The 57,671-nt window shown below is 63.3% G+C and carries 46 protein-coding genes and 1 pseudogene (1 of these 47 running past the window's edge); 22 read left to right on the forward strand and 25 right to left on the reverse strand.

The genetic code is table 11. The features are described from left to right. Positions 1 to 170: 170 nt before the first annotated feature. The 5 genes from PG896_RS02885 to PG896_RS02910 form a co-directional block, all read right to left on the reverse strand. Positions 171 to 722 (reverse strand): methylated-DNA--[protein]-cysteine S-methyltransferase, encoded by a 552-nt coding sequence (locus PG896_RS02885; protein ID WP_234924928.1) that lies wholly within the window; start codon positions 720 to 722, stop codon positions 171 to 173. Between the two features lie 419 nt (positions 723 to 1,141). Then, the gene (locus tag PG896_RS02895) at positions 1,142 to 1,513 is read right to left on the reverse strand and encodes a DUF6616 family protein (protein WP_160838930.1); all 372 of its coding nucleotides are present in this window, start codon (positions 1,511 to 1,513) and stop codon (positions 1,142 to 1,144) included. Further along, complete coding sequence (locus PG896_RS02900; RefSeq protein ID WP_234888662.1) at positions 1,510 to 1,890, reverse strand: hypothetical protein; 381 nt, start codon at positions 1,888 to 1,890, stop codon at positions 1,510 to 1,512. Before PG896_RS02900 ends, PG896_RS02895 begins: the two co-directional genes overlap by 4 nt. 12 nt (positions 1,891 to 1,902) lie before the next feature. Next, the gene (locus tag PG896_RS02905; protein ID WP_234888661.1) at positions 1,903 to 2,292 is read right to left on the reverse strand and encodes a hypothetical protein; all 390 of its coding nucleotides are present in this window, start codon (positions 2,290 to 2,292) and stop codon (positions 1,903 to 1,905) included. Beyond that, positions 2,289 to 2,819: a MarR family winged helix-turn-helix transcriptional regulator gene (locus PG896_RS02910; RefSeq protein WP_160838928.1), complete on the reverse strand. Its 531-nt coding sequence runs from the start codon at positions 2,817 to 2,819 to the stop codon at positions 2,289 to 2,291. Before PG896_RS02910 ends, PG896_RS02905 begins: the two co-directional genes overlap by 4 nt. A 259-nt stretch (positions 2,820 to 3,078) precedes the next feature. Here PG896_RS02910 and PG896_RS02915 point away from each other — a divergent pair, with 259 nt between their 5' ends. Together PG896_RS02915 and PG896_RS02920 are read left to right on the forward strand one after the other, a co-directional pair. Further along, positions 3,079 to 4,449, forward strand: coding sequence for a leucine-rich repeat-containing protein kinase family protein (locus PG896_RS02915; protein ID WP_266139685.1), 1,371 nt, complete (start codon positions 3,079 to 3,081; stop codon positions 4,447 to 4,449). Positions 4,450 to 4,559: 110 nt separating this feature from the next. Continuing rightward, on the forward strand, positions 4,560 to 5,207 hold the full coding sequence (locus PG896_RS02920) for a thiopurine S-methyltransferase (protein ID WP_171864779.1): 648 nt from the start codon (positions 4,560 to 4,562) through the stop codon (positions 5,205 to 5,207). Between the two features lie 284 nt (positions 5,208 to 5,491). Here the strand turns inward: PG896_RS02920 and PG896_RS02925 are convergent, their stop codons facing one another. Beyond that, positions 5,492 to 8,266 carry an insulinase family protein gene (locus PG896_RS02925; protein ID WP_042016091.1) on the reverse strand — a complete coding sequence of 925 codons (2,775 nt, stop codon included), beginning with the start codon at positions 8,264 to 8,266 and terminating at the stop codon, positions 5,492 to 5,494. Positions 8,267 to 8,428: 162 nt separating this feature from the next. On the opposite strand from PG896_RS02925, the gene sixA reads away from it, so the two are divergent. From sixA to PG896_RS02940, 3 genes are all read left to right on the forward strand, one after another. Further along, complete coding sequence (gene sixA, locus PG896_RS02930; RefSeq protein WP_270835360.1) at positions 8,429 to 8,896, forward strand: phosphohistidine phosphatase SixA; 468 nt, start codon at positions 8,429 to 8,431, stop codon at positions 8,894 to 8,896. A 133-nt stretch (positions 8,897 to 9,029) separates the two neighbouring features. Further along, a complete protein-coding gene (locus tag PG896_RS02935; protein WP_005324080.1) occupies positions 9,030 to 9,236 on the forward strand; it encodes a DUF1107 domain-containing protein in 207 nt (68 codons plus the stop codon). A gap of 185 nt (positions 9,237 to 9,421) precedes the next feature. Further along, positions 9,422 to 10,342 (forward strand): DMT family transporter, encoded by a 921-nt coding sequence (locus tag PG896_RS02940; protein WP_039039040.1) that lies wholly within the window; start codon positions 9,422 to 9,424, stop codon positions 10,340 to 10,342. A 50-nt stretch (positions 10,343 to 10,392) separates the two neighbouring features. Here the strand turns inward: PG896_RS02940 and PG896_RS02945 are convergent, their stop codons facing one another. Further along, positions 10,393 to 12,009: a peptide ABC transporter substrate-binding protein gene (locus PG896_RS02945; protein ID WP_045524768.1), complete on the reverse strand. Its 1,617-nt coding sequence runs from the start codon at positions 12,007 to 12,009 to the stop codon at positions 10,393 to 10,395. Between the two features lie 143 nt (positions 12,010 to 12,152). Here PG896_RS02945 and PG896_RS02950 point away from each other — a divergent pair, with 143 nt between their 5' ends. Both PG896_RS02950 and fbp read left to right on the forward strand, forming a co-directional pair. Continuing rightward, the gene (locus tag PG896_RS02950) at positions 12,153 to 12,395 is read left to right on the forward strand and encodes a hypothetical protein (RefSeq protein WP_182976605.1); all 243 of its coding nucleotides are present in this window, start codon (positions 12,153 to 12,155) and stop codon (positions 12,393 to 12,395) included. After that, positions 12,383 to 13,417, forward strand: coding sequence for a class 1 fructose-bisphosphatase (fbp, locus tag PG896_RS02955; RefSeq protein WP_029314452.1), 1,035 nt, complete (start codon positions 12,383 to 12,385; stop codon positions 13,415 to 13,417). The genes PG896_RS02950 and fbp overlap by 13 nt, the downstream gene beginning before the upstream one ends. Before the next feature lie 539 nt (positions 13,418 to 13,956). Here the strand turns inward: fbp and mfd are convergent. Both mfd and PG896_RS02965 read right to left on the reverse strand, forming a co-directional pair. After that, positions 13,957 to 17,421: a transcription-repair coupling factor gene (gene mfd, locus PG896_RS02960; RefSeq protein ID WP_270835361.1), complete on the reverse strand. Its 3,465-nt coding sequence runs from the start codon at positions 17,419 to 17,421 to the stop codon at positions 13,957 to 13,959. Between the two features lie 42 nt (positions 17,422 to 17,463). Next, a complete protein-coding gene (locus PG896_RS02965) occupies positions 17,464 to 18,039 on the reverse strand; it encodes a PilZ domain-containing protein (RefSeq protein WP_042863798.1) in 576 nt (191 codons plus the stop codon). A 76-nt stretch (positions 18,040 to 18,115) separates the two neighbouring features. Between PG896_RS02965 and PG896_RS02970 the strand changes: the two genes are divergently transcribed. The 3 genes from PG896_RS02970 to lolE are packed head-to-tail and all read left to right on the forward strand — an operon-like array spanning position 18,116 to position 21,331. After that, positions 18,116 to 19,351, forward strand: a complete 1,236-nt coding sequence (locus PG896_RS02970; protein ID WP_042016083.1) for a lipoprotein-releasing ABC transporter permease subunit — start codon at positions 18,116 to 18,118, stop codon at positions 19,349 to 19,351. 40 nt (positions 19,352 to 19,391) lie between these two features. Continuing rightward, the gene (gene lolD / locus PG896_RS02975) at positions 19,392 to 20,090 is read left to right on the forward strand and encodes a lipoprotein-releasing ABC transporter ATP-binding protein LolD (RefSeq protein ID WP_010674567.1); all 699 of its coding nucleotides are present in this window, start codon (positions 19,392 to 19,394) and stop codon (positions 20,088 to 20,090) included. Continuing rightward, positions 20,090 to 21,331: a lipoprotein-releasing ABC transporter permease subunit LolE gene (gene lolE, locus PG896_RS02980; RefSeq protein WP_039039045.1), complete on the forward strand. Its 1,242-nt coding sequence runs from the start codon at positions 20,090 to 20,092 to the stop codon at positions 21,329 to 21,331. The genes lolD and lolE overlap by 1 nt, the downstream gene beginning before the upstream one ends. A 130-nt stretch (positions 21,332 to 21,461) precedes the next feature. Here the strand turns inward: lolE and yfbR are convergent, their stop codons facing one another. Next, positions 21,462 to 22,052 (reverse strand): 5'-deoxynucleotidase, encoded by a 591-nt coding sequence (gene yfbR / locus PG896_RS02985; RefSeq protein ID WP_010674569.1) that lies wholly within the window; start codon positions 22,050 to 22,052, stop codon positions 21,462 to 21,464. A gap of 84 nt (positions 22,053 to 22,136) precedes the next feature. Beyond that, positions 22,137 to 22,571, reverse strand: a complete 435-nt coding sequence (locus PG896_RS02990; RefSeq protein ID WP_042016081.1) for a YccF domain-containing protein — start codon at positions 22,569 to 22,571, stop codon at positions 22,137 to 22,139. A gap of 430 nt (positions 22,572 to 23,001) precedes the next feature. On the opposite strand from PG896_RS02990, the gene tig reads away from it, so the two are divergent. The 6 genes from tig to ppiD all read left to right on the forward strand — a co-directional run bounded on the left by tig (position 23,002) and on the right by ppiD (position 31,437). Then, positions 23,002 to 24,312: a trigger factor gene (gene tig, locus PG896_RS02995; RefSeq protein ID WP_010674572.1), complete on the forward strand. Its 1,311-nt coding sequence runs from the start codon at positions 23,002 to 23,004 to the stop codon at positions 24,310 to 24,312. Between the two features lie 86 nt (positions 24,313 to 24,398). Continuing rightward, complete coding sequence (gene clpP, locus PG896_RS03000; protein ID WP_005324106.1) at positions 24,399 to 25,022, forward strand: ATP-dependent Clp endopeptidase proteolytic subunit ClpP; 624 nt, start codon at positions 24,399 to 24,401, stop codon at positions 25,020 to 25,022. Between the two features lie 70 nt (positions 25,023 to 25,092). After that, positions 25,093 to 26,367, forward strand: coding sequence for an ATP-dependent protease ATP-binding subunit ClpX (clpX, locus tag PG896_RS03005; RefSeq protein ID WP_010674573.1), 1,275 nt, complete (start codon positions 25,093 to 25,095; stop codon positions 26,365 to 26,367). A gap of 139 nt (positions 26,368 to 26,506) precedes the next feature. Beyond that, a complete protein-coding gene (gene lon / locus PG896_RS03010) occupies positions 26,507 to 28,861 on the forward strand; it encodes an endopeptidase La (RefSeq protein WP_010674574.1) in 2,355 nt (784 codons plus the stop codon). A 240-nt stretch (positions 28,862 to 29,101) separates the two neighbouring features. Continuing rightward, positions 29,102 to 29,374 (forward strand): nucleoid-associated protein HU-beta, encoded by a 273-nt coding sequence (hupB, locus tag PG896_RS03015; RefSeq protein ID WP_005315375.1) that lies wholly within the window; start codon positions 29,102 to 29,104, stop codon positions 29,372 to 29,374. 149 nt (positions 29,375 to 29,523) lie between these two features. Further along, positions 29,524 to 31,437, forward strand: a complete 1,914-nt coding sequence (gene ppiD / locus PG896_RS03020; RefSeq protein WP_042016078.1) for a peptidylprolyl isomerase — start codon at positions 29,524 to 29,526, stop codon at positions 31,435 to 31,437. Between the two features lie 201 nt (positions 31,438 to 31,638). Here ppiD and PG896_RS03025 read toward each other — a convergent pair whose 3' ends face one another. From PG896_RS03025 to PG896_RS03045, 5 genes are all read right to left on the reverse strand, one after another. Further along, the gene (locus PG896_RS03025; protein ID WP_010674576.1) at positions 31,639 to 33,231 is read right to left on the reverse strand and encodes an ABC-F family ATPase; all 1,593 of its coding nucleotides are present in this window, start codon (positions 33,229 to 33,231) and stop codon (positions 31,639 to 31,641) included. A 217-nt stretch (positions 33,232 to 33,448) separates the two neighbouring features. Continuing rightward, entirely contained in the window at positions 33,449 to 35,104 is a 1,656-nt protein-coding gene (locus PG896_RS03030; protein ID WP_010674577.1) for a cation acetate symporter, read from the reverse strand. Beyond that, positions 35,101 to 35,412 (reverse strand): DUF485 domain-containing protein, encoded by a 312-nt coding sequence (locus tag PG896_RS03035; RefSeq protein WP_010674578.1) that lies wholly within the window; start codon positions 35,410 to 35,412, stop codon positions 35,101 to 35,103. The genes PG896_RS03030 and PG896_RS03035 overlap by 4 nt, the downstream gene beginning before the upstream one ends. A 107-nt stretch (positions 35,413 to 35,519) precedes the next feature. Further along, entirely contained in the window at positions 35,520 to 36,146 is a 627-nt protein-coding gene (locus PG896_RS03040) for a 3'-5' exonuclease (RefSeq protein WP_029314461.1), read from the reverse strand. A 2-nt stretch (positions 36,147 to 36,148) separates the two neighbouring features. Then, positions 36,149 to 37,936: a putative nucleotidyltransferase substrate binding domain-containing protein gene (locus PG896_RS03045; protein WP_113977319.1), complete on the reverse strand. Its 1,788-nt coding sequence runs from the start codon at positions 37,934 to 37,936 to the stop codon at positions 36,149 to 36,151. A 157-nt stretch (positions 37,937 to 38,093) separates the two neighbouring features. Between PG896_RS03045 and PG896_RS03050 the strand changes: the two genes are divergently transcribed. After that, positions 38,094 to 38,900: a crotonase/enoyl-CoA hydratase family protein gene (locus PG896_RS03050; RefSeq protein ID WP_270835362.1), complete on the forward strand. Its 807-nt coding sequence runs from the start codon at positions 38,094 to 38,096 to the stop codon at positions 38,898 to 38,900. 67 nt (positions 38,901 to 38,967) lie between these two features. Here PG896_RS03050 and PG896_RS03055 read toward each other — a convergent pair whose 3' ends face one another. Then, entirely contained in the window at positions 38,968 to 40,467 is a 1,500-nt protein-coding gene (locus tag PG896_RS03055; protein ID WP_010674582.1) for an alanine/glycine:cation symporter family protein, read from the reverse strand. Between the two features lie 330 nt (positions 40,468 to 40,797). Here PG896_RS03055 and PG896_RS03060 point away from each other — a divergent pair, with 330 nt between their 5' ends. Beyond that, complete coding sequence (locus tag PG896_RS03060; protein WP_029314462.1) at positions 40,798 to 41,211, forward strand: GNAT family N-acetyltransferase; 414 nt, start codon at positions 40,798 to 40,800, stop codon at positions 41,209 to 41,211. 18 nt (positions 41,212 to 41,229) lie between these two features. Next, positions 41,230 to 42,039 (forward strand): zinc-dependent peptidase, encoded by an 810-nt coding sequence (locus PG896_RS03065; RefSeq protein ID WP_104452893.1) that lies wholly within the window; start codon positions 41,230 to 41,232, stop codon positions 42,037 to 42,039. An 80-nt stretch (positions 42,040 to 42,119) separates the two neighbouring features. Here the strand turns inward: PG896_RS03065 and PG896_RS03070 are convergent, their stop codons facing one another. The 8 genes and pseudogenes from PG896_RS03070 to PG896_RS03105 all read right to left on the reverse strand — a co-directional run bounded on the left by PG896_RS03070 (position 42,120) and on the right by PG896_RS03105 (position 54,033). Beyond that, on the reverse strand, positions 42,120 to 42,716 hold the full coding sequence (locus PG896_RS03070) for an acetate uptake transporter (RefSeq protein WP_029314465.1): 597 nt from the start codon (positions 42,714 to 42,716) through the stop codon (positions 42,120 to 42,122). 1,122 nt (positions 42,717 to 43,838) lie between these two features. Continuing rightward, positions 43,839 to 46,745 (reverse strand): annotated as a pseudogene (locus tag PG896_RS03075) (DUF748 domain-containing protein). Positions 46,746 to 47,016: 271 nt separating this feature from the next. Beyond that, a complete protein-coding gene (locus PG896_RS03080; RefSeq protein ID WP_103243207.1) occupies positions 47,017 to 47,430 on the reverse strand; it encodes a MerR family transcriptional regulator in 414 nt (137 codons plus the stop codon). 54 nt (positions 47,431 to 47,484) lie between these two features. Continuing rightward, the gene (locus PG896_RS03085) at positions 47,485 to 48,456 is read right to left on the reverse strand and encodes a hydroxymethylglutaryl-CoA lyase (protein ID WP_270835363.1); all 972 of its coding nucleotides are present in this window, start codon (positions 48,454 to 48,456) and stop codon (positions 47,485 to 47,487) included. Then, positions 48,453 to 50,417 carry an acetyl/propionyl/methylcrotonyl-CoA carboxylase subunit alpha gene (locus PG896_RS03090; RefSeq protein WP_111896675.1) on the reverse strand — a complete coding sequence of 655 codons (1,965 nt, stop codon included), beginning with the start codon at positions 50,415 to 50,417 and terminating at the stop codon, positions 48,453 to 48,455. The genes PG896_RS03085 and PG896_RS03090 overlap by 4 nt, the downstream gene beginning before the upstream one ends. Next, a complete protein-coding gene (locus PG896_RS03095) occupies positions 50,414 to 51,262 on the reverse strand; it encodes an enoyl-CoA hydratase-related protein (RefSeq protein WP_042878770.1) in 849 nt (282 codons plus the stop codon). Before PG896_RS03095 ends, PG896_RS03090 begins: the two co-directional genes overlap by 4 nt. Positions 51,263 to 51,271: 9 nt before the next feature. Continuing rightward, positions 51,272 to 52,888, reverse strand: coding sequence for a carboxyl transferase domain-containing protein (locus tag PG896_RS03100; RefSeq protein WP_270835364.1), 1,617 nt, complete (start codon positions 52,886 to 52,888; stop codon positions 51,272 to 51,274). Next, complete coding sequence (locus PG896_RS03105) at positions 52,885 to 54,033, reverse strand: isovaleryl-CoA dehydrogenase (RefSeq protein WP_109112914.1); 1,149 nt, start codon at positions 54,031 to 54,033, stop codon at positions 52,885 to 52,887. Before PG896_RS03105 ends, PG896_RS03100 begins: the two co-directional genes overlap by 4 nt. 256 nt (positions 54,034 to 54,289) lie before the next feature. Between PG896_RS03105 and PG896_RS03110 the strand changes: the two genes are divergently transcribed. The 3 genes from PG896_RS03110 to PG896_RS03120 form a co-directional block, all read left to right on the forward strand. Continuing rightward, complete coding sequence (locus PG896_RS03110; protein ID WP_270835365.1) at positions 54,290 to 55,801, forward strand: CoA-acylating methylmalonate-semialdehyde dehydrogenase; 1,512 nt, start codon at positions 54,290 to 54,292, stop codon at positions 55,799 to 55,801. A 79-nt stretch (positions 55,802 to 55,880) separates the two neighbouring features. Beyond that, a complete protein-coding gene (locus PG896_RS03115) occupies positions 55,881 to 57,038 on the forward strand; it encodes an acyl-CoA dehydrogenase family protein (protein WP_270835366.1) in 1,158 nt (385 codons plus the stop codon). A gap of 118 nt (positions 57,039 to 57,156) precedes the next feature. Further along, positions 57,157 to 57,671: the 5' portion of an enoyl-CoA hydratase gene (locus tag PG896_RS03120; protein ID WP_010674596.1), read on the forward strand. 277 nt of this gene lie beyond the right edge of the window; only the first 515 of its 792 coding nucleotides appear in the window; the start codon lies at positions 57,157 to 57,159; its stop codon lies beyond the right edge, outside the window.

Below are 57,671 nucleotides of genomic sequence, written 5' to 3' on the forward strand. Positions count from 1 at the left end.
CAAGCAAGCAGGAAAGTGGGATCAAGAGACGATCGTCTCATTTTTCCTGTGTCAATACTGTTCCGGTGAATACTTACACGGCATGCTGGTCCGGCATGGTTTGATAGTCTGCTGACTCACAACCAACAGCCCTGTTTTTCCTCCTATCAGGAGAGCATAAAAGGCAGAGCTCACTCATACCTCGCCGCTTCCCAGGCGTGTATCGCCTGTTTGCGGGTCTCGCCCCAGTGATAGCCGCCGAGTTTGCCGTTTTGCTGGATAACCCGGTGGCAGGGGATCATCAAGGCGATGGGGTTGGCGCCCACCGCCAGCCCCACGGCGCGGGCGGCCTTGGGATTGCCGACGGCGCTCGCCACCTGGGCGTAGCTCACCACCTTGGCGGGCGGGATCTGCAGCAGCGCCCGCCAGACGCTGATCTGAAAGTTGGTGCCACTCACGTGCAAGGAGAGGGGGCGGTCCGGTGTCTTGCTGCCATCGAACATGGTGTGGATGACCCCCTGGGTGCGTGATGGCGCTTCTCGCAGTTCTGCCTCAGGCCAACGCTGGGCGAGGGCACTCAGCGGCGTTTGTGGGGCCTGGTCATCGAGAAACGAGAAGTTGCACACCCCCCGCGGGGCCAGGACGACGCTGGCCCCCTCCCTTGCAAACAGGATGGCGCTGGCGCGGCCGATACCGGAGCTGGCGCCCGTGATGATGGCGACCTTGTTGGACAGTAATGACATGACAGTTCCCTCGCGTGATGTGCATGGCGCCGGGTGGTGATGCTCATGCAGGGTTGGCAGACAAGTGGATGGGTTCAACCCCCTCCTGGTTCAAACCTCCTTTGGTTCAACCCTCCTTTGGTTCAAAGCTTTGGGGGGTCGAAAGCACTGTTGGTTTGAAAGCAATATGGCGGCGAACCTTCGTCACGACGACCCGGATCTTGCTCACTTGTGCCATCGGTGATGGGCCATCACGGCATCGGGAGATATCAGCGTTTTTTGAAGGGAGTGGGAAGGAAGTGGGAAGGGAGCGGGGCTGTGGCGCCGCTTTCCCAGGTGGTGGTGACCTGGGTTTGCAAGGGCAGGGCATGGAAAACAGTGCCACCGGTGTCGGCGGCACTGACGCAAGGCCTGGTGGGATAACCCTCTTTTAGGGGTTATCAGGCCAGGGCGGGGCTGGATGTGGCGGCGCAGGGCAGGGCGGCCAACTGTGCAAGGTGCTCGCCCAGAGAGACCCCGGCGCCGGTGGCGTTGACCGTCTCGAAGTAGTCGTGCCAGCCCGATGCGGCTATCCCCTGGACGAGGGCCTCGATGGCCGCGGCATCCGGCCCGCGCCAGATGGCGAAGAAGGGGTGGGGCGCACCATGGAGGGTGGCAGCATCGGTCTCGCCCAGGGCGATGGGCTCCACCCCGAGGGCGGCGAGGTTGGCCATGCTTGTGCCAATGGCCTCGAAGAACTGCTGACGGGCCGTCTGGCTCAATGACAGCCAGGCGGGAGTGGGGGTGTAGAGCTCTGCCAGATAGTGGGTCATAGGGGTTCCTTCGGGAGTTGGCCCTTGCGCAAGGTGCGCAAGGCGCGTTGACAAATCCGGGTTGTCGCGGGGCTGGGGCTTTCGCGAGACCAGCGCGCGCAGAGGTCAGTGACCCACTGTGGCCTGTCTTTGCTCGCATCGTTCAGCCAGTTGGCGACGGAGTCCTGCACATAAGGGGCGGGATCGGCCCTGAGGGGCTCGAGCAGCATCAGGGCCTGCTCCGGTGCTTGTCGCAGGGACGCAAGATGGGTACACCAGACGCCGCGGGGCCGGGTTGCTTCGCTGGCAAAGCGTCGCAGTCGCTCGGACGGCTCCGCCGTCCAGGGCACCAGGGCGGCAATGGCCGCCTCGAGCTGCGCAGCAATGGTCGTTCGCATTGCGATCCAGGCTCACTCGCGCACCCCAAAGTGCGGGTCATCGGCGAGGGGACGAATGAGGGCCAGGCGGTCGCTGAGCGACAGCCCCTCGCTCGCCCCCACCATGAAACAGGCCCAGCCCCGCACGGTATCGGAGGGATGACGGCTGAGCGCCGCAAGATCCCTCGTGCCGCTCTCGGTCAGGAGCAGCCTGGCGGCCAGCGCCATGCGCCGGGTAATGCCCTCCCCGGATGCGGCGTGCATCGACGCCAGCGCCTGGGGCCCGAGCGAAGGCAGGGTACACTGCATCAGGGGGGCAAAATCCACCGCCAGGCATTCGGTCAGGTTGCTTGCCTCAGCCTCTCCCCGGTTGAGCTGGGCGAGGCGTGAGGGGGTGATATCCGTGATGCGGCTGCGTGTCATGGGTGCTCCTCTGTGGCGTCCTCAGTGCAGCCTGCCCGGGATGAGATGACATTGAGCCAGGCTCGCTTGAGCAGGGCGCTCAGGGTTTCCCGCTCTGCCTGATCGAACCCGGCAAACAGGGAGCCTATCCACTGGCTGTGCTCATCGAGCAGGTGCTGCGCCAAGGCCTGGCCCTGCTCTGTCAGGCGCACCGAGATCTTTCGCCTGTCCTGGCTGTCGCTGTGGCGAGCCAGCAGGCCGTCCCGTTGCAGCCCGTCGAGCAGGCCGGTGATGGTGGCCCGTGTGACCCCCGCCTTGTCGGCAAGCTCGTGGGGGGCCAGCCCTTGTGGCAGGTCGCGCAGCAAAAACAGCAGCACGAACTTGCCTTCGGATAGGCGGTGAGGGGCCAGGCGCGCCGCGCACGCCTGATCGATGGCAGCGGCGAGGGTCAACACCTCAAAGCAGACGCGTATGTTTTGGGTGTCCGCGTGTCCGCGGCACTCTGCATCTTCGAGCAGGGCGAGGTGTTTCTGTTCCAGCGTGATCATGATAGTGAGTCTCGAATGACTTTATATGGCGCCATACTATATGGTGCCAATCAAATGTTCAACCACCCAAGCACGCGACCGGGATGGTTCATGGCAACGGAGAGCGGGAGTGTGGCGATGGGGGGCCTTTGCAAGAGAAGGCGTTGCAAGAAAATCGGCCATCTTTGGCCGTCATTCCCTATAATGCCCCTCCTTTGTGGTCTGGGGGGAGTGCCCGCAGTGAGCCACCGCAAGCCCGAATGTTGATAGAGACGATCCCATGCATACCCTGGAACAGCTTCGCGCAGGCGAACTCTGCGGCGCCCGCCACCTCAAACTTGCTGAAAACCTCGCGGTGTTCCCTCCCGAGATCCTGAGCCTCAAGGAGACCCTGGAGGTGCTGGATCTCACCGGCAACCAGCTGAGCGAGTTGCCTGACGCGCTGGCCGAATGCAAGAAGCTGCGCATCCTCTTCTGCTCCGAGAACAACTTCACCGAACTACCCGAGGTGCTGGGGCGCTGCCCTGCGCTCACCATGGTGGGCTTCAAGGCCAACCGCATCGCGACCGTCCCGGCCACCTCCCTGCCCGCCAGATTGCGCTGGCTGATCCTGACCGACAATGCCATTGAACGACTGCCGGACGAGCTGGGGCAGTGCGACGCCCTGCAAAAGCTGATGCTTTCGGGAAACCGGCTACATGAGCTTCCCAAGACGCTTGCCGGTTGTCACCGTTTGGAGCTTTTGCGCATCGCCGCCAACCGCCTGCCAGCGCTTCCGAGCTGGCTGCCCTCGATGCCGCGTCTGTCCTGGCTGGCCTTTGCGGGCAACCTTTTCTGTGATGAGCAGGCGTGTCTGAACGGCACATCGGAGTTCACTACCGAGATCCCCTGGCAGGCGATCTCACTGGGGGATGTGCTCGGGGAGGGAGCATCCGGCGTCATTTATCGCGCCGAGTGGGCGAGGGCCGAAGGGCCCGGGGCGGTGGCGGTCAAGCTCTTCAAGGGGGCCGTCACCAGCGATGGCTTGCCCCTGAGCGAGATGACTGCGTCCCTGGCCGCCGGTCGTCATCCAAACCTGGTCGGTGTGATGGGGAGAGTGAGCGATCATCCCTCCGGCATCCCGGCACTGGTGATGCCCCTGATAGACCCGGCCTTCGCCACCCTGGCGGGCCCCCCGAGCCTGGACTCCTGCACCCGGGATGTCTATGGGGCGGATCTGAACTTCACCCCGGCCCAGGTGATGGCCATGGTGCAGGGGGTGGCTGCGGCCGCCCGGCACCTGCACGAGCGGGGCATCCTCCACGGCGATCTCTACGCACACAACCTGCTGTACTCCTTGCAGCCCGCGATGCCTCACTCGTCGCAGGAGGCGCCGGGCCGGGTGCTGCTCGGTGACTTTGGTGCCGCCTCCTGTTACGACCGTGCCGATGAGGTGCTGGCCGGGCGGCTCGAGCGCCTGGAAGTGCGGGCCTTTGGCTGCCTGCTGGCCGAGCTGCTGGCGCGCTGTGATGGGGGGGACGCCGACCTTGACCCCCTTCATCGACTGGCCGGGGAGTGCGGCTTTGAGGTGCCTTCCCGGCGACCCACCTTCGCGCAGATCCTGACCCGGCTGGCAGCGATGGCGACAAGCCTGCCTGGGGTCGTGGCCTGAGGCCTGCCCATCGTGGGCTTTCTCGTGCACTGGGGCGGGATCATGGGGCTTGCGCCACTTCGGTGAAGTTGTGATAGTGATGCACCATTGCAGATGACGAGAGGAAGATGATGGAAGCGGCATTTTGGCACCAGAAGTGGAAAGAGAACCGGATTGGCTTTCATCAGGCAGATTTCAACCGCTGGCTGCAATCCTGGTGGTCGGCCCAGCAAGGGAGCAACCCCGTGCTGGTGCCCCTTTGCGGCAAGTCCCGGGACATGCTCTGGCTGCGTGAGCAGGGGCATCCGGTGGATGGCTTCGAGCTCTCCGAGCTCGCCATTACCCAGTTTTTTGACGAGAACAACCTGAGTGCAGAGAGAAGCGAGGTGGGTCCCTATCAGTGCCACCGGCACGAGGATCTGCGCATCTATCAGGGGGACTTCTTCGCCGCTCCGGAGCTTGGTCAGCGTTATCGCCTGGTCTATGACAGGGCGGCCCTCATCGCCTTGCCGGGCGCCATGCGCCGCCAGTATGCCGCCCTGATGAGCCGCCTGGTGGAGGCGGGGGGGCAGGTGTTGCTGGTGACCCTCGAGTATCAGCCCGAGCAGCAGCAACAGCCGCCGTTCTCGGTGGGGGAGATGGAGGTGCGCACCCTGTTTGAGCGCGACTTTGGTGTCGAGGTGCTGGGCCGGGGGGCGGAGCTGGATCACCCCAGGGTGCTCTCGGGGCAGCTCTTCTATTTCGACGAGGTAGCTTACCGGCTGATCCGCCGGGGCTGAGAGGGCGCGAGGCCGCTGCCAACGAGGGAAGTGGCGCTTGTTTTACCTCCTTTGACATAGATCAACGTGGAAAATCAGGGAAATGCCTAAGATGAGGCTGTTTCTCAATCACTGCTGGTGCCGACCGGTGAGCTCTGGTTTGAACGCCGGTCGAACATCAACCCAGTGTCTGATTTTCACGCTCATGTTCACTTTTGGCGGCTCTGGTCGCAATTGATTATGGTTTTTCCAGCCGACCCCACGGGGTCGGCTTTTTATTGTCTGCGCGTTGCCAACAGGGGAGGTCAGCCTTCAAAGGTGGCGGCGTTGAGCCGAAATGCCCTGGGATCGTCGACAAACTGGCCGGTGATCCGCTCGTCGTGCTCGTGGCCCAGGCCATAGCTGCAGAGGATGAGGCGATCCGAGGTACGGGATCTCAGCTGGGTGATGAAGCGCACCAGATCGGCACGGCTGAGCCTGCCCACCTCCTCGCGTACCCGTTCGCGCTGATCAAAACCCAGATCCTTGTTGCCGATGCTGACCCAGAGCCGCTGGCCGCGGCTGCGCAGGTTGGCATCCCGCTCGCTGAGCTGGGCCTGCAACCCCGCCTTGCTCTCCTGCCACTGCTGCTCGGTGAACTCCAGCATGGCGAGCGGGAAGAGATCGATGAACTCCTCCACCGCATCCAGCAGGATCTGCGGCCCCGCTACCGGCGACTGGATATAGAAGATGAGACCGGGATGGCGGTTGAGGGGCAGGTTGCCGGCTCCCACCACGTAACCGAGCTGCTGGCGGGTGCGCAGCTCGTGGAAGAAGGTGGATGACATGATGTGGTTGGCCAGGGTGAAGCAGGCGAGATCCCGCGCCCGGGTGGTGCGCGACTGGTAGTAGACCAGCAGCGCCGAGTCCTCGTGATCGCACCCCTGTTCGCGAATGAGGGTGCCTCTGTCCTGGATGGAGATGAGGGGGCGGCGGGTCTCGGCGCTGGGCTGGCTGTTGGCACCGAGGTGGCGCTCCAGCAGGGCCGCGAGTTCGAGGGCCTCGGCGGCCGTCCAGTCTCCGTGTACCAGGGCCTCCAGATGCACCCTGGCAAAGAGCTCGGAGACGAAGCCGGGCATCTCCCCGAGTTCAACGGTGCGCAGGTGGCGCAACAGCTGCTCGAAGGGCGGGTTGTTGGGTTGCAGCAAACTGGTGAGCTGGTTGAACAACTGGGAGATGGGGCGGGTCTTGGACTGGTTCTCCCAGTTGCGGATAAGCTGCTCCTTGATCTCGCTAAAGCGGGCCGGATCCGGATACCCCAGGGTGCGGTTGCCGAGGATCATGTCGAGCAGCAGCGGTTGCTTGTCGGCAAAGCCGCTGAGGTTGATGGTAAAGCCCCCCTGATGGGCATAAATCTGGTAGCCAAGGCCCGCGAGCTCCGCCGGGTAGGTAAGGGCGTTGAGGTGATCCGTGAGCAGTTCCACGGCCAGACGCGCCATGGCGATGTGACGCGGGCTCTTGACCGCATGTTCGCTGTCGACGGAGATGTAAAGGCTGCCCTTGGGCACGCTGAACTGATGCTCGTGCAGGTGCCAGAGCCGAAAACCGGGCCTGTCGATGAGGCAGGACGGCATGTCGGCGGGCAGTGCCGGCAGACGGGCGTCGAGGCGGGTGCTGATGAAGGGGTTGGGCGCCGGCAGGTGCAGGGCGGGATCCGGTTCACTCTGCTGCCAGCGGATCTTCTCGGCCTCGCTGATGCTCTGGACGCTGTAGGGGGTCTGGTACCAGCGGGCGAGGCGATCCGTGCTCACTTCCGGGGCCTGGATGGTCACCCGCAGATTGTGGGGCGTCAGCTTGGCGAGGAAGCGCCGGATCAGCGGCTCATCGAACTCGCGCATCATGTAGTCGCCGTAGAGCAGATCGTCCGGCCCATAGCTGAACAGGTTGAGCACGAGGCCGGAGACGGTGTCGAGGGCCCGTCCCCGCTCCTGGAAGCGGAAGGCGGATTCCAGCACGCTGCGCTTCTCCTCATAGCGCCAGGCCTGCACCCCACCCCGCTCGATGAGCTTCAGATAGCCAAACAGGGCGGCGATGATCTCGTCCACATGCTCAAGCCCAAGGGGGGTGAGGCCAAAGCTCACGCCAAAGTCCTTGAAGTTGGCGCCGCTGATGCCGCCGCCGGCGGCGAGCTGATTGACCCAGCCCCGCCCCTTGAGCAGGGAGAGCAGGCTGCCTTCCCCCTCATAGCCGATGAGGTGGCTCAGGAAGGTGAGGGGTTTTTTGTCGTAATACTCATCCACGCACGGCAGCGGGAAGGTCAGCGCCAGCTTGCGGGTCTCCTTGACCGGGGTCAGCTGGATGCGAATGCCGAGATCATCGAGCCGATAGAGAGGATGGCTCAGTACCGGAGGGCCGAGGCGGCGATCCGGAATGGCACCAAAGAAGCGATCACACCAGGCCAGCTGGGTCTCGATGGGTGCCGGTGAAAGCATGACCAGCGCCATGCGATCCGCACTGTAGTGGGTTTCGTAGAACGCAATGAGGTCCGAGCGCAGATCCCGGCCGGGGAGATCCGCCAGAGTGTCGAGGTTGCCCACCGAGAATTTGGAGAAGGGGTGGTCCGGATTGACCGTCTCCTTGTGCACCTGGTAGCTGCGGCGCACATCGTCCTGCAGCTTGAGGCGGTACTCGGAGTCCACCGCGTTGCGCTCCTTGTCGACCCACTCCGGTGCAAAGGTGGGGCAGATGAAGAACTGGGAGAACCGGTCGAGCCCCGCCTCGAAGAAGCCGTTGTCGATGTCGAAGAAGAAGTTGGTGAACTCGGTGCCGGTCCAGGCGTTGTTGCTGCCCCCGTGACGGCTCATGAATTGCTGGTACTCACCGGGTTTGGGGTAGGTGCGGGTACCGAGAAACAGCATATGCTCGAGGAAATGGGCCATGCCCTGGCGATCCGCAGGATCGTCGAAGTGGCCGGTATTCACCGCCAGGGAGGCGGCGGATTTGTCGGTCTCGGGATCACAGATCAGCAAGACCCTGAGCCGGTTTGCCAGCTCCAGATAGTGATACCGCCGATGGTCATTGGGACTGGCATATGGGCTCATTGGGGAGGGGCTCGCGGTGAATTTATTTGAATTTAAACATGATTATCGACCCCGCTATCTTGCGAGGCAAACCCTTTTCTGAGAGGTGGCGCAATTGTTTCCCCCGGCATGGCGGGGTAAGATTCCCCCGCTATTTAAACAGGCCCCCTGGGCGAGGTTGTAATGAAAATCTACATCATGCGTCATGGCCAGGCTGGCATGAACGCAAAGACTGATGAACAGCGTCCACTGACCGAGCAAGGCATCGAAGAGTCCATCCACATGGCTGGCTGGCTGGCTCCCCAATTGGCAGGCTCCCTGAACCTGGTGATCCACAGCAACTACCTGCGTGCCAGACAGACCTGGCAGGCCATCGCCCCCGAGTTGCCCAAGGCCCTCAAGGTCGAGGAGAGCGGCGACATCACCCCCTATGGGGACCCGGCTTTCGTGGCGAGCTACCTCACGGAGCTGGCGGCGGAGCATGACAACATCCTGATGGTCAGCCACCTGCCGCTGGTGGGGTATCTGGTCCAGAGTCTCTGCCCGGCGGCAGGGGCCCCCATGTTCGCGACGTCCGGGCTGGCCTGCATCGACTGGCAAGATGGCAAAGGAGTCTTGCTCTGGCTGGAAGGACCGCATACAATACGGTAAAAGTTAATAATAAGTTACAGTTTGGTTTTTTGGGGAAGAGAGAGTCGAATTTTCCGGTTTTTTATATAAATTTAACGGAATTATTTCGCATAAGCTGCTGTCATACGGATACAACTTCAAGAGGTTGCAAACGATGAGAGTGTTCAAGAAGTACCTGCCACTGATGGTGGCAAAACATGTCAAAACCTTCTTCAAGGGGCGGATTTACATCCACGGCAGGGGGCGCTTCGATTTCCAGTCGGGCTTGCTGATGATGCCATTGCAAGCCGACATTCCCCATCGCCAGACGGTGCTCGAGGTCAATGAACTGATTTCAAGGCTCCACATGGATGCCGCCTGAGGCGCCTCAGGCTGACCCTGGTCCCCCTCATGCCCGCCCCTGTGCGGGCATGATTGTTGATGGCGCCTGGGCGCGGTGCCAACCGTTCGCGTCATGGCGCTTCTTCCTGCGTTGGCAGGCTTGCTTATCCTGATTGCCTCTCTATACTCGCGCGCAATACCCGCCTTTTTATTCTGGATATCGCAATGCCCCTTGCCTTCCTGTTTCCCTTCTCCTGCATGGCCATCTGGGCCGGCAATGGCATCGTCAGCAAGCTGGCGGTCGGGGTGTTGTCTCCTGCGGCGCTCGCCTGGTCGCGCTGGATGGTGGCGGCCCTGGTGCTGACCCCGTTTCTGGCTCACCGGGCCTGGCGCGAGCGCCGCAAGCTGCGGGCCGGTTTCTCGAAGCTGGCGGTGCTGGCCCTGCTCGGCATGGTCTTGAACCAGACCTTTGGCTATTACGCGGCCCAGACCCTAGGGGCCACCGAGATTGGCCTGATGATGGGACTGACCCCCTTGATGACGGTGCTGCTCAGCATCTGGTTGCTGCGCGAGCGGCCCACCTGGGGGGCGCTGCTGGGAGGCGCCATCTCCATTCTGGGGCTGGCGATTTTGTTGGGGCAGGGGGATCCGGCCCGGCTGCTGACCCAGGGCATCCATATCGGTTCCGTCTACATGCTGCTCTCGGCGGCCACCTATGCGCTCTACAGCGTGCTGCTCAAGCGCTGGGATCTGGGGCTGGACAACTGGTCCATGCTCTACGGTCAGGTGCTGTGCAGCCTCCTGTTCCTCACCCCCTTCTATCTGCTGGTGGACGGGCACTGGCCCGATGGCAGCGCCCTCTGGCTCATCCTCTATGCGGGGATCCCGACCTCGGCCCTCTCGCCCTGGCTCTGGATGCAGGGCATTGCCCTGCTCGGGGCGAGCCGCACCGCCATCTTCATGAACCTGTTGCCGGTGATGACGGCCGCCCTTGCCATCAGCTGGCTCGGGGAGCGGCTCACCAGCTATCACCTCATCGGTGGCGGCATGACCCTGATGGGGGTGCTGCTGGCGCAGTTGCTGGTGAGGCCCGTGACGGTGCGAAGACGCGCCCGGCTCGCGGTGGCGGGCTGTCAGGAAAAGTAGGATAAAAAAAGACCGCCCTCGAGGCGGTCTTTTTGGTTCGGTGCCCAGCGTCACTGCGCCGTCAGATAGAGATCCTTGGCATAGACCAGGTCTTGCGGGTTCTGGTAGGGGTAGCCCTTGACGTTGGGTTTGAGCAGCCGTGATTTCACGTAGAAGTAGACAGGAGCGATGGGGGCCTCCTCGTCGATCAGCACCTCGGCCTGCTGATAGAGGCGGTTGCGCTCGGCGGGGTCCTTGGCGTCATGGGCCTTGGCCAGGAGGGCGTCGTACTCCTTGTTGAACCACTTGCCGCTGTTGGCGCTGCTGCTGGAGGTCATGATGTCGAGGAAGGTGGAGGCATCGTTGTAGTCTCCGTTCCAGGAGTAGCGGCTCACCCCGAAGTCACCCTCGTTCAGGGCCGACACCATGGTCTTCCACTCCATGTTGTTGAGCTCCGCCTTGACCCCCAGGTTGTGCTTCCACATGGAGGAGATGGCGAGCGCTATCTTCTTGTGCCCCTCGTTGGTGTTGTAGAGGATGTCCACCGTCAGCGGCTTGTCAGGGCCGTAACCCGCCTCGCCAAGCAGCGCCTTGGCCTGCTTGATGCGCTCTTCCTTGCTCATCAGCTCGCTGGCGGGGCGTTTGAGCTCGAAGCCGTCCACGCTCGGCGGGGTCAGGCTGAAGGCGGAGAGCTGCCCCTGTCCCAGGATCTTCTCCGTGATGGTGTCCCGGTCGATGGCAAGAGAGAGTGCCTTGCGCACCCTGACGTCGTCAAAGGGTTTGCGCTGGGTGTTGAACACGTAGTAGTAGGTGGCGAGCATGGGGGCGCTCACCAGCTCCTCCGGGCTCTGGCGCTTGATCTGCTGATACTGCTCCAGGGGATAGGTGGTGTAGTGCAGCTCGCTCGCACGATAGCGGTTGTAGGCCGCGGTATCGGAGACGATCTCCAGATAGATCACCTTGTTCAGCACGGTGTGCTCGTTGTCCCAGTAGTGGGGGTTGCGCTCGGCGATGAGGCGCTCGTTCGGGGTCCACTCCTTGAGGGCGAAGGCGCCGTTGGAGACGATGTTGGCCGGTTTGACCCACTCATGACCGAACTTCTCGATGGTGGCCTTGGGCGCCGGGAAGGTGGTGTAGTGGGAGAGGGTCTTGAGGAAGAAGGGGACCGGGTTTTTCAGGGTGATCTGCAGGGTGTAGTCATCGAGCGCCTTGATCCCCAGGGCATCCGGGCTCTGCTTGCCCTGCACCACGTCGCTGGCATTGGCGACGCCGGTCAGCTCGATGAACCAGGCGTAGTTGGAGGCGTTCTTGGGGTCCGCCGCCCGCTGCCAGCCATAGACGTAGTCCGCCGCCGTCACCGGCTCGCCGTTGGACCATTTGGCATCGGGTCTGAGCTTGAAGGTGTAGACGGTGCCCGTGGCATCGAGCTCGTAGCCAAGGGCGCCCGCCGCCTGCAGCTTGCCGTTGCCATCCAGGGTATAGAGCCCCTCGAACAGATCGTTGACGACGTCGCTGCCCGCGCTCTCTTCCACCATCTGGGGATCGATGGAGGCAGGCTCGGTGCCGATGTTGCGCACGAACACTTGCTGGGTGGCTGGCAGAAGCTGGGTGCCTTCAGGCACCTGGGCGGCGAGGACGGGGAGGGTGAGCAGAGCGGCAACCGCCCCGGCGATAAGCGACTTTTTCATTGAATATCCTTATGTTTTTTTGCTTCCAAAGCGCAGCCAGTGTGCGGGATTGGGGGGCAGATCTCAAGAGGGGAGCCTCTGGCGCAACATTGCCGGGCGCCAGGGGGAGCAAGGCGGGCCGCCGCGTCGGCCCGGATGCATTCTTGTCACGAATTAACCCCCCAAAAGATGCCGGATGGCACCCTTGTTTCACGGCGAAAGCCCGTGGTGGCGCGGTTTTCTGGCGATTTAAAGAACGGCTTAATTCGCTGCAAAAACAAAAAATAGGCGTTACATTGGGTTACAAAACAACGCTGCCGGGGATCGGCACTTTTTTTGCCGACACTTGCAAACGTTTTCAACGGCCAACGGAAACGATCTTAAAGGAACAAGAATGCGAAACATGATCACCATGGGCGAGTTCATCGTCAAAAAGCAGGCGGACTACCCGACCGCGACCGGCGAGCTGACCTCCTTGCTCAGCTCCATCCGCCTGGCCGCCAAGGTGGTGAACCGGGAGATCAACAAGGCGGGTCTGGCGGACATCATCGGTTCCATCGGCGCCGAAAACGTGCAGGGCGAGGTGCAGCAGAAGCTGGACGTCTATGCCAACGAGCGCTTCAAGGCGGCGCTGGAGGCCCGTGGCGAGGTGTGCGGCATGGCCTCTGAGGAGGAGGAGGACTTCGTCTCCTTCGATTCCGAGCTCTCTCGTCACTCCAAGTACGTGGTGCTGATAGACCCCCTCGACGGCTCCTCCAACATCGACGTCAACGTCTCGGTCGGGACCATCTTCTCCATCTACCGCCGGGTCAGCAAACCGGGCGCCGGGGTCACTCTGGAGGACTTCCTGCAGCCGGGTCACCGTCAGGTCGCGGCGGGCTACGTGGTCTACGGCTCCTCCACCATGCTGGTCTACACCACCGGCTTTGGGGTCAACGGCTTCACCTATGACCCCTCCATCGGCTGCTTCTGCCTCTCCCACGAGAACATCCGCATTCCGGAGGAGGGCAAGATCTACTCCATCAACGAGGGCAACTACATCAAGTTCCCGGACGGGGTGAAGAAGTACCTGAAATACTGCCAGGAGCGTGACGAGGCGACTCACAGGCCCTATACCTCCCGCTACATCGGTTCCCTGGTGTCGGATTTCCACCGCAACCTGCTCAAGGGGGGCATCTACATCTACCCGTCCGGCACCAACTCCCCGAACGGCAAGCTGCGCCTGCTCTATGAGTGCAACCCCATGGCCTTCCTGGTGGAGCAGGCCGGTGGCAAGGCGTCCGATGGCTTTGGCCGCATCATGGACATCCAGCCTACCGCTCTGCACCAGCGCACCCCCTACTTCGTCGGGTCCACCAGGATGGTGGAGCGGGCCGAGGCCTTCATGCGGGAGTTCTCCGCCCACGAGGATCCGGCCAACCAGGGCTGAGCCCGGGCCAGCGTCCCTTCGTCACGGGAGCCGTCAAGGCTCCCGTTTTTATTGGCGTGCAGGCGGGTGTAGCCAGGTTGATATGCTGACGGACTGGACTGGACTGGACTGACGGACTGACGGACTGACGGACTGGCGGTTGACGAGCTAACGGACTGACGCGACGCTTCGGCTGTTGCGGTGCAATGGCTGGTGGCCCCCTTGCCGGGATACCTCGGCGGGATATCTGGTCTGGATACCTGGGCGGGATAAATACGGCACGGGCCATCTGCGGGGCTATCGAGGCGCATTGAGCCCGTGTGTTGCCCACAATCATCCCCACATCCATCTGTTTTTCAGATGAGTTATGACTCAATGCATCGTATCAACAGATGGATTCGGCGGCAAAATGGTGCTGCCAGGAGGGCGAACCGAGGCATCGGGAGGCAAGAAGGCGGGCCGGGGGCGAGATGCCGCCCCTTGCCAGCAACGAAACGGGAGCCCTGGGGCTCCCGTTGTTGTAGGCGGCAGGTCGCGCCCTGCTGACGTCATGCTTCCCCTCAGGGGGTGGCATGGCGGGCGAGATCCGCCAGCAGGCCGTCCACCAGTTTGAGGCGCATGGCCCTGTCCTGGGTCGGGACCTGGAAGCGCAGCCGGGTCGGCCCGTCCATCTTGTAGATGCGCGGCTGCTCGGAGAGCAGCTTGACCAGATAGGCCGGGTTGACGCGGGTTTCCTGGGTAAAGTCCAGATAGCCGCCGCGCTCGCTCATCTCCACCCGGCGAATGCCCAGCGCCGTGGCGCGCTGGCGGAAGGCGGCCAGCTCCATCAGCGTCTTGGTCGGCTCCGGCAAGAGGCCGAAGCGATCGATGAGCTCCACTTTGAGCTCCCGCAGCTCCTGCTCGTCGGCGGCACTGGCGATGCGCTTGTACATGGAGAGGCGCATGTTGACGTCCGGGATGTAGTCGTCCGGGAGCAAGGCGGGCAGACGCAGCTCCACTTCGGTGTGCTGGCTCATGAGCTGCTCCAGCGACGGCTCCTTGCCATGTTTGAGCGCCTCCACCGCCTGCTCCAGCATCTCCATGTAGAGGGTGAAGCCCACCGATTCGATCTGGCCGCTCTGATCGTCGCCCAGCAGCTCGCCCGCGCCCCGGATCTCCAGATCGTGGGTGGCGAGCGCAAAGCCGGCACCGAGATCTTCGAGGGACGCGATGGCCTCCAGCCGCTTGGCCGCATCCTTGGTCATCAGCTTGGGATGGGGGGTGAGCAGGTAGGCATAGGCCTGGTGGTGGGAGCGCCCGACCCGGCCCCGCAGCTGGTGCAGCTGGGCCAGGCCAAGGTGATCCGCCCGGTCCATGATGATGGTGTTGGCGCTCGGCACGTCGATGCCGGTCTCGATGATGGTGGTGCAGACCAGCAGGTTGAAGCGCTGGTGGTAGAAGTCCGACATCACCCGCTCGAGCTCCCGCTCGCGCATCTGGCCGTGGGCGATGCCGATGCGCGCCTCCGGCACCAGCTCGGCAAGATCGGCGGCGCACTTCTCGATGCTCTCCACGTCGTTGTGCAGGTAGTAGACCTGGCCGCCACGCTTCAATTCCCGCAGTACCGCCTCACGCACCACCGCAGGTTCGTGCTGGCGCACGAAGGTCTTGATGGCGAGCCGCTTGGCGGGCGGGGTGGCGATGATGGAGAGATCCCGCATGCCGGACATGGCCATGTTGAGGGTGCGGGGAATGGGGGTGGCGGTGAGGGTGAGGATATCCACGTCGGCGCGCAGCGCCTTGATCTTCTCCTTCTGGCGCACCCCGAAGCGGTGCTCCTCGTCGACGATGAGCAGCCCCAGATCCTTGAAGGTGAGCTCGGCGCCGAGCAGCTTGTGGGTGCCGATGATGATGTCCACCTTGCCCTCGGCCATCTCCTTCATCACCGCGCTCTGCTCCTTGGCGGAGCGGAAGCGGCTCAGCACCTCCACCCGCACCGGCCAGTTGGCGAAGCGGTCGCGGAAGTTGTCGTAGTGCTGCTGGGCGAGCAGGGTGGTGGGCACCAGCACCGCCACCTGCTTGCCGCCGTGCACGGCCACAAAGGCCGCCCGCATCGCCACTTCGGTCTTGCCAAAGCCCACGTCGCCGCACACCAGCCTGTCCATGCTCTTGGCCTGGCACATGTCGCCGAGCACCGCATTGATGGCGTTGAGCTGATCCTCGGTCTCCTCGAACGGGAAGCTCGCGGCAAACTGGCGGTAGGCCTCCCGGTCGTGTTTGAAGGCAAAACCGTGACGGGCTGCCCGCATGGCATAGACATCCAGCAGCTCGGCCGCCACGTCCCGCACCTTTTCCGCCGCCTTGCGCCGCGCCTTGACCCAGGCCTCGCCGCCGAGCTTGTGGCTGGGCGGGTTGTCGGAGCCGGTGTAGCGGCTGATCAGGTGCAAACTGGTGACCGGCACGAACAGCTTGTCGCCGCCGGCGTATTCCAAGGTCAGAAACTCGGTGGGCAGGCCGCCTGCGTCTATGGTCTCGAGCCCCAGGTAGCGACCGACCCCGTGATCCAGGTGCACCACCGGCTGGTCCTGGGTCAGCTCGCCCAGGTTTCGGATCACCGCATCCGAGCTCAGGTTCTTGTTCTTGTCCCGCTGGCGCTTGCTGCGGATCTTGCCGCCGAGCAGCTCGGCTTCGGTGATGAGGGCAAGGGGCGTCTGGCCGGGCTCTTGCAGCAGGAAGCCCCGCTCCAGGGGGCAGACCAGCAGCCCGTGGCGCTCATCGCTCGAGAGGAAGGCGTCGAGGGAGGCAAACTCCCGGGGTTGCAGGTTGATCCGTGCGAGCAGATCCCCGAGCCCCTCGCGCCGCCCCTCGGACTCCACCGCAAACAGGGTGCGCCCGGCAAAGCCTTGCAGGAAGCCGTCAAGGGCCAGCAGGGGTTGCTCCTTGCTGTGGTCGAGCTGCAGATCCGGCAGGGGGGCGAGGGGCAGATCGTGCTGATCCGCTCCGCCGTCAACGGTCGCCTCCTGCAGACGCACGGCGCCATAGTCCCCGAGGGCGGCGAAGAGCTGCTCCACCGGCAGATAGATCTGCTGGGGCGGCAGCAGGGGACGGGTGTTGTCCCAGCGCCTGTCTTCATAGCGCTGGCCGATGTCGTTCCAGAAGCGCTGGGCCGCGGGGTAGATCTCCCCCACGGTGAGCAGCAGGGTGTTGCCTGGCAGGTAGTCAAACAGGCTGGCGGTCTGGTTGAAGAAGAGCGGCAGGTAGTATTCGATGCCGGCGGGCCAGCGCCCCTTGCTCACCTCCTGATAGACGGAGCCCTCGGCCCGGGAGATCTCGAACTGTTCGCGATACTGGCCACGAAACAGCTCGATGGCCCCCTCGTCGGTGGGAAATTCCCGGGCGGGCAGGAGGCTCACCGACTTCACCGGCTCGCTGGAGCGCTGGGTCTCGGGATCGAACGGGCGGATGGAGTCCACCTCGTCATCGAAAAAATCAATGCGATAGGGGCGGCTGCTCCCCATGGGGAAGAGATCCAGCAGGGAGCCGCGGGCGGCGAATTCGCCGTGCTCCAGCACCTGTTCCACCGCCACGTAGCCCGCCTGCGCCAGACGCCCGCGCAGCTGCTGCAGGTTGAGGCGCTGGCCGCTTGTGACCATCAGGCTGTATTTGTCGAGATAAGCCTGGGGCGCCGTGCGCAGCATCAGGGTGGAGATGGGCACGATGAGCACGCCGTGGCGCATCTGCGGCAACTGGTAGAGGGTCTCGAGGCGCTGGGAGATGATGTCCTGGTGGGGAGAGAAGCTGTCGAAGGGCAGGGTCTCCCAGTCCGGGAACAGCAGCACCGGGCAATCCTGATCCGCCAGCAGGAACCCCAGTTCCTGTTCAAGGCGCAGGGCGCTCGGGGTATCGGCGGTGACCAGCAGGACGGGTCTTCGGGCTTCCCGGGTGAGGCGGGCGGCAACCAGAGCCAGGCTGCTGCCGACCAGCTGGCCGAACGTTGTCTTCTGGCCCGCTTTGGCGGGCAAGGCGGGGAGGGTCATTGGCATCATCGGAGTCTTTTACTGTTGGCGTTCTTTTGACATGGACCTGGGTTAGCGCTGACGTTCCTGGGCACGCAGCTTGAGCTGTTTCGACTGCACATGCAGGCTGGCGCGCACCAGCAGCTCCCGGTCATCCTCGCGGATGCGCACGTAGTCGAGCACCACGTGGGTGCCATGCTCTCCGGCGTCCCGCTGCACGACCTCGCCGTAGCAGTAGACGGCGGAGGCCTCTTCCCGCAGGAAGATCTTGAGCCGCACTATCTGGTGCAGGGCGGGGGCCTCCCCGTGCCCCTGGTGGGGGTGCAGGTAGGTGAGCTGCCCGGCGCCAAAGCGCAGGGTGTGGAAGCGGTGCTCGGGGTGATCCTGGGCCGCCAGCACATAGCCCATGATCATGTCGATCTTGCGGGACTGCTGGTTGATGATCTCCACCAGATCGTGCATGGACTCGTTCTGGCTGCGCAGCAACCGGCTGCTCACCAGATCGATGGAGGTGATGGCGGAGGCGATGCGAAACGGCTCGGGCAACTCGGCCTCCAGGGCCTCCAGCGTCGGCAGACGAAAGTCGGCCGGCATGGGGATCACATTGACCGGCGTGGCATGGGTGACGCTGAAGAACTGTTCCTGCATGGAGGCTATCCCTTGTTGTCATAGACGGTTTCCCTTTATTATCCGGTATCTTATTTCGTTGGCAACGTAGATATCCTTGAAGACCGGACTTTTTCAGCCACTGTCGCTGGCCATCGGCCTGCGTTATGCAGGCTCGCGACGCAGTAACCGCTTCGTCTCCTTTATCTCCCTGTTCTCCACCTTTGGCATCGCCATCGGGGTCGCCGCCCTGATGGTGGTGATCTCGGTGATGAACGGGTTCGAAGGCCAGCTCAAGGGGCGCATCCTCGGGGTGATCCCCCATGTGGTGGTGACCAATCAGGCCGGACGCATCGAGGCCGAGCCCGAAGGTCTGCCCGACCTGGCCCGCTTGCCCCACGTGGTGGCCACGGCCCCCATGCTCGACAGCGAAGGCATGCTGCAAAGCCCGGGCCAGCTCACCGGCGTGAGCGTGCAGGGGATCGATCCCGCCCGCTGGCCCAAGGATGACATCCTGCACGCCCAGATGCTGGGAGGGCGCCTTGACAGCCTGCAGGCCGGTGAATACCACATCGTGCTGGGGCAGGGGGTGGCCAGCCGACTCAAGGTCTCTATCGGCGACCAGGTGCGTCTCATCCTGACCGAAGGTACCCGCTTTACCCCCTTTGGCCGAGTGCCGGCCCAGCGTCTTTTCACCGTCTCCGGCATCTTCGGGGTCGGCGCCGACGTGGACAGCCAGGTGGCCCTGATTGCCCTCGGGGATGCCCAGCGCATGCTGCGCCTGCCCGCAGACAAGGTGGGCGGCATCCGCCTCTGGCTGGACGATCCCTTCGCCGCCGACGAGGTGGTGAAGACCACGTTGCCGGATGGGCTGGAGTGGCAGGACTGGCGCCGCGAGCGCGGCGAGCTGTTCCAGGCGGTGGCCATGGAAAAACGGATGATGGGGCTGATGCTGGTGCTGATCATCGCGGTCGCCACCTTCAACATCCTCTCCGCCCTGGTGATGGTGGTCACCGACAAGGAAGGGGAGGTGGCCATCCTGCGTACCATGGGCATGAGCGAATCCGGCATCGTCAAGATCTTCATGGTGCTGGGGGCGTCGAGCGGCGTCATCGGCGCCCTGTTCGGGGGGTTGGCGGGGCTGGCGCTCTGCTTTGGCCTCAATCCTCTGCTCAATGCCCTTGGGCTCAACCTCTATATGGCGGCAGGGGGCAGCGGTCTGCCGGTCATCGTCGAGCCGGCCCAGGTCATGACCATTTTGCTGGGCGCCGTGCTGCTCAGCTTCAGTGCCACCCTTTACCCGGCCTCCCGCGCGGCCCGGGTCAAACCGGCGGAGGCGCTGCGTTATGAATAATTCATCTTCTGTTGTTACTGGTGCAAGTGGAGCCCCCGTTATGAATCAATCCGTCTCCTGCGAGCCGCTGCTGCGCTGCCAGGCCCTCAATCATGTCTACAAAGAGGGCAATCTGGAGACCCAGGTACTCAAGGGGATCGAGCTGGACGTCGCCCCCGGGGAGATGCTGGCGGTGGTGGGGAGCTCGGGCTCCGGCAAGACTACCCTGCTGCACCTGATGGGGGCGCTGGACAACCCTTCCAGCGGCGCCGTGCTGTTCAAGGGGCAGGACATCCATGGCTGGGACAGCCGCACCCAGGCGAGGTTTCGCAACCAGGAGCTGGGTTTCGTTTACCAGTTCCACCACCTGCTCTCGGAATTCAGCGCGCTGGAAAATGCGGCCATGCCGCTGCTGATCGCCGGTGAGTCGGTGGCCAGCGCCACCGAGAAGGCGAGCAAGATGCTGGGGCGGGTGGGGCTCTCCCACCGTCTCAACCACAGACCGTCCGAGCTCTCCGGTGGCGAGCGCCAGCGGGTGGCCATCGCCCGTGCCCTGGTCAACGAACCCAGCCTGGTGCTGGCGGACGAGCCCACCGGCAACCTGGATCATGCCAGCGCCACCGCCGTCTATGAGCTCTTGTGCGAGCTCAATCGCGAGCTTGGCACCGCGTTCGTGGTGGTGACCCATGACTTGAGCCTGGCGGCCAAGCTCCACCGCCGGGTCACCCTGGTGAGCGGCATCATGGCGGAGGTCGCCTGATGTTCAAGCCGCTGCCCCTGTTCCTGGGCCTGCGTTACAGCCGCTCCCGCCGCCGCAACGGCTTCATCGCCTTCATTTCGGCCTCCTCCCTCATCGGCATCGCCCTCGGGGTGATGGCCCTCATTCTTGGCCTCTCCGCCATGAACGGGTTCGAGCGGGAGCTCAAGAACCGGGTGCTCTCCGTGGTCCCCCACGGCGAGCTCATCGGCATGGAAGCGCCGCTGCCTGACTGGCCGAGGCTCAGGGACTACCTGCTGGCCCAGCCCGGGGTGGAGGCGGCTGCCCCCGTCATTCGCCTGGACGGCCTGCTGGAGCACGGCTCCGCCCTCAAGGGGGTCCAGCTGCGTGCGGTGCTGCCGGAGCTGGAAGCCAATCTCTCCGATGCGGGCAACTTCATGACGGGTCGGGGCCTTCGCGAGCTGCAGGCGGGTGAACACGGGGTCATCCTCGGCAAGATCATCGCCGACAAGCTGGGGGTCAAGACAGGGGACACCGTCACCCTGCTGCTGCCCCAGGCGGGGGATGCCGCCGGCATCAAGAACCCGAAACGGGAGGCGCTCACCGTGGTGGGGCTGCTCGAGATCGGCGGCCAGCTCGACGGCCTGCTCGGCTTCATGCACCTGGCGGACGCCCAGGCCATCACCGGCATGGGCAGCGCGGTGGAGGGGTTCAGCCTCAAGGTGAGCGACGTGCTCAAGGCCCAGTCCATCACGGTGGCGGCGGCCCAGAAATTCCCGCACTACGTCTATATCAGCAGCTGGATGAGCCGTCAGGGCTATCTCTATCAGGACATCCAGATGGTGCGCACCGTGATGTACGTGGTGATGCTGATGGTGGTGGCGGTGGCCTGCTTCAACATCGTCTCCACCCTGGTGATGGCGGTGAACGAGAAGCGCAGCGAGATTGCCATCTTGAAGACCATGGGGGCGAGCCCGGGCCAGATCCGGCTTACCTTCGTCATCCAGGGGATGGTGAACGGGGTGGCGGGAGCCTTGCTCGGCGCCCTGCTGGGCGGCCTGCTCTCCAGCAAGCTGACCCAGATCCTGAGCGCCATCGAAGGGGTGATCGGGCACCGTTTCCTGAATCCCGACATCTACTTCATCGACTTCCTGCCGACCGAGCTGCACATGCAGGATTTGCTCATCGTGACCGGCGCCGCCATCCTGATGAGCCTGGTGGCGACCCTCTATCCTGCCTGGCGGGCGAGCGGCCTGGTGCCGTCCCGGGAACTGGGGCATTGATGCCCATGGATGTGATAAAGGGCCCTGCGGGGCCCTTTTTATTGTCACTCTTTTGTGGGGAAACCCCCGACGTGGCGGTTATCGGGGCAATACGCAGGAGGAGATGATGCCCGGTGCCGTGTTGATGGCATCAATGGGCATTCAACTCATCGAGAGGCAGTGAAAAACTCCCCACGAAGACATCGATGAAGTAGCGCATGGCGGGGTTCATCCTGGCGTCCAGCATCTGCTCGAGGCGCTTTCGCGCGGGCTCGAACTCCCGGTTGCCGACGCTCAGCTCCTCCAGACACTTGGTGTAGGCGCAGAGGGTGTCTGCATCCTTCACCAGGCTGGTGAGGGCCTCGTCCTGGGCGCCGGAGTCGAGCAGGGGGCGAAAGTCCTCGACCAGCTCAGGCGGCAACATCCCCAGCAGGCGCTGCTCGGCGGCAAGCTCAATCTTCTTGTATTCGCGGGCGATTTCGGGATTGAAGTACTTGACCGGGGTGGGCAGATCCCCGGTCAGCACCTCGCTGCTGTCGTGGTAGAGGGCCATGACGGCGGCCCGGTCTGCATCCACCTGAGCGCCGAACAGGCGATTGCTGATAAGACCGAGGGCGTGGGCCACCATGGCGACCTGCAGGCTGTGCTCGGCGATGTTTTCGGGCTGGATGTTGCGCATCAGGGGCCAGCGGTAGATGAGGCGCATACGGGCGAGGTTGGCAAAAAAATGGCTGGGCAGCATGGAAGACCTCGAATGGGGCAATGAAAAAGGGCAGACCCTAGTCTGCCCTTTTTTCCACCCGCAAGGATAGCCTGAGATGGGCCGTCAGCGGATGTAGCGGCCCGATTCGGCCTCGTGGTTGGTCACTATCATCTGGCCGATGGGGGCCAGGCTGATGAGGGCCAGCTTGAGGTGCTGGATGCCGAACGGGATGCCGACGATGGTGACGAAACAGGCCAGCGCCGAGGCGATGTGGCCGATGGCCAGCCAGACCCCGATGAGCACAAACCAGAGAATGTTGCCAATCAGCCCCAGGGCGCCGGTGCCGATGTCGCTCTGGCCCGTCATGCTCTTGCGGCTCACCGCCTGCTTGCCAAACGGGAAGAAGGTGAAAGTGCCGATGACGAAGCAGGCGCGTCCCCAGGGGATCCCGATGAGGGAGATGAAGCAGAGCAGCCCCGCCAGCCACCAGGCCAGCCCCATGAAGACGCCTCCCAGCACGAACCAGAGCAGATTGAACAAGAAGCGGAAAAAGGACATGTGGGTGACTCCAGCAGCACGTAAATTGGTTGTCACCATAGCGAGCCCTGCCGGGGGACGCAATGGCACAGGCGAGAAGGTGGACAATTTGGGTCGCAGCACGCCATTTTTGTGCCTGATTGGCGGCGGATGGCGATCAAAATGGCCCGTTCGCCGTGAAAAAGAGTGAGCCAGTGCAAATTATTGCGGATGGAATGCTTGAACTCGGTGCAAGGCTTCCCCATATAGGAGAGAGTCTTGCGCAAATTGTGCTGTCTGTGCCCCGGATGGGGGATGTGCGGCTCGACGCGACCACTGCACGCCGCTATAATGTCGCGTCATATTTTCTCATCACAAAGACAGTCGTTGTCTTTATAAACAGGAAGACTCCGGGCTTGCCCGGGGGCAATAAAGGGTCAGCACGCAGTGCTGAGTTGAACGAGGTAAAAGAATGCAAGTTTCTGTAGAGACAACCCAGGGTCTGGAACGCCGTCTTACCATCACTGTACCGGCCGCTACCGTTGACGCCGCCGTGCGCAAAGAATTGAATGGCCTGGCCAAAACCCGTCGCATCGACGGTTTCCGTCCTGGCAAGGCTCCGGTTGCCATCATCAAGAAGATGTTCGGTGCCATGGCTCACGCCCGCGTTGCCGATGAAATGATGCAGAACAACTTCATCAAGGCCATCATCGAGAACAAACTGAGCCCGGCTGGCGCCCCGACCATGGATCCGAAAGAGATCAAAGAAGGTCAGGATTTCGAATTCACCGCCACTTTCGAAGTGTATCCGGAGTTCGAAGTTGCCGGTCTGGAGAGCATCAAGGTCGAGAAGCCGGTTGCCACCGTGAAGGACAGCGACCTGGAAAACATGATCGACACCCTGCGCAAGCAGCACGCCACCTGGACTGAAGCCGCTGTGGCTGCCGCCAATGGCATGCGTGTGACCATGGACTTCGTCGGTTCCATCGACGGTGAAGAGTTCGACGGTGGCAAGGCTGAAGGCTTCACTCTGGAACTGGGCGCTGGCCGCATGATCCCGGGCTTCGAAGACGCCATCCTGGGCAAGAAAGCGGGCGACGAGTTCACCATCGAGGTGACTTTCCCGGCTGACTACCACGCCGAAGCCCTGAAGGGCAAGGCTGCCAAGTTTGCCTCCAAGCTGCACAAGGTTGAAGAGCAGGTGCTGCCCGAGCTGACCGAAGAGTTCGTCAAGCGTTTCGGCATCGAGAGCGGCAGCGTTGAAGAGCTGAAGGCAGAAGTGCGCAAGAACATGGAGCGCGAACTGGCCCAGGCCCTGAAAAACAGCGTGAAAGAGCAGGTACTGAACGGACTGGTTGAAGCCAACCAGATCGATCTGCCGAAGGCTGCTGTTGCCCAGGAAATCGACACCCTGCGTCAGCAGGCTCTGCAGCGCTTCGGTGGCTTCCAGGGCGGCAACGCCCCCGAGCTGCCGGCCGAGCTGTTCCAGGCCCAGGCCGAGCGCCGTGTCCGCGTTGGTCTGCTGCTGGGTGACGTCATCCGCACCAACGAGATCAAGGCTGACGACGCCCGTGTGACCAGCATCATCGAGTCCATGGCCACTGCCTACGAAGATCCGAAAGAAGTGATCGAGTACTATCAGCAGAATGAGCAGATGCTGAACGGCGTGCGCAACCTGGCCATTGAAGATCAAGCCATCGATCTGATCCTGTCCAAGGCGCAAGTCACCGAGAAAGAAGTTGCCTTCGACGAAGTGATCAACAAGTCTGGTGCCGCTGCCTAAGAACATTTGACTTAAGGTCAAAACTGTTAAGTATAATGGCTCGTGTGATCTCCACTCGGGCCATTTTATTTTAGGGACAATGCCTTATGTACAAGAACTATAACGATGTGACTGAATCCCCACGCAATGCGCTCATCCCGATGGTGGTAGAGCAAACCGCGAAAGGGGAGCGTTCCTACGACATCTATTCCCGTCTGCTGAAAGAGCGGGTGATCTTCCTGACCGGTCAGGTCGAGGATCACATGGCGAACCTGGTGGTGGCCCAGCTGCTGTTCCTGGAGTCCGAGAACCCGGATCAGGACATCAGCATCTACATCAACTCGCCGGGTGGTGCCGTCACTGCGGGTATGTCCATCTATGACACCATGCAGTTCATCAAGCCGGACGTGAGCACCGTCTGCATGGGGCAGGCCTGCTCCATGGGGGCCTTCCTGCTGGCCGGTGGCGCCAAGGGCAAGCGTTTCTGCCTGCCCAATGCCCGAGTGATGATCCACCAGCCGCTGGGCGGCTTCCAGGGGCAGGCTTCTGACATCCAGATCCATGCCCAGGAGATCCTGAAAATCAAGAATACCCTGAACGATCGTCTGGCGTTCCATACCGGTCAGGACATGGCCACCATCGAGCGCGACACCGACCGTGACAACTTCATGTCCGCCGAGCAGGCCGTTGCCTATGGTCTGGTTGACGGCATCCTGAGCCAGCGCGGCTGAGCAGGGTACCCCGTCCTGTTGTAAACTCAACAGGACGATCCATCCTCTATTGATAAAACGAGGTCGCTGAATGACAGAGAAACGCAAGGGTGAGGGCGACAAGCTGCTGTATTGCTCTTTCTGCGGCAAAAGCCAGCATGAAGTGCGCAAGCTGATCGCTGGCCCTTCCGTCTACGTATGTGATGAGTGTGTCGAGCTGTGCAACGACATCATCCGCGAGGAGATCCGCGAGATCTCTCCCAAGCGCGATGGTAGCGAGCTGCCGACCCCTCATGAAATCCGCGCCCATCTGGACGACTACGTGATCGGTCAGGAGTACGCCAAGAAGGTGCTGGCAGTGGCTGTCTACAACCACTACAAGCGTCTTCGCAGCGGCAGCGAGTCCGGTGGCGTGGAGCTGGGCAAATCCAACATCCTGCTGATTGGCCCCACCGGCAGCGGTAAGACCCTGCTGGCCGAGACCCTGGCTCGTCTGCTGGATGTGCCCTTCACCATGGCCGATGCAACCACCCTGACCGAAGCCGGTTACGTGGGCGAGGACGTGGAGAACATCATCCAGAAGTTGCTGCAAAAGTGCGACTACGACGTGGAGAAGGCCCAGCGCGGTATCGTCTACATCGACGAGATCGACAAGATCTCCCGCAAGTCGGACAACCCCTCCATCACCCGCGACGTCTCCGGGGAAGGGGTGCAGCAGGCCCTGCTGAAACTGATCGAAGGCACCATCGCCTCCGTGCCCCCCCAGGGCGGTCGCAAGCACCCGCAGCAGGAGTTTTTGCAGGTCGATACCTCCAAGATCCTCTTCATCTGTGGTGGTGCCTTCGCGGGGCTGGACAAGGTGATTGAGCAGCGCTCCGTCAAGGGCACCGGCATCGGTTTTGGCGCCGAGGTGAAATCCAAGAATGCCAAGGCAACCCTGAGCGAGAACTTTGCCAAGGTGGAGCCGGAAGATCTCATCAAGTACGGTCTCATCCCCGAGTTCATCGGTCGTCTGCCGGTGGTCGCGACCCTGACCGAGCTTGACGAGGCTGCCCTCATCCAGATCCTGAAAGAGCCGAAGAACGCGCTGACCAAGCAGTATGCCGCGCTGTTTGCCCTGGAAGAGGTGGAGCTGGAGTTTCGTGACGACGCGCTCAATGCCATTGCCCGCAAGGCCATGGAGCGCAAAACCGGTGCCCGGGGTCTGCGTTCCATTGTCGAGGCCGTGCTGCTTGACACCATGTATGACCTGCCCTCCCTGAAAGGGGTCAGCAAGGTGGTGATCGACGAGACGGTGATCAAGGGGGACTCCGCGCCTCTGATGATCTACGACAATCCCGAGACTCAGGCCGCAGCCTCAGAGTAACTGTCTGATTTTTAATCACATAAAGGGGCTTTTTGCCCCTTTCATGCTTTTTACGGCCAAGGCGATTGAATCTCATCTTTGCGCCCCCATATACTCAGCCAAGCCTTTGCCAACGGTATAACAAGCCGAGAGGACATATATGAACCTAGAGCGTTCAGAACGCATCGAGATTCCCGTCCTGCCTCTTCGTGACGTGGTGGTCTATCCCCACATGGTCATTCCACTCTTTGTGGGGCGGGAAAAATCCATTCGCTGTCTGGAAGCGGCCATGGAGCAGGACAAGAAAGTCCTGCTGGTGGCCCAGAAGGATGCGTCGACTGACGAACCGACGGTGGAGGAAATTTTCTCCGTCGGGACAGTGGCCAATATTCTGCAGATGCTCAAGCTGCCGGACGGCACCGTCAAGGTGCTGGTGGAGGGGGGCCAGCGTGCCCGCCTTGAGCGGATGATCGACGATCGCGACTTCTTTGTCGGGGAGGCCCAGTACATCGCGTCCGCCCCCATCGAGGAGAAGGATCAGGACGTGCTGGTGCGCTCTGCCATCGGCCAGTTCGAAGGTTACATCAAGCTCAACAAGAAGATCCCGCCCGAGGTACTCACCTCGATTTCGGCGATTGACGATGCGGCGCGCCTGGCCGATACCATGGCTGCCCACATGCCGCTCAAGCTCGAAGACAAGCAGAAGGTGCTGGAAATCGCCTCCGTGTCCGAGCGCATCGAGTTTCTGATGGCCATGATGGAGTCGGAGATCGACCTGTTGCAGGTCGAGAAACGCATCCGCTCCCGGGTCAAGAAGCAGATGGAGAAGAGCCAGCGGGAGTATTACCTCAACGAGCAGATGAAGGCCATCCAGAAAGAGCTGGGTGAGCTGGAAGACAGCCCGGATGAATTCGAAGCCCTCAATCGCAAGATTGAAGAGGCCGGGATGCCGGAGGATGCCCGCGAGAAGGCCCAGGCCGAGCTCGCCAAGCTCAAGATGATGTCCCCCATGTCGGCGGAAGCCACCGTGGTGCGCAGCTATGTGGACTGGATGGTGCAGGTGCCCTGGAAGGCCCGCTCCAAGGTCAAGAAAGACCTGGGCAAGGCCCAGGAGGTGCTGGATGCAGATCACTATGGCCTGGACAAGGTCAAGGATCGCATCCTCGAATACCTGGCGGTGCAGGCGCGTGTGAACAAGCTCAAGGGTCCCATCCTCTGCCTGGTCGGGCCTCCCGGGGTGGGCAAGACCTCCCTGGGGCAGTCCATCGCCAAGGCCACCGGCCGCAAGTATGTGCGCATGGCCCTGGGTGGGGTGCGTGACGAGGCGGAGATCCGCGGTCACCGTCGTACCTATATCGGCTCCATGCCCGGCAAGCTCATCCAGAAGATGGCGAAAGTGGGCGTGAAGAACCCCCTGTTCCTGCTCGACGAAATCGACAAGATGAGCTCGGACATGCGTGGCGATCCCGCTTCCGCCCTGCTGGAGGTGCTGGATCCCGAGCAGAACAGCAGCTTCAACGATCACTATCTGGAAGTGGATTATGACCTGTCGGACGTGATGTTCGTGGCCACCTCCAACTCCATGAACATCCCGGGTCCGCTGCTGGACCGGATGGAAGTGATCCGTCTGTCCGGTTACACCGAGGACGAGAAGCTCAACATTGCCAAGCAGCACCTGGTGGCCAAGCAGATCCAGCGCAACGGCCTGAAGCCATCCGAGATCACCATTGAGGATTCGGCGCTGATCGGGGTGATTCGCTACTACACCCGCGAGGCGGGTGTGCGCAGCCTGGAGCGTGAAATCTCCAAAATCTGTCGCAAGGCAGTCAAACGCATCCTGCTGGACAAGAGCATCAAGCATGTTCAGGTCAACCAGGAGAACCTCAAGGAGTTCCTGGGGGTACAGCGCTTTGACTATGGCAAGGCCACCGACCAGAACCAGATTGGTCAGGTGTGCGGGCTGGCGTGGACCGAAGTGGGGGGCGATCTGCTCACCATCGAGACCACCAACATGCCGGGCAAGGGCAAGCTCACTTACACCGGTTCCCTCGGTGACGTGATGCAGGAGTCCATCCAGGCGGCCATGACGGTGGTGCGGGCCCGTGCCGAGAAGCTGCGTATCAACGGCGACTTCTACGAGAAGCGCGACATCCACGTGCACGTGCCGGAAGGGGCGACCCCGAAAGACGGCCCGAGCGCCGGTATCGCCATGTGTACCGCCCTGGTCTCCAGCCTCACCGGCAACCCGGTGCGTGCCGACGTGGCCATGACGGGTGAAATCACCCTGCGTGGCGAGGTGCTGCCCATCGGTGGTCTCAAGGAGAAACTGCTGGCGGCCCACCGTGGTGGCATCAAGCGTGTGCTGATCCCGAAAGAGAACGAACGTGACCTCGAGGAGATCCCGGCCAACGTCAAACAAGATCTTGAAATCTATCCGGTTCGCTGGATTGATGAGGTGCTTGCACTGGCGTTGCAGGACAATCCGCAAGGTTTCGAACGCGTTTCTGTCGTGTAAATGTTGATGCGCCGCAAATTTGGCGCATTCGGGGGGTGGTTAAGGCTTGCATGCACCGGACAACGGAAGTAGCCTTGACCACCGATCGGGTACTCATGATGAGTCGCAATGCGTGATGTGGCGCGGGTTTGCGCCAGATTGTCACTTGCAACTGATCAGGAGGCTTGTTATAAAACCTCCACTTGTTGTGGCCAGGGAAATCAGCGCCGCAGCGATGTTCGATAAAAGGGGAATATAAGAGTGAATAAATCTCAACTGATTGACAAGATTGCAGACGGTGCTGATATCTCCAAAGCTGCCGCTGGCCGTGCGCTGGATGCCTTCATCGATGCCGTGGGCGAAGCCCTGAAAGAGGGTGACCAGGTTGCTCTGGTTGGTTTCGGTACTTTCGCCGTTCGCGAGCGTGCAGCCCGTTCCGGCCGCAACCCGCAAACTGGTGCGACCATCGAAATCGCTGCCGGTAAAGTTCCTGCCTTCAAAGCCGGCAAGGCCCTGAAAGACGCGGTCAACTAAGCCGGTCGCTGATATCTATCGGCACCGTCCTTGGTCTCTGACCAGACAAGTGAGAGGGCTCTCCCTCATACTGCTTGACCAAGGCGCATCGCAATCGGTGCGCCTTTTCATTATTTACGCCCATCGAGTTCGGGAGCATAAGTACAAACATGATGTTGGATAAACTACGCGAAGGGGCGCAGGGCAAGGTAGCCAAGGTTATCTTGGGCCTGATCATCCTCTCCTTTGCCTTGGCCGGGGTAGGCAGCTACCTCAATGGCCCGGCACGTACCGCCCCCGCCACCGTCAACGGCAATGACATCAGTGCCCCCGCACTGGAGAATGCCTACCGCAATGAGCGGGCCCGTATGGAATCCCAAATGGGTGAGGCCTTCAACCAGCTGGCCGCCAATCCCGATTACATGAAACAGTTCCGCCGTGGCGTGCTGGACCGTCTGATCGATCAGGCGCTGATCGATGACAAGGCCCGCTCCCTGGGTCTGCGCGTCAGCGATGAGCAGATCAAGCAGGCCATCGTCGCCATGCCCGAGTTTGCCGAGAACGGCAAGTTCAGCAATGACCGCTACCTGCAGCTCATTCGCCGTGCCGGCATGACCCCCGAGATGTTCCGCGACTCCCTGCGCCAGGACATGGTGCGCCAGCAATTGATGGGCGCCGTGCTGGGATCGGAGTTCGCCCTCAAGGGTGAAGCCGAGCAACTGGATCGTCTCTACAACCAGACCCGTGACCTGCGCCTGATCCGTCTGGCCGCTTCCGCCTATGTGGACGGGATCGAGGTGAGCGATGCCGAGGTAGAGCAGTTCTACAAGGCCAACAGCGCTCGCTTCATGAACGACGAGACGGTCAAGGTCGACTATCTGCTGCTCGATGCCGCGAACCTTGGCAAGAACATCAAGGTCACCGAGCAGGATGCCCAGGATTACTACGACCAGCATCAGGATCTGTTCCAGCGTCCCGAGCGCCGTCAGGTGGCGCACATCCTGATCCCGTTTGGCAAGGATGAAAAGGCCGCCGAGCAGAAAGCCGAGGCCGTGCTGGCCAAGGCCAAGGCAGGTGACGATTTCGCCGCGCTGGCCAAGGCCGACTCCTCCGATACCTTCTCTGCGAAGAAGGGCGGGGAGCTCGACTGGTTCGAGAAAGGGGTGATGGATCCTGCCTTCGAGAAAGCCGCGTTCGCGCTGGCCAAGGCTGGCGATCTCTCCGCCGTGGTGAAGAGCCCGTTCGGCTTCCACATCATCAAGCTGCTGGGAGTCGAGCCTGCCAAGACCAAGCCCTTCGTGGACGTGATGAGCGATACCATCGCCCGTCTGCAATCTGAGAAGGCCAAGGAGCAGTTCTTCGCCGAGCAGCAGAAGATGGCCGACAGCAGCTTCGAGAACCCGGACTCCCTGGACTTGACCGCCGAAGCTATGGGTCTCCAGGTGCAGTCCACCGGCTATTTCAGCCAGGCCGATGCGCCGGCACCGCTCAATGATCCCAAGGTGCTCTCCGTGGCATTCTCCGAACAGCTGCGCGATGACAACACCAACTCCGACGTGATCGAGCTGGCTGACGGCAAGGCGCTGGTGCTGCACATCATGGGTCACCAGCCGAAGGCGGCCAAGCCGCTTGCCGAGGTGAAAGAGCAGGTGATCACCGCCATCAAGCACGACAAGGCCAGTGAAGTGGCCCGTGGCAAGGCCCAGGGTCTGCTGGACAAGCTCAAGGCCGGTGAGAACGTTCAGGCCGACCTGACCGCGCTGGGTCTGAAAGTGGATACCCATACCGGCGTATCCCGTTTCGCCCAGGAGATGGATCAGAACCTGGTGACCCAGGCGTTCCGCATGCCCCATCCGACCGATGGCAAGCCGAGCGTCGAGCTGGTGACCGAAGCCAACGGTGATCGTGTGGTGGTGGCGCTGGACAAGGTCAACGTCATCAAGGAGCCGTCCCAGATGGTGAGCCTGCTGCAAGGTCAGCTGGGTCAGGGCAAGGCACAGGCCGACTACAAGTCGCTGATCGACGAGCTGCGCAAGGCGGCCAAGATCGAATACTTCACCGACGTGGAAGCCACTGTCGAGTAAGTCAGCCTCACGGCCCCAAGTGTGAAAACGGCTCCATGATGGAGCCGTTTTTTTATCTGCACGCGGCACAAGGGAGAGCTGCTGCCCGCTCGCAGGGGGGATACGTCGTCCTAGTTTGCATCCCGCTCGGCGTTGCCAGCAGGCATAAAAAAACCGGCGCACGAGGCGCCGGTTCTGATCGCTTTGCTTGAAAGCGGAGGATTACACCACACCCTGGGTGCGCAGGTAATCCTCGTAGGTGCCGCCGAAGTCGCGGATGCCGTCTTCGGTCAGTTCCAGGATGCGGGTCGCCAGGGAGGAGACGAACTCGCGGTCGTGGGAGACGAAGATCAGGGTGCCCTTGTACATCTCCAGCGCCAGGTTCAAGGATTCGATGGATTCCATGTCCAGGTGGTTGGTCGGTTCGTCCATGATGAGGATGTTGGGGCGCTGCATCATCAGCTTGCCGAACAGCATGCGGCCCTGTTCACCACCGGAGAGCACCTTGACCGGCTTCTTGATGTCGTCCTGGGAGAAGAGCAGACGACCCAGCACGGAGCGCACCGCCTGTTCGTCTTCGTTTTCCTGCTTCCACTGTGCCATCCAGTCGAACACATTGAGATCGGTGTCGAAATCTTCGGCGTGATCCTGGGCGTAGTAGCCGATCTGGGCGTTCTCGGACCACTTGATGGTGCCGGTATCCGGTGCCAGGGCACCGACCAGCGTCTTGATCAGGGTGGACTTACCGATCCCGTTGGTACCCAGGATGGCGACCTTCTCGCCCACTTCCAGCATCATGTTGAGCCCCTTGAACAGGGGACCGTCGCCATAACCCTTGGAGACGCCCTCGATCTCCAGGATGTTGCGGTAGAGCTTCTTGTCCTGCTCGAAGCGGATGAAGGGGTTCTGACGGCTGGAGACCTTCACTTCCTCAATCTTGATCTTGTCGATCTGCTTGAGGCGGGAGGTAGCCTGGCTGGACTTGGAGGCGTTGGCGCTGAAGCGGGAGACGAAGGATTGCAGATCGGCGATCTGGGCCTTCTTCTTGGCGTTGTCGGCCAGCAGGCGCTCGCGGGCCTGGGTGGCAGCCAGCATGTACTCGTCGTAGTTGCCCGGGTAGACCCGCAGCTCGCCGTAGTCCAGATCCGCCATGTGGGTGCAGACGGAGTTCAGGAAGTGACGGTCGTGAGAGATGATGATCATGGTGCTTTCACGATCGTTGAGCACCTGCTCCAGCCAGCGAATGGTGTTGATGTCCAGGTTGTTGGTCGGTTCGTCCAGCAACAGGATGTCGGGGTTGGAGAAGAGCGCCTGCGCCAGCAGCACCCGCAGTTTCCAGCCCGGGGCCACTTCGCTCATCGGGCCGTTGTGCTGCTCGATGGGAATACCGGCACCCAGCAGCAGCTCGCCTGCGCGGGATTCGGCGGTGTAGCCATCATATTCGGCGACCAGGCCTTCCAGCTCGGCGGCCTTCATGTAGTCGTCGTCGGTGGCCTCCAGGTTGGCGTAGATGGCATCGCGTTCAGCGATGGCGGCCCACAGCTCGGTGTGGCCCATCATGACCACGTCCAGTACGCGCATCTCTTCGTAGGCGAACTGATCCTGGCGCAGCTTACCGATGCGCTCGTTGACATCCAGGCTCACATTGCCGCCGGTGGGTTCGAGATCGCCGCCGAGGATCTTCATGAAGGTGGACTTGCCACAGCCGTTGGCACCGATGAGGCCGTAGCGGTTGCCGCCGCCAAACTTGACGCTGATGTTCTCAAACAGCGGCTTGGCGCCGAACTGCATGGTGATGTTGTTGCTTGAAAGCACTGGAATGTCCCGGTTGGTCTGTCAAATGGCGCGCATTATGGCACAGATCCCCCGAAAGTTTTAGCAGGAACTGTGATCTGGCTCCATTGCGGGGGGGGGGGGGGGAAGGTTTCACGACCAGGCCGGCAACGGGCTCCGGCTTCTCTTGCAGAGGGGAGGCGAGGGGCGGTCATGAAAAAAGCCGGCACTGGGCCGGCTTGGATGCGTGGGATGCCACTTAGTGGGCGGAGGCGCCGGAGGCACCGAGCCCGGTCTGGGATCTGACGAACTGCGGGAAGAACTTCGCATGCTCGTCGGAGGCTGCCTGGGACTTGTCGGTGACCGAGAAGAACCAGATCCCGATGAAGGCCAGCCCCATGGAGAAGAGCGCCGGGTATTCGTAGGGGAAGATGGCCTGGGCATGACCCAGCACCTTCACCCAGACGGTGGGGCCCAGGATCATCAGGGTCACGGCGCTGATGAGACCGAGCCAGCCGCCATAGACGGCGCCACGGGTGGTCAGGCGGGACCAGAACATGGAGAGGAAGAGCACCGGGAAGTTGCAGCTCGCCGCGATGGAGAAGGCCAGGCCCACCATGAAGGCGATGTTCTGCTTCTCGAACAGGATGCCAAGGCCGATGGCGACCACACCCAGCACCAGGGTGGTCATCTTGGAGACACGCAGCTCGTCGGCCTCGTTGGCCTTGCCTTCCTTGATGACGCAGGCATAGAGGTCGTGAGAGACCGCTGAGGCCCCCGCCAGGGTCAGCCCGGCCACGACCGCCAGTATGGTGGCAAACGCCACGGCGGAGATGAAGCCCAGGAACAGGCTGCCACCCACGGCGTCGGCCAGATGGACGGCCGCCATGTTGGTGCCCCCCAGCAGGGCGCCGGTGGCGTCCTTGAAGTCCGGGTTGGTGCTGACCAGCAGGATGGCGCCAAAGCCGATGATGAAGGTGAGGATGTAGAAGTAGCCGATGAAGCCGGTGGCATAGAACACCGATTTACGGGCTTCCTTGGCATCGCTCACGGTAAAGAAGCGCATCAGGATGTGGGGCAGACCGGCGGTACCGAACATCAGGGCCAGCCCAAGGGAGATGGCGGAGATGGGGTCGGCGACTAGGCCGCCCGGGCTCATGATGGCCGCACCATTGGCATGCACCTTGACCGCTTCGCTGAACAGGGTACCGACGTCGAAGTTGACGGACTTCATCACCATGATGGCCATGAAGGAGGCACCGGAGAGCAGCATCACCGCCTTGATGATCTGTACCCAGGTGGTGGCCAGCATGCCGCCGAACAGCACGTAGAGCACCATCAGGATGCCGACCAGCACCACGGCCACATGGTATTGGAGGCCGAACAGCAGCTCGATGAGCTTGCCGGCACCGACCATCTGGGCGATGAGGTAGAGGGCGACCACCACCAGGGAGCCGCTGGCGGAGAGGCTGCGCACCGAGGTCTGCTTGAGGCGGTAGGAGGCCACGTCGGCAAAGGTGTACTTGCCGAGGTTGCGCAGCCGCTCCGCGATCAGGAACAGGATGATGGGCCAGCCCACCAGGAAGCCGATGGAGTAGATGAGACCGTCGTAGCCCGAGGTGTAGACCAGGGCAGAGATGCCGAGGAAGGAGGCGGCGGACATGTAGTCACCGGCGATGGCCAGACCGTTTTGGAAGCCGGTGATGCGCCCGCCGGCGGCGTAGTAGTCGGAAGCCGAGCGGTTGCGCTTGGAGGCCCAGTAGGTGATGAACAGGGTCGCGGCCACGAAGATCACGAACATCACGATGGCCGAGATATTGAGGGGTTGGCGTTGCACCTCGCCGCTGATGGCGTCGGCCGCCAGCAAGGGGGTGGAGATCAGACCTGCCAGCGGCAGCAGAAACTTGCCTTTCATGATTGCGCTCCCTTGAGGATCTTCTGGTTCAGTTCGTCGAACTCGCCGTTGGCACGAAATACGTAGATACCGGTCAGCACGAAGGCCGATACGATGAGACCAATCCCGACCGGGATGCCACGGGTGATGCTGGAGCCTTCGCTCAAGGGGGTGCCAAGCCAGCCCGGTGCAAAGGCGATGAGCAGGATGAACGCCAGGTAGAGCCCCAGCATCAGGATGGAGAGGGTCCAGGCAAAACGCTGGCGTTTGGCGACCAGTGTCTGGAAGTTGGGATCTTGCTGGATCCGAAGATACGGTTGCTGTTCCATTGCAGTTCTCCATGACAGTGAATGTCAGCGGTGGATGAGGGGTTCCCTACCGGACAGCACGGCTGTCCATGTAAGCAAAATGTGAATTAAATGTTATTTCCGAACAATTAGACTTTGGGATAAGCCAGCGGGCCGCCCTGATGCAGGCGTACAAAGACAAGGGCGGCGGTGACAGCATCGCTCAGGGCGTCGTGGGGGGGCAGGGCTGGCAGCGCCAGATGGCGACAGATCGCGGCCAGGTGCAGATCGATGGCGGCGTCGGGATAGCGGCGATAGAGGTGATCGTGATAGAGGCGGCTCACCTCGATGCCGCGCTGGGGCAGGGTGAGCCCCCACAGCCGTTGGCAGGCGAGGTTGAGAATGCGCAGGTCATAGGCGATGTGATACCCCACCAGCTCACGGGGGCCGATGAACTCCAGCAGCGCGCGCAGCGCGGGCTCCAGTGCCATTCCCTGTTGCAGATCCTGATGGCGCAGGCCGTGGATCACCACGGACCCGGCGCTCAGGCTGGCGGGAGCCTGGACCCGGATGGCAAGGGCATCGCCCGTCTCTATCCGGTTGCCCCGGATGCGCACCGCCCCGATGGAGACGATCTCCGCCAGCGCCGGATCCAGGCTGGTGGTCTCGAAGTCCAGCGCCACCCACTCGTCGCCAGCAGGGCGGGCAAAGAGCGGGGCAAACTCCCCCTCCCGAAACGTCCTGCCAAGCCAGCGGCGGCGCCAGTGCATCCACATCGCTATTGCCTAAGACGAAAGTGCAAGGTGAGCCATTGCTGGAACTTCTTCACCTGGTGCAGGGCATGGCGCAGCAGATCCCGCTCTGCGGGGCCGAGGTCGGCCACCCGCACCCGTCCGTCTCCCTCCTGCAACTGGCTGCGCAGCCGAAGCCGCATGAACAGCCGGAAGGCCTCCGCCAGATTGGTGCCATAGTCCCGGCTGAGGCGTCCCTGGCCCACCAGGGCCTCGATGCGCCCCGTGGTCGAGGTCTCCAGGATCCCCGCCTCCAGGGAGAGTACCCGGACGCCGTGGACCAGAGGGAAGAGGCCGCCCCGCTTGAGATCCAGCCCCTCCGGGGCTTGCTCCAGCCTGCCAAAGAGGGTGAGGGGGGCGTGAAAGGCGACGGCGGCCCTTGCCATCTCCGCCAGCAGATCCGGCCGGTCGGCGAGGCAGGCCCGCAGGTGACGGGCGACGGGGGCGAGCCGGGCGCGATCTCCCGTGATGGCCTGGGCATCTGCCAGGGTGGCGAGCCAGAGCAGATCCGCTTCGCTGGCGCGCACACAGGCCTGCTCTATCCCTTGCAGCCAGCCGCCAAGCGGCTTCACCCAGGCCGGGTTGTTGACCATCACCCTGCCCGGGCAAGGGGGATAACCCAGGCGCGCCAGCAGGGCGCTGAAGGCGGCCAGATCCGCCGACTGGGTGGGCCACGGCAGGCCATCCGGCAGGATCAGGGCATTGTCCTGATCGGTTTTCTGGATCTGTTCGCCACGCCCCTCCGACCCCAGCATCAGCAGGCACACCTGCTCTTGCTGCGCCGCGGGGATCACCAGGGAAAAGGCCTTGGCGATCAACTGCTCGTTGATGGTGGCGATGAGCTTCATCAGGAACAGGGTGTGGATCCCCTGGGCAAACAGGGAGCGAATGAGCTGCTGCTGCTCCCGGGCGACCGCCTCGAGGGCGGCCGGGGAGTCGGCGCGGGCGATGCGCAGGGTCAACACATGGGAGTGGGTGGAGAAGAGCCCGAGCACCTGGGTCAAATGCAGGATGCCTGCCACCTCCTGCCCCTGCCAGATGACCAGGCGCTTGATGCGGTGGCGGGTCATCAGCAGCAGGGCATCGAACAGATAGCTCCCCAGTGGCAGACCCGTCAGCGGGGTGGGGGTCAGCACCGCCAGCGGCGCACTGAGCGGCAATCCCTTGAGGGTGAGGGCGTGGAGCAGGGTCTTGCGGGTGGCCAGGCTCAGGCTGCCGTCTGCTCCGGGATAGAGCAGGCAGTCGGTGCCCCTGGCCACCATGGCCTCGGTGGCGGCCAGGAGCGAGAGGCTGCTTTCCACGATGAGCGGCGCCTGCAGATGGTCGGGAGCGATGCGGGTCAGGATGAACTCTGCCAGGTTCTGCTGTCCGAGCTGGCCGCGCCGCTCCTGCTCCCGCTGGCGCTCCGCCAGGGTGGCGGTGAAGTAGCGGGCGATATGGGGGTGCTCGTCGCACAGGGCCAGAAAGACGGGGCGGGGAATGAGCTGGCAGAGGGTATCTTCCAGGGCGGCGAAACGGTGGCGGCAGTGCCCGTCAAACTGGGCACGGACGTCGAACATGTCCCCCTCGCCATAGTCGCCAAAGGATTGATGGGGGGCAGACTCTTCCACGGCCCCCTTGATGATGAGGTAGAGCCCGGCGGGCTCCTCCCCGGCGTGCTGCACCGTCTGGCCCGCGCGAAAGTAGCAGATGCTGAGGTGCTGACCGAGCCGCTGGCGTGCCTCCTCGTCCAGGCCGTCGAACGGTGGACGGGCAAAATTGAACAGAAGTGACATGAGAGGCTCCACCGTGACCATGGGGCCAGTCTGACAAAGGCTCCACCACCGGGCCAGCCGACTTTAGTCGCAGGCCCGGGGCGGCCTCCCTGTACCTGCCCATAACACTCTGGTAACGTTGTGGTATGACCAGTTGAATCAAAGGACGAAGACGGAGATGGAAAAGCCAAGGGTCAAATGGGTGTTTCAGGAGGGGATCGCCGAGGTGATGCTCTGCCGGGGGGACAAGCTCAACGCGCTGGATCTGGCCATGTTCGACGCCATCGACGAGACGCTGAACGCGCTATCCCGGCAAAAAGGGCTGCGGGCCGTGATCCTGCACGGGGAGGGGCGGGCGTTCTGCGCCGGGCTGGATGTGAAATCCATGCTAAGGCAGCCGGTGGCGGCGCTTGAGATCCTCAAGCGCGAGGCGGACGAGGCGACCAACCTGGCCCAGCGGGTGGCCTATGGCTGGCATCAACTGCCGGTGCCCGTGATTGCGGTGACCCAGGGGGTCTGTTTTGGCGGCGGCCTGCAGATAGCGCTCGGCGCCGATTTTCGCTTCAGCACCCCGGATTGCCGCTTCTCGGTGATGGAGATCAAGTGGGGCATCATCCCCGACATGAGCGGCAGCGTCACCCTGCGCAACCTGATGGGGATGGATACCGCCATGGAGCTTGCCATGAGCGGGCGCGAGCTGGAAGCCAGCGAAGCCAAGTCCCTCGGCCTGGTGAGCCGGGTGTGCGCGGATCCCCTGGAAGAGGCGCGGGCCTTTGCCCGGACCCTGATCACCAAGTCGCCGGATGCGCTGGCGGGGATCAAGCAGCTCTACACCCAGGCCTGGGCTCGCAGTGACGAGGCCATGCTCAAGGAAGAGACCCGGTTGCAGAGGCAGATCCTGGGGCGCCCCAACCAGTGGCGGGCGACCCTCAACAGCCTGTTTCGCTGGCGCCTGCCATTCGGACCGCGCCGCAACGCGCTTTGAACCCCTCACCCATCCAACACAAATGAAAATGGCAGCCGAAGCTGCCATTTTGCATTGTGCCGTCTGATTACTTGGCAACGGTATCCGGGTCCGCCTCGAAGGGGTGGCCGGTTTGCTCGCGCATCAGGTTTACTTCGGCGCGGTTTTCAATCCAGTAGTCCGCGTTCTTGATGCCGAGCTTTTCCGGGTGGAACACGGGATCCAGACCCTTGGCCAGCTGTGCCTCGTAGTCTTTCAGACAGGCGAAAGCCGGCTTTTGCAGCATCAGGATGGCACCGATGTTGAGCCAGGCCATCAGGCCGACCCCGATGTCACCCAGGCCCCAGGCCAGATCGGCGGTCTTGACGGTGCCGTAGACGGTGGCAGCCATCAGCGCAATCTTCAGCAGGAAGGTGAGCCAGGGGCGGTTAATCTTGCGGTTGACAAAAGCGATGTTGGTTTCGGCGATGTAGTAGTAGGCCACGATGGTGGTGAAGGCGAAGAAGAACAGGGCGATGGCGACGAAGTAGTTGCCAAAGCCTGGCATCATGCTCTCCATGGCGGTCTGCACATAGCCGGGGCCTGCCGCGATGCCGGCGATGCCGGTGTAGAGGGCGGCACCGTCCGGACCCTGCACGTTGTACAGGCCAGTGATGAGCAGCATGAAGCCGGTGGCGGAGCAGACGAACAGGGTGTCGATATAGACGGAGAACGCCTGCACCAGGCCCTGCTTGGCCGGGTGGCTCACCGCCGCGGCGGAGGAGGCGTGGGGGCCAGTCCCCTGGGCGGCTTCGTTGGAGTAGACCCCGCGCTTGACACCCCACATGATGGCCAGACCCAGAATGGCGCCGAAGCCGGCTTCCATCCCGAAGGCACTCTTCCAGATGAGCAGGATCACGCCCGGCAGTTGGCCGATGTTCAGGGCGATGATGACGCAGGCCACGATGATGTAACCCAGCGCCATGAAGGGCACCACGGTACTGGCGAAATTGGCGATGCGTTTGACGCCGCCGAAGATGATGAAACCGAGCAGCAGCGCCAGACCGGCGGCGGTCACGTTGGGGTCGATGGCAAAGGCGGTCTGCAGGCTGGAGCCGATGGAGTTTGCCTGCACGCCCGGCAGCAGCACGCCGCAGGCGAAGATGGTGGCGATGGCGAAGGTCCAGGCATACCACTTCATGCCCAGGCCCTTCTCGATGTAGAAGGCCGGACCGCCGCGATATTCACCGTTGATCTTCTCCTTGTAGACCTGGCCCAGGGTGGACTCCACGAAGGCGGAGCTGGCGCCAAGGAAGGCGACCATCCACATCCAGAACAGGGCGCCCGGGCCGCCGAAGGTGATGGCAGTGGCCACACCGGCGATGTTGCCGGTACCGACGCGACCGGCCAGGGTCATGGAGAGTGCCTGGAAGGAGGAGACACCGGCATCGTTGCCCTTGCCCTGAAACATCAGGCGTATCATGCCTTTCAAGTGGCGCAGTTGCAGGAAACGGCTGCGCAGGGAGAAGTAGAGGCCTACCCCCAGACACAGATAGATGAGCGCTGGGCTCCAAATCACGCCATTGATGGCATTGACGATCTCATTCATGTACAACAACTCCTTTGTTGCGCTGTCTTGGCGAGGTCTATATGCCTCGCTCCCTTAACATTGAAATATGCGGTGACCAAGGGGGTCACTCAGGATTGTGCGGGACTTTCGACTGGTTAGTCCGCGGGATTTAACATATCGGTTTGTTCAGGGCCTTCCTAGTGAAAAGTGTTGTGGCTTTGTTAATTTGTGAATTGACATTAACAAATGGTGAATGGAACTGGACAAGATTCGGTACATACCCATCATCTGCCGCTTTGCCATGCCCAGAGGGCTGATTGAGGTAATGCAAATAGGAGGCCAGGAGTGGCAACAAGGGAAAACAGATACATCATTCGCCTCGCCGGGGAGGCGGATGGGGCCGGATTGACGGGGTTGTTTGCCCAGTTGGGCTACCCCAACCCTGACGGGGCGGTCAGCGCCAGGCTGGCCCAGCCCGATCCGGCGCGGGAGGTACTGGTAGCCCTGTGCGAGGGGATCCCGGTGGGGGTGCTGGTGTGGCACCACTTGCAACCCATGCACCTTGCACCAGCCTGGGGCCTGATCTCGGCGCTGGTTGTCGATGAGGGTGCAAGGGGCGGGGGCATCGGGGCCCTGCTGCTGGCGGCGGCAGAGCAGCGGGCGGCAGCCCTGGGGTGCGGCCAGCTGGAGCTCTCCAGCAGCCTCAAGCGCGAAGGGGCGCACCGATTTTATCTGGCGCAAGGGTATTGCGAGCGTCCGAAACGTTTTGTGAAAGCTGTCTGATTGGCAAGAGGAGTCTGTGTGTTCTGGTCCAGGTTGAAAGAGGTATTGGGTGGTGCATCTCCCCGGGAGCCTCGTCTCCCAGAAGAGCAGGAGTGGCGCGAGGCGCTGGCGGCGGTGCCCATCTTGCAGGGGCTTGAAGAAGAAGAGGCGCAGAGGCTGATGGAGCTGGCGCGCCATTTTCTCTCGCGCAAGACCCTCACCCAGATCGGGGTGGAACTGACGCCCCGCCAGCAGGGGGTGCTGGCCCTGCAGGCAGTGCTGCCCATCCTGCACCTGGGGTTCGATTGGTATCGAGGTTTCCACGAGGTGATCATCATCCCCGAGCCCGTGACCCGTCGTCAGGAGGTGCAGGACGAGTTCGGGCTGGTGAGCGAATTTGAAGAGGAGAACGCCGGTGAATCCTGGCCCCAGGGGCCACTGGTGCTGGCCTGGAGCGAATTGCAGCAGGACGGGGACTGGGACGGATTCAACCTGGTGATCCATGAGCTTGCCCACAAGCTCGACATGCTGGGAGGGGATGCGGACGGTGCACCGCCCCTGCCGCGGGGCATGGATCCCCAGCAATGGACCCGGGCGCTGCAAGGTGCGTTTGACGAGATGAACGATCAGTTGACCAGTGAGGAGGTGACCGAGATAGACCCCTACGCCGCCTCGCACCCCGCCGAATTCTTCGCGGTGTGCAGCGAGAGCTTCTTCACCGATCCGTTGCGTCTGCGTGCCGTCTACCCTGCGGTCTATGACCAGTTCGCCCGCTTCTACGGTCAGGATCCCGCTGCCCGCTACCCGGCCACCCGGTTGCTGGCCGGAGATCCCGGAGCGCAGGGCTGACCGGCACTGCGTCCGGGCGGCAGAAACACAAAAGGCACCCCTGAGGGTGCCTTTTTCGTGACAGCGATGTCGCCGGGTGCTTAGGCAGCGGCTTTGAGCTGGGCGGGAGCGGCTTTCTTCTGCTCGCCGATGGGCAGCACGGTGCGACCGAACTGCTCGTTGATCACGGTGGCCATGGCCAGGTAGATGGCGCTGGCGCCGCAGATGATGCCTTCGAAACCGGCGATGGTGCCGATCAGGGTACTGCCGGTGAAGTCACGGGCAGCCAGCAGGAAGAACAGCACGGTCAGGGAGGCGAACACGAACTGCTTCACGCGGGGGAAGTTGACGGTCCCGATCAGCATGAACAGGGTGAACATGCCCCACATCAGCAGGTACCAGCCCATGTAGGCGTGCGGGGTGGCCTCGGCCAGACCCATGGTCGGCATCACCAGCAGGAACACCAGGCTCCACCAGAAGGTGCCGTAGGAGATGAAGGCGGTGACACCGAAGGTGTTGCCACGCTTGTACTCCATGATGCCGGCGATGATCTGGGCCAGACCGCCATAGCACAGACCCATGGCCAGGATCATGGCGCTGATGGGGAAGAAACCTGCGTTATGGATGTTCAGCAGAATGGTGGTCATACCGAAACCCATCAGACCCAGAGGGGCAGGGTTGGCCAATTTTTCGCTCACGTGGTGTTCTCCAACAATAGAGGTGGGGTTGATAAAAGACGCGCGATTTTAGGCAGGCTCAGGGGCCCGGGCAAGGGGGGGACACACAGAAATGGTAAAAAAAGAACACGAAAGTTTAAGTGGCCAACCATTCGTGCCATTCAGGTAGACGAGTGGTGAATGAAAAACGTTTTCAACGTTGCGATTTTGTATAAAAGGCAACTTGGCATGAAAGTCGGCAACGACGATGGTGACTGGGACTGGTGAGGGAAACGCGCCCCGGATGGTCGCGTCATGGCGGTTTGATTGAAAAATGAGTTCATATGCCATCAGACCAGAGTGTTTCCCTCCTGTTTGTGGCGCATGGACCTCCCGTATCGCTTGCCATCGCAGTGTCCGTTGCGCTCCCCATTTTCTCGTCAACCCCGCGCTCGCCACCGTGTTCCCTACACAAGGGCGGGGCGCCTGAGAAACCCGCAGGCGCGCTGTGTTGACTGCCACGGGCGAAAGGGGCGCAAGATTAACGGGCAGGATCAGAGGCTGCCCTTGTCAGAAAGCCAGAGGCGGGATGGGCCATGGGCCCAGTAAAGACGCTTCGAAATGGAAGGGGGGCGCGGGGTTGGCCCTGTGGCGTGCGCGAGAGGGTGTTCAGGATTGGCCCGATTAGACACTGTATATCTAATCGGCCATCTATTTTGACATGCCGACATGCCGACATGCCGACATGCCGACATGCCGACATGCCGACATGCCGACATGCGGGATAACGGGATAACGGGATAACGGGATAACGGGATAACGAGATCTTTCGAGACGGCTAGCGAGAGATAAATCCTGATGGCAGGGGTCGGGGGAGGTTAGAGAAGGGGAGGCAAGCAGGGATAAGGCAGCTCCACCATGATGTCGCCGCCGCTAGGCACAAAGGGAACAGCAGGGGCAAAGCGCGGGACCAGCCACCGCCCGCTCGCTCCGGCGGGAAAGAAAGGGATGAGAAAGGGTCGAGCAACTGGCACCGCACGGGTATCTGGGCGGTGGGCACCTTAAAATGGCCAGGAAGGCGTTATCCGGTGGGGGTCGGGGGTGGGAGCCCCTTGGGCCATATGCCGTCGGGGCAAACAAGAGGGGCATCCGGCGGGCGCCGGATCAGTTGTCCAGGGTCAGCACCACCTTGGCTTCCTTGTCCGTCTCCTTCACCTGGCTGTCGAGCACGAAGAGGCGCTCCGGCGCGATGCCCTGGGTATCCACCAGATACTCCTTGGTGTTCTGGGCGCGGCGCATGGCGAGGTTTCGCAGGGACTTGGCGGTGATGAGCTGCTGATCCCGTAGCAGGAGCACCGCCTGGGCGCGCAGGGCCTCGCTCCCTTCATCGAGTCGCAACCGGTCGGCCAGATCCCCGAGATCTTCGTTGAACTTGGCTTCATAGGCCTCTGCCAGTGCGGATTGCATGGCGGGATCCTGCTCCAGCAGCGTCAAATCCACCGGGCTGCCGGTGATCTTGGCCAGCAGCCGCTCAAGCTTCTGGCGCTGAAGGATGGGGCGCTCTTCGTTGAAGTTGACCTTGCCGCGGATGTTCATGCTGAGCTTGGGCCTCTCCTTGAGGGCCTGGGCGAGGGTGGTCAGCTTGGTCTGCTGTGTCGGGGTCAGGGCGGGATCGCCAGGCAGGAAGGGGAGCTCGTCGAGATCCTTGGTGCCCCCCGTCAAGGACGCAAGCAGGGAGAAGGGGGAGGTGATGGCCTTGCCGAGGGTATTGCCGAGCACGTCCCAGAAGATGTTGCCCAGGCTGAAATCAGGCTGATCCAGATTGCCCTTCACCTTGAGGTTCATCTTGATGACGCCGTTCGAATCGCTCAGCAGGGCGATGGCGAGGCCGAGGGGCAGATCCTTGGCCTGCTCGCTCTTGACCTTCTCCCCGAGTTGCAGCTTCTTGATGGTGATGTCGTTGTCCCCCTCCAGCCGGTTGCCCTGCAGCTTGTAGTTGAGTTTCATGGAGAGCTGCCCCTTGTCGATGGCATAGCCTGCATAGGTGCTGGAGTAGGGGGTGAAGGTGGTGAGCTCCAGATTGTTGAAGGCCACGGCCACATCCAGCACGGGATCCTCGATGAGCAGGTTGGCGCCCCCCCGGATGGTGACGGGGGCGTAGCGGTCCACCTTGCCGTTGAAGGCGAGCTCGGAGCGCTGCCCCGGGGTGTTGCTGATATGGCGGCTCTAGCCGTCGAGGGAGGCGATGTCCACCACGAACTCCGGGCTCAGGCTGCGATCGGCGAAGCGCAGGTTGCCCTGGGCGGTACGGATCTGATCGATGACGATGTGCGGGGCGGGGGCGCTCTCCCTGGCGTTCGCGGCGGGTTGCGGCAGCAGCAGTTGCTGCACGTTGGTGATCCCCTCTTCGTTGATCTCGATGCGGGCATAGGGTTTGCTGAGCAGGATGTCGGCGATGCGCAGTTGCTGGCTCAGGCCATCATAGTGCAGGCCGCTCAATTGCAGATTCTCTATCTGGAGCAGGCGCTGGTTGTCGGCCCGATCCAGCACGTTGAGCCCCGCGACCTCGAGTCCACCGCTTATCTCCAGCTTGCTGATGGCCCCCTGGCGGTCGGTGACCAGGTCAAGTCTGGTGCGGCTGGCAAGCTCGCCGTCCCGCACGCTGATGCGCAGCAGATCCTGCAGGTAGGGTTGGGCCAGGGTCAGCGGCAGCCCCTGCTGGCGGATGGCGCCGTTCAGGGTGAAGGGGGTCAGCCCCAGGGTGCCGTCAAACGCCACCGTCGTCCTGGTGTCGAGGGCTGCGTTGAGGGTGAGGGGGCTGGGTTGGGCGGCCTGGCTGCCAAGGGGCCCCAGGGTGAGGGCGATGGCGGAGATTGCCCGTTTCAGGGGCTTGCCGCTGGTGGCTTCGGTCAGGGTGAGGCTGCCCTGGTCGATGCGGGTCTGCTTGAGGGCCCATTGCCAGGGCTTGGCGGGGGTGGCCGGTTGTTTGCCCCCCTTGGGGGTCTTCTGGGGGATCAGCAGGTCCGCGAGATCCAGTTGTTGCTGGTGGTCGAGGACGGCGGTGATGGCCGGGCTCTTGAGGGTGGCGGCATCGAGCTCAAGGCGCTGCTTGTTGCCATCGATGCGGATCCCGGTCAGCGCCAACTGCTTGAAGCGGGCAAATTCCTCCCCCTTGTTGCGTGTGAGCTGCCAGTTGGCCAGGGTCAGCTTGCCCTTTGACAACTGCCAGTCCAGTCCCTGCTTGCCCTGGGTGAGGCGATAGGCGAGCTCGGCGCTGGCCTCCCCTTTGGCGAGGGTCGCCTTGAGATAGGGGGCCCAGAGGGGGGCGAAGGGGGCGATGGCCACCTTGCCAAGGCTGAGGTTGCCCTTGCCGGCGCCGCTCATCATGTCGAACTCCCCTTCGGCCTTGAGGGGGCTTTTCTCGTTGACGGTGGCGCTCAGGCGATAGGGGTTGAGCACCCCGTCTGCGCTGGAAAAGCCGGGCAGGTGCAGGGTGAGCTTGTCCAGGGTGAGGGGCGGCACCCACCCCGGGCTGCTCTGCTTGCGGCTGTCCCGGTAGCTGAGCCGGCCCTGCTCGACGGACAGCTTGCCGATGGTCACCAGCACGGGCTCGGCGCTAGCTGGCGGTGTTTGCTCCGGCGCAGGGGAGAGCAGGGAGGCCAGTGCATCGGTCAGATTGAAGCGCGCCTCCCCTTTGAGATCCTCGAGGCGCACCAGATCTGCCTTGGGGGCGGTCAGGGTGGCCTCTTCCAGTACCAGGGCGCGCTGCTGCCAGCTCGCTTTCAAGGCGGGAATGAGCTTCAGCTCTTCAAATGACACCAGTGCTTGCTGCTTGTCATCGAGCAGGGCGCTGGGCCCCAGCACGAGGGAGGGGGAGCGGATCCCCACCTCTATCTTGCCAAGGGAGAGGTGCAGACCGTAATGGGTGGCAAGCCAGCCGGGGAGATGGCGCTGGATGAGGGTCGGCGCCTGCCAGAGCAGGATGGTGATGCCGATGAGCAGGAGCGCGAGAAGATAGAGGGCATAGCGCAGCAGACGAGCGGGCAGAGGCTTGAGCATGATGGTCTCCATTTGATGCGCATATGGTAGCAATTAATCGTGCCCGGTTCATGGGAAGGACTCATGAGGTGCGCCGCACTCTGACCGGGCTGGGGAATTATTGTGCGACCAAGGCCGGATTTCCCCCGTTTGCCCCACCTCGCCGCTTGCCCAAACCGCCCAGTCTGTCCGGCATGCCGTGACGGGCGATGTGGGGAACAAGGGGGTTGCCGGGTCAGGGCCTGCCACTGCGAATATCCACTGGAAAACCGGGATACCGGGGGCGAGATCCCCCCAGAGTCTGTCAATCCCCGTCGGTTTTCAAGCCGCCGAGGGAGTGGATGCAGCGCTGCTCGGCGACATCGAGCTCGGCCATCACCATCTGGATGTCCTCCAGCTGCTGGCGCAGGGAGTGGCGTCTGGCCTCGATGAGCTGGATCATGGAGTGAAGCTGCATCCGGCTGGAGCGGTCGGTGTCGTACATGTCGAACAGCTCGCGGATCTCCGCCAGGCTGAACCCGAGGCGCTTGCCGCGCAGGGTCAATTTCAGGCGGATCCTGTCCTTGTGGCTGTAGATACGGGTCTGCCCCTCCCGGGTCGGGGTGATGAGCCCCTCGTCCTCGTAATAGCGGATGGTGCGGGGGGTGATGTCGAACTCCTGGGCCAGCTCCGAGATGCTGTAGGTCCTCTCCTTGCCACTGGCGTGTCTGGCTCTCATGGTGCGCCCTCCTGATGAGCTGGCGGGGTCCTGGCCCCGCGGCAAGGGCCGGGTTCATGATGCATGATGGCCTCCCGGGGTGCGCTGCTCGCGCTCTTGTGCTAGGTGCCGTCCCCTCCCGTGCAGGGCCTGGCCGACCCGGGAGCCGTTGGGGTGCCCCAGCAGCTCGCTCACCCACTGGCCGGTGGCGGCCAGCTGGTCGAGATCGACGCCGGTGCTCATGCCAAGGCCGTGCAGCAGATAGACCACCTCTTCCGACGCCACATTGCCGGAGGCGCCGGGGGCATAGGGGCAGCCGCCGAGCCCGGCCACCGAGCAGTCGATGGTGCGGATCCCGCGCTCGAGCGCCGGCAGCAGGTTGGCCAGCCCCTGGCCATAGGTGTCGTGAAAATGAACCGCAAGCCGGCCCGCCGGGATCTCGTGCAGTACCGCATCCAGCATGGGAGCCACGGTGCCCGGGGTGCCGACGCCGATGGTGTCGCCGAGGGATATCTCGTGGCAGCCCAGATCCAGCAGCCGCTCGGCCAGGGCGGCGACCCGTTTCGGGCGGGTCGGGCCGTCGAACGGGCAGGCGATGACGGTGGAGAGGTAGCCGCGCACCTTGATGCCGAGGCTGCGCGCCTCCTGCACCAGGGGGGCGAAGCGCACCAGGGACTCTTCCACGCTGATGCCGATGTTGGCCCGGGTGAAGCCGTCCGAGCAGGCGGTGAAGAGGCCTATCTCGTCGGCGCGTGCGGCGATGGCGGCCTGCAGACCCTGCAGATTGGGCACCAGGGCACCATAGCGGGTCGGCCCCCTGCGCGGCAGGGCGTTGAAGAGTGCGGCGGAATCCGCCATCTGCGGCACCTTTTTGGGGGAGACGAAGGCCCCCACCTCGATGCGCTGCAACCCGCTCTCGGCTAGGCGGGCGATGAACGCCAGCCGCTGCGCCAGGGAGAGGGTCGCAGCTTCATTTTGCAGGCCGTCCCGCGGCCCCATCTCCACCAGGCTGACCTTGTCGTCCCGGTTCTCGTGCGTGTGGCTCATGAGCGCTCCTCCTGCGCGGTATGGTCCTCGACAAAGCGCACCAGCACGGCGCCCTGGCTCACCTGTTCCCCCTGGCGGCACTGCAGGGCCTCAATCACCCCGTCCCGGTCGGCCTTTAGGACGTGCTCCATCTTCATCGCCTCCAGCACCAGCAGGGGTTGCCCCTTGCTGACCGGCTGGCCGGCCTCGACCTGCAGCGCCACCACGATGCCGTGCATGGGGGCCAGGATGCCCGGGACATGGCTCGTGTCATGATCATGGTGGAGCTGATGATGCTGATCATCGAGCGAGAAGCGGATGCGCCTGCCCGCCAGGTGCAGCAAATAGGCGCCCTCGCCGAGGGGCTGCACCGGATAGCGCTGCCAATGTCCACTCTGGCACAGGCGGATCTGATCTGACCCGAGTTCAAACGGGATCTGCTCGCCCTGCCAGAGCAGGGCGCCCCCTCGCTCGGCGAGGGTGAGAGTGCGGGTCTCCTCGCCGATGCGCACCGTGGCGCAAAAGCGGCGGGTGGGGCCCAGCCGAAAGCCTGCGGCCTGCTGCCAGGGGGAGGCATCGCGCTTGCAAGTGGCGAGCCAGAGGGTGGCGAGGGGCCAGGCGAGCGCCGGAACGGGCAAGGTGTCGGTGGGAATGGGCCACTGGGTGTGGTGGCGCATCGCCAGCACCTCTGGCGCTTCGCACAGGCGCTGCAGGAGCGGGCCGTTGTGCACCAGAGGGCCGAGATCCAGGGCTGCCAGGGCATCGGCCAGGGTGGCAAAGGCTTCGCTGCGGCTCGGTGCGTGGGCGACGAGCTTGGCGATCATGGGGTCGTAATAGGGGCTCACCTCATCGCCAGCGGTGACGCCGGTGTCGATGCGCACCCCCTTGGGCCAGGTGAGCCAGTGGATGGGGCCGCTCGCTGGCAGAAAACCGGCGGCCACGTCCTCGGCGTAGAGGCGCGCCTCCACCGCGTGGCCACGCAGCACCACTTCATCCTGGGTGAGGGGCAGCGGTTTGCCCTCGGCCACCGCCAGCTGCCAGGCCACCAGATCCTGACCTGTGATGGCCTCGGTAACCGGATGCTCCACCTGCAACCGGGTGTTCATCTCCATGAAGAAGAACTCCTCCTTGCAGAGCAGAAACTCGATGGTGCCGGCCCCCCGATAGGCGATGGCCTTGGCCGCCGCCACGGCCGCCTCGCCCATGGCGCGGCGCAGGGCAGGGGAGATGTCGGGGGCGGGGGCCTCTTCGATCACCTTCTGGTGGCGGCGCTGCAAGGAGCAGTCCCTGTCCCCCAGATAGATGGCGTTGCCAAGGGCATCGGCAAAGACCTGCACCTCCACGTGGCGGGCGCGGGGGAGATAGCGCTCCAGCAGCACATGGTCGTCGCCAAAGGCGGCACTCGCCTCCCGCTTGACCGCCGCCAGGGCGTCGTCAAAGTCGGCCAGCTGATCGACCCGGCGCATCCCCTTGCCACCGCCGCCGCTGGCCGCCTTGATAAGGAGCGGGAAGCCCACCTGGCTCGCCTGATCGCGCAAAAAGCCGGGGTGCTGATCCGCGCCGTGATAACCGGGCAGCACGGGGACGCCGGCTGCCTGCATCAGCGCCTTGGCGCCCGACTTGTCCCCCATGGCGAGGATGGCGGCGCCGCTTGGGCCGACAAAGCGCACGCCCCGCTGCTCGCAGGCGGTGGCAAAGTCGCTGTTCTCGGACAGGAAACCGTAGCCCGGGTGGATGGCGTCGGCATTCGCCTCTTTGGCAATCTTGAGCACCTTGCCGGTGTCGAGGTAGCTCTCCCGGGCGGGGGCCGGCCCCAGATGCCAGGCCTCGTCGGCTTCGCGCACGTGCATGGCGCGGGCGTCGGCGTCGGAGTAGAGGGCGATGGTGTGAATGCCGAGGCGTCGTGCTGTCTTGATGATGCGCACGGCGATTTCACCGCGATTGGCGATCAGCAGGCGCTTGATGGGAGTGTGATGGGTCATGCTTCGTCCTTGAAACGGGGGCGCCAGGTGGGGGGGCGTTTGTCGAAGAAGGCCTGGATCCCCTCCTGTGCCTCGAGACCGACCCGTACCCGGGCGATGGTCTCGACGGTCTGCTCTTCGTGCTGGTGGCCTGGGCGCCCTTCGAGGGCGGCCAGCAGCCGCTTGGTCTCCTTCATCGCCTGGGGGCCGTTGCGACATAACCGCAGGGCCATGGCGCGTCCCTCCGCCAGCAACTGATCAGGCTGGCTGAGCCTGTGCACCACGTTGAGTCGGCAGGCGGTGATGGCATCGAAGGGCTCCGCGCTCAGCATGTAGCGGCGGGCCTGGCGCATCCCCATGGCGCGCACCACGTAGGGGCTGATCACCGCAGGCACCAGTCCCAGGGTCACCTCGGAGAGGCAGAAGCGGGCATTTTCGCTGGCCAGCACGATGTCGCAGGCGCAGACAAGGCCTAAGGCTCCGCCGTAGGCGGCCCCCTGCACCAGGGCCACCGTGGGGAAGGGCAGCTCGTCCAGTGCCTGCATCAGGTGGGCCAGCACCCGGGCGTCCTCGCGATTCTTGTCAAAGGCGCGGGGGTCGAACGCCTCCCCGGCCATCTTGCGCATCCACTCGAGATCGGCGCCCGCGCAAAAATGCGGCCCCTCGGCGCGCAGCAGCAGCACGTGGGGGCGGTCGGCCAGCGGCTGGCCGTGGGCCAACTCGTCGAGACAGTCGAGCAGCCCCTGCATCAGGTCGGCATCGAGGGCGTTGTGACGGGCCGGGCGGGCGAGCACCAGCTCGATCACCGGGCCGTGGCGCTCAAGGCGAAAATGGGCAAGGGGATCGTTGAAGAGCGGGTCTGACATATGAACTCCTTACATCCGGAAGATGCCGTACTGCAGAGGGCCAGGCTCGGCCCCCTGGCAGGCCGCCAGCGCCAGGGCCAGCACGGTGCGGCTCTGGGCCGGGTCGATGACGCCGTCATCCCACAGGCGAGCACTGGCGTAATAGGGGTGACCCTGGCGCTCGTATTGCGCGATCACCGGGGCGCGAATGGCGGCCGCCTCCGACTCGCCCAGAGTCTTGCCCTCGGCGGCCAGCTTGTCCCGGCGCACCTGCACCAGCACCCCGGCCGCCTGCTCGCCCCCCATGACGGAGATGCGGCTGTTGGGCCAGCTGAAGAGAAAATCCGGTTCATAGGCGCGCCCGCACATGCCGTAGTTGCCAGCGCCGAAGCTGCCGCCGACGATCAGGGTGATCTTGGGCACCCGGCTGCAGGCCACGGCGGTCACCAGCTTGGCGCCGTGCTTGGCGATCCCCTCTTTCTCCGCCGTACTTCCTACCATAAAACCGGTGATGTTTTGCAGAAACAGCAGCGGGATCCCCCGCTGGTTGCAAAGCTGGATGAAGTGGGCTCCCTTCTGGGCGCTGTCGCTGTGCAGCACGCCATTGTTGGCGAGGATCCCCACCTGCATGCCCTCAATGCGGGAAAAACCCGTCACCAGGGTAGTGCCGAACAACGCCTTGAATTCGTCAAACACAGAGCCATCCACCAGCCGGGCGATCAGTTCTCGTGCGTCATAGGGGCGCTTGAGACTGGTGCCCACCAGGCCGTAGAGCTCCTCGATGGGGTAGTGCGGCTCATCATAGGAGGGAGCGGATGGGGCCGGTGACGCCGCCGTCTGGCTGTCACCCAGGTTGCTTACCAGGGTGCGGGCGATGGCCAGGGCATGGGCATCGTCCCGGGCCATGTGATCCGCCACCCCGGAGTGGGCGCAGTGTACCTCGGCGCCGCCCAAGGCTTCTGCGCTGATCTCCTCGCCGGTGGCGGCCTTGACCAGGGGTGGGCCCGCCAGAAAGAGGGTGGCCTGCTCCCTGACCATGATGGACTCGTCCGCCATGGCGGGCACATAGGCGCCGCCGGCGGTGCAGAGCCCCATCACCACCGCCAGCTGGGGGATGCTCTGGGCCGACATGCGAGCCTGGTTGTAGAAGATGCGGCCAAAATGCTCCCGGTCGGGGAACACCTCGTCCTGCATCGGCAAAAAGGCGCCGCCGGAATCCACCAGATAGAGGCAGGGGAGGCGCAGCCGCTCGGCAATGGCCTGGGCGCGCAGGTGCTTTTTCACCGTGAGGGGGTAGTAGGTGCCGCCCTTCACGGTGGCGTCATTCACCACCAGCATGCACAGGCGCCCCGAGACCCGGCCGATGCCGGTGAGGATGCCAGCGGCGGGCACCGGTTCGTCATAGACCTGCCAGCCGGCCAGGGCCGAGAGCTCGAGAAAGGGGGAACCCGGGTCCAGCAGCTGGTCGATGCGCTCCCGGGGCAGCAGCTTGCCACGGGCCTGGTGGCGGGCGTTGTTGGCCGCGCCCCCGCCCTGGGCTATCTCCTCCAGGCGGGTATTCAGATCGTCGACCAGTGCCTGCATGGCGGCCCGATTGGCCTCATAGTCGGGGCTCGCGGTGTCGAGACGGGAGTGGATCCTGCTCATGCGCTCTCTCCCATCAGCTCGCGGCCGATGAGCCAGCGGCGGATCTCCGAGGTGCCGGCGCCGATTTCGTAGAGTTTGGCGTCCCGCAGCAGGCGGCCTGTGGGGTATTCGTTGATGTAGCCGTTGCCGCCGAGCAGCTGGATGGCATCGAGGGCCATCTGGGTGGCGTTCTCGGCGGCAAACAGGATGGCGGCGGCGCAATCCTTGCGGCTGGTGCGGCCCTGATCGCAGGCGCTCGCCACCGAATAGACCAGCGCCCGGCTGCTGGCGAGACGGGTATACATGTCGGCGAGCTTGCCCTGCACCAGCTGGAACTCGCCGATGGCCTGACCGAACTGCTTGCGCTCGCGCACATAAGGAAGCACCACGTCCATGCAGGCCTGCATGATGCCAAGGGGGCCTGCTGCCAGCACCACCCGCTCGTAGTCGAGCCCGCTCATCAGTACCTTGACCCCGCCGTGCAGGGGACCCAGCAGGTTCTCCTGTGGCACCCGGCAGTTGTCGAACACCAGCTCGCAGGTACTGGAGCCGCGCATGCCGAGCTTGTCGAGCTTCTGGGCGGTGGAAAAACCGGGAGTCCCCGCCTCGACGATAAAGGCGGAAATCCCTTTGGGCCCGGCGGCGGCATCCGTCTTGGCATAGATGACGAAGGTGTTGGCATCGGGCCCATTGGTGATCCACATCTTGTTGCCGTTCAGCACGAAGTGATCTCCCTCGCGCACCGCAGTGAGGCGCATGCTCACCACGTCGGAGCCGGCACCCGGCTCGCTCATGGCCAGCGCCCCCACGTGTTTGCCGCTGACGAGGGAGGGCAGATATCTCGCCTTCTGATCAGGGGTGCCGTGGCGGTGGATCTGGTTGATGCAGAGATTGGAGTGGGCGCCGTAGGAGAGGCCGACCGAGGCGCTGGCGCTGCTCACCTGCTCCATCACCAGCACATGGGCCAGATAGCCGAGGTTCACCCCGTCATACTCCTCCGCCACCGTGATGCCGTGCAGCCCCAGCTCACCCATGCGGGGCCAGAGATCCCGGGGGAAAGCGTTGCTCTGATCGATCTCGCTGGCGCGCGGTGCGATCACTTTCTGGCAGAAAGCCTCGACCTGTTCGGTCAGGGCCTGGAGGGTTTCATCCATCAGGGCATGCATCCGTGCTCTCCTTGGTGCAGTGGACTGCCGATTTCCCCTGCCATCAGGGTGATGACTGGTCAGTCCATTCGTGATTCAAGTTTACGTTAGCGTAAACGTAAATGAGTTGTTAGTCTAAGGTAAATTCGATGGCAGCCCGCCGCAAGGGCTACCCGGGCAGAGGAGCGCAAGGAGTGAACAGGATGTGCAACAGCAACATGGATGTGGCCGGCCCAGGGTGGCCTGCCATCGCCTGCCAACGGGCTAGGAGGGGGGCATGAGCCAGCATCGCACCCAGTACGGGGATCTGCCGCTCTACATCGGTGGCGAGGCGTGTCCGTCCGCAAGCGACGAGTGGATAGAGGTGACCGACCCGGCGGACCAGCATCTGCTGGCGCGGGTGCCGAAAGCTACCTCTGCGGAAATTGAGCTGGCGGTGCGCACCGCCCACGACGCCTACCTGCAGTGGCGGGAGGTGCCTCCCTCCGAGCGGGCTCGGGTGATGTTCAACTACCAGCATCTGTTGAAAGTGCATCATGACGAGCTGGCGACCCTGCTGGCCCAGGAAACCGGCAAGAACCTGGCGGATGCCAAGGGGGATGTGTGGCGCGGCATCGAGGTGGTGGAGCAGGCCTGCGCCATCGCGAGCCAGACCCTGGGGGAGACCATGGGCAACGTGGCGCGCCGGGTGGATGGCCACTCCTGGGTGCAGCCCCTCGGGGTCTGCGTCGGCATCACGCCGTTCAACTTCCCGGCCATGATCCCGCTCTGGATGTTCCCGCTGGCGGTGGCCTGCGGCAACGGCTTCGTGCTCAAGCCCTCCGAGCAGGATCCTCTCACCCCCATGCGCCTGGCCGAGCTGTTTACCGAGGCGGGGGCCCCCAAGGGCATTCTGTCGGTGGTGCATGGCGGCGCCGATCAGGTGGATGCGCTGCTGGCCCATCCCGATGTCAAGGCAGTCAGTTTCGTGGGCTCGGCCCGGGTGGGCGGTCACGTCTATCGCAGCGCCACGTCGCAGCTCAAGCGCGCCCAGTGTTTTGTCGGCGCCAAGAATCACATGGTGATCATGCCGGATGCCAACAAGGCGCAGGTGCTCAGCAACTTGGTGGGAGCCGGAGTCGGCGCCGCCGGTCAGCGCTGCATGGCCATCAGCGTGGCGGTGTTCGTGGGGAGCGCCCGGGAGTGGATCCCCGAGCTCGCCGCCGAGTTCGCCAAGGTGAAACCCGGCGTCTGGCACGACCCCGAGGCGGCTTATGGCCCCCTCATCAGCCCGGAGGCGAAAGTCAGGGTGGAGGGGCTTATCGAGGCGGGGATTGCCGAGGGAGCCGAGTGCCTGCTGGACGGCCGTTTTTGCGACGTACCCGGCTACCCGGTGGGCAACTGGGTGGGACCGACCCTGTTTCGCGGCGTGACCCCCGAGATGCGCATCTACCGGGAGGAGATCTTCGGGCCCGTACTGGCCTGCCTCGAGGTGGAGAGCCTCGACGAGGCGCTTGCCCTCATCAACGCCAACCCCTATGGCAACGGCACCTCCCTCTTCACCGGCTGTGGCGCCGCCGCTCGCAAGTTCCGCCACGAGGTGGCGGTGGGCCAGGTGGGGATCAACGTGCCCATCCCGGTGCCGCTGCCGTTCTTCTCCTTCACCGGCTGGCGTGGCTCCTTCTACGGGGATCTGCATGCCTACGGCAAGCAGGCGGTGCGTTTTTACACCGAGACCAAGACGGTGACGGAGCGCTGGTTCGACGAAGACATTCCCAGCGGCCCCAATATGACCATTCAGCTGCGCTGATGGCAGGTTGCCCACTTTGCCCTGGTGCCCCCATTGACAGCAACGGATCGACGGAACAAATACAAAGGAAGCGAACAAGATGGATTTTACCCTGACCGAATCCCAACGGGCCTGTGTCGAGTCGGCCGGCGCCTTCTCCGATCTGGCGCTCAAACCCCACGCCGCGCGCTGGGACAGGGAGCACGAGTTCCCCATCCCCACCATCAAGCAGGCGGCGGCGCTGGGCCTGTGCGGCCTCTATACCGCGGAGCAGTATGACGGCCTGGGCCTGAGCCGGCTCGATGCCAGCCTCATCTTCGAGCGCCTCGCCATGGGCTGTACCTCCACCACCGCCTATCTCACCATCCACAACATGGTGAGCTGGATGCTGGGCAGCTGGTTACTTGCCGAGGTGGCCGAGGAGTGGGTACCCAGGCTCGCCAGCGGCGAGTTGCTGGGATCCTACTGCCTCACCGAGCCGGGGGCGGGCTCCGACGCTGCGGCCCTCAAGACCCGCGCCGTGCGCGATGGCGCGGATTACCTCCTCGATGGCAGCAAGGTGTTCATCTCGGGCGCCGGCAGCACCGACGTGCTGGTGGTGATGGCCCGCACCGGTGGCGAGGGGGCCAAGGGGATCTCCGCCTTCATGGTACCGGCCCAGACCCCCGGCGTGAGCTACGGCAAGGCGGAGGAAAAGATGGGCTGGAACAGCCAGCCGACCCGGGAGGTGAACTTCAATGCCGTGCGCATTCCCGCTCGCTTCCGGCTGGGGCAGGAGGGGGAAGGGTTCAAGTTCGCCATGCAGGCGCTCGATGGGGGGCGCATCAACATCGCCAGCTGTTCGCTGGGCACCGCCCAGCAGGCCCTGGACGACGCGTTGGAGCACGTGCGCCAGCGTCAGCAATTTGGACACCCGATCAGCGAATTCCAGAGCGTGCAGTTTCGCCTGGCCGACATGGCCACCGAGCTCGCCGCCGCCCGCCTGCTGGTGCGCCAGGCGGCCGCCAAACTCGATGAGGGCAGCCCGGACAAGAGTGCCTGGTGCGCCATGGCCAAGCGTTTTGCCACCGACGTGGGTCACCGCATCTGCGACGACGCCCTGCAACTCTTTGGCGGCTATGGTTATATCCGCGAGTATCCGCTTGAGCGCTATCTGCGCGACACCCGGGTGCACCGCATTCTGGAAGGGACGAATGAAGTGATGCGGCTCATCATCGCCCGCCACCTGCTGGCCGACCCCGGCCTGTCGCTGGAGTAGCGGGAGGGGCCTGCTCTGAGGACGCAGTCGGCGCGTCCTCATGCTTTGTGAGCCAGGTGCAGGTTGGCTCCATTCAACCCTGTCATCATGGGGCAGTTTTTTTGACAAGGACAACGCAATGACAAGGATCAGGCTCGAATATCACGGCCACGTGGCCTACATCACCCTCGATCACCCACCCGCCAACACCTGGACGCTCGCCAGCCTGAAAGCCTTCTTGCAGATGATGGTGGAGCTGGATGGTCGCCCCGACGTGGTGGCCCTGGTGATCCGCGGTGCCGGAGAGAAATTCTTCTGCGCTGGCGCCGATCTCAAGATGTTCGCCGACGGCAGCCTGGCGCACGCCCGCGAGGTGGCCGAGGCCTTTGGCCACGCCTTCGAGGCGCTGGCCCGCTTTCACGGGGTCAGCATCGCCGCCATCAACGGTTATGCCATGGGAGGGGGGCTCGAAGTCGCGCTGGCCTGCGACATCCGCATCGCCGAGCAGCAGGCCAAGCTGGGGTTGCCGGAGGCCTCGGTGGGCTTGCTGCCCTGCGCCGGCGGCACCCAGCGCCTCACCGAGCTGGTGGGACCGGGATGGGCCAAGCGGATGATCCTCTGCGGCGAGAAGGTGAGCGCCACCCTGGCCTACGA

It is taken from the genome of Aeromonas sp. QDB30, from assembly GCF_027707645.1.
Lineage (GTDB): Bacteria > Pseudomonadota > Gammaproteobacteria > Enterobacterales > Aeromonadaceae > Aeromonas > Aeromonas caviae.

Bases quoted from the DNA above. Each gene is read 5' to 3' on its own strand.
- PG896_RS03110 (WP_270835365.1), top strand. From the start codon at position 54,290: ATGAGCCAGCATCGCACCCAGTACGGGGATCTGCCGCTCTACATCGGT.
- tig (WP_010674572.1), top strand. From the start codon at position 23,002: ATGCAAGTTTCTGTAGAGACAACCCAGGGTCTGGAACGCCGTCTTACC.
- PG896_RS03090 (WP_111896675.1), bottom strand. From the start codon at position 50,417: ATGACCCATCACACTCCCATCAAGCGCCTGCTGATCGCCAATCGCGGT.
- PG896_RS03035 (WP_010674578.1), bottom strand. From the start codon at position 35,412: ATGGAACAGCAACCGTATCTTCGGATCCAGCAAGATCCCAACTTCCAG.
- PG896_RS02905 (WP_234888661.1), bottom strand. From the start codon at position 2,292: ATGACACGCAGCCGCATCACGGATATCACCCCCTCACGCCTCGCCCAG.
- yfbR (WP_010674569.1), bottom strand. From the start codon at position 22,052: ATGCTGCCCAGCCATTTTTTTGCCAACCTCGCCCGTATGCGCCTCATC.
- fbp (WP_029314452.1), top strand. From the start codon at position 12,383: ATGCGAAACATGATCACCATGGGCGAGTTCATCGTCAAAAAGCAGGCG.
- lon (WP_010674574.1), top strand. From the start codon at position 26,507: ATGAACCTAGAGCGTTCAGAACGCATCGAGATTCCCGTCCTGCCTCTT.
- PG896_RS02900 (WP_234888662.1), bottom strand. From the start codon at position 1,890: ATGCGAACGACCATTGCTGCGCAGCTCGAGGCGGCCATTGCCGCCCTG.
- PG896_RS02885 (WP_234924928.1), bottom strand. From the start codon at position 722: ATGTCATTACTGTCCAACAAGGTCGCCATCATCACGGGCGCCAGCTCC.
- PG896_RS03050 (WP_270835362.1), top strand. From the start codon at position 38,094: ATGGAAAAGCCAAGGGTCAAATGGGTGTTTCAGGAGGGGATCGCCGAG.
- PG896_RS02920 (WP_171864779.1), top strand. From the start codon at position 4,560: ATGGAAGCGGCATTTTGGCACCAGAAGTGGAAAGAGAACCGGATTGGC.
- PG896_RS02945 (WP_045524768.1), bottom strand. From the start codon at position 12,009: ATGAAAAAGTCGCTTATCGCCGGGGCGGTTGCCGCTCTGCTCACCCTC.
- PG896_RS03055 (WP_010674582.1), bottom strand. From the start codon at position 40,467: ATGAATGAGATCGTCAATGCCATCAATGGCGTGATTTGGAGCCCAGCG.
- PG896_RS03040 (WP_029314461.1), bottom strand. From the start codon at position 36,146: ATGTGGATGCACTGGCGCCGCCGCTGGCTTGGCAGGACGTTTCGGGAG.
- PG896_RS02910 (WP_160838928.1), bottom strand. From the start codon at position 2,819: ATGATCACGCTGGAACAGAAACACCTCGCCCTGCTCGAAGATGCAGAG.
- lolD (WP_010674567.1), top strand. From the start codon at position 19,392: ATGAATCAATCCGTCTCCTGCGAGCCGCTGCTGCGCTGCCAGGCCCTC.
- PG896_RS02935 (WP_005324080.1), top strand. From the start codon at position 9,030: ATGAGAGTGTTCAAGAAGTACCTGCCACTGATGGTGGCAAAACATGTC.
- PG896_RS03105 (WP_109112914.1), bottom strand. From the start codon at position 54,033: ATGCATGCCCTGATGGATGAAACCCTCCAGGCCCTGACCGAACAGGTC.
- PG896_RS02915 (WP_266139685.1), top strand. From the start codon at position 3,079: ATGCATACCCTGGAACAGCTTCGCGCAGGCGAACTCTGCGGCGCCCGC.
- PG896_RS02925 (WP_042016091.1), bottom strand. From the start codon at position 8,266: ATGAGCCCATATGCCAGTCCCAATGACCATCGGCGGTATCACTATCTG.
- PG896_RS02895 (WP_160838930.1), bottom strand. From the start codon at position 1,513: ATGACCCACTATCTGGCAGAGCTCTACACCCCCACTCCCGCCTGGCTG.
- PG896_RS03080 (WP_103243207.1), bottom strand. From the start codon at position 47,430: ATGAGAGCCAGACACGCCAGTGGCAAGGAGAGGACCTACAGCATCTCG.
- lolE (WP_039039045.1), top strand. From the start codon at position 20,090: ATGTTCAAGCCGCTGCCCCTGTTCCTGGGCCTGCGTTACAGCCGCTCC.
- PG896_RS02965 (WP_042863798.1), bottom strand. From the start codon at position 18,039: ATGCAGGAACAGTTCTTCAGCGTCACCCATGCCACGCCGGTCAATGTG.
- PG896_RS03030 (WP_010674577.1), bottom strand. From the start codon at position 35,104: ATGAAAGGCAAGTTTCTGCTGCCGCTGGCAGGTCTGATCTCCACCCCC.
- PG896_RS02990 (WP_042016081.1), bottom strand. From the start codon at position 22,571: ATGTCCTTTTTCCGCTTCTTGTTCAATCTGCTCTGGTTCGTGCTGGGA.
- PG896_RS03095 (WP_042878770.1), bottom strand. From the start codon at position 51,262: ATGTCAGACCCGCTCTTCAACGATCCCCTTGCCCATTTTCGCCTTGAG.
- PG896_RS02940 (WP_039039040.1), top strand. From the start codon at position 9,422: ATGCCCCTTGCCTTCCTGTTTCCCTTCTCCTGCATGGCCATCTGGGCC.
- clpX (WP_010674573.1), top strand. From the start codon at position 25,093: ATGACAGAGAAACGCAAGGGTGAGGGCGACAAGCTGCTGTATTGCTCT.
- clpP (WP_005324106.1), top strand. From the start codon at position 24,399: ATGTACAAGAACTATAACGATGTGACTGAATCCCCACGCAATGCGCTC.
- PG896_RS03100 (WP_270835364.1), bottom strand. From the start codon at position 52,888: ATGAGCAGGATCCACTCCCGTCTCGACACCGCGAGCCCCGACTATGAG.
- mfd (WP_270835361.1), bottom strand. From the start codon at position 17,421: ATGATGCCAATGACCCTCCCCGCCTTGCCCGCCAAAGCGGGCCAGAAG.
- sixA (WP_270835360.1), top strand. From the start codon at position 8,429: ATGAAAATCTACATCATGCGTCATGGCCAGGCTGGCATGAACGCAAAG.
- PG896_RS03115 (WP_270835366.1), top strand. From the start codon at position 55,881: ATGGATTTTACCCTGACCGAATCCCAACGGGCCTGTGTCGAGTCGGCC.
- PG896_RS03085 (WP_270835363.1), bottom strand. From the start codon at position 48,456: ATGAGCCACACGCACGAGAACCGGGACGACAAGGTCAGCCTGGTGGAG.
- PG896_RS03045 (WP_113977319.1), bottom strand. From the start codon at position 37,936: ATGTCACTTCTGTTCAATTTTGCCCGTCCACCGTTCGACGGCCTGGAC.
- ppiD (WP_042016078.1), top strand. From the start codon at position 29,524: ATGATGTTGGATAAACTACGCGAAGGGGCGCAGGGCAAGGTAGCCAAG.